The 52,240-nt window shown below is 58.3% G+C and carries 73 protein-coding genes (2 of these 73 only partly in view); 43 read left to right on the top strand and 30 right to left on the bottom strand.

What is annotated here, in order from left to right:
• On the top strand, positions 1 to 27 hold the 3' end of the coding sequence (locus ACTJLA_RS18475) for a GlxA family transcriptional regulator (protein ID WP_057976603.1). It extends 942 nt beyond the left edge of the window; only the last 27 of its 969 coding nucleotides appear in the window; its start codon lies off the left edge, out of view; its stop codon occupies positions 25 to 27.
• Here ACTJLA_RS18475 and ACTJLA_RS18470 read toward each other — a convergent pair.
• The 3 genes from ACTJLA_RS18470 to ACTJLA_RS18460 are packed head-to-tail and all read right to left on the bottom strand — an operon-like array spanning position 13 to position 3,531.
• On the bottom strand, positions 13 to 924 hold the full coding sequence (locus tag ACTJLA_RS18470) for an alpha/beta fold hydrolase (protein WP_127882053.1): 912 nt from the start codon (positions 922 to 924) through the stop codon (positions 13 to 15). The genes ACTJLA_RS18475 and ACTJLA_RS18470 overlap by 15 nt on opposite strands.
• Entirely contained in the window at positions 912 to 2,738 is a 1,827-nt protein-coding gene (locus tag ACTJLA_RS18465; RefSeq protein ID WP_034125824.1) for a glycoside hydrolase family 15 protein, read from the bottom strand. Before ACTJLA_RS18465 ends, ACTJLA_RS18470 begins: the two co-directional genes overlap by 13 nt.
• Positions 2,731 to 3,531, bottom strand: a complete 801-nt coding sequence (locus ACTJLA_RS18460; RefSeq protein WP_072448699.1) for a glucose 1-dehydrogenase — start codon at positions 3,529 to 3,531, stop codon at positions 2,731 to 2,733. Before ACTJLA_RS18460 ends, ACTJLA_RS18465 begins: the two co-directional genes overlap by 8 nt.
• Positions 3,532 to 3,677: 146 nt before the next feature.
• Between ACTJLA_RS18460 and ACTJLA_RS18455 the strand changes: the two genes are divergently transcribed.
• The 7 genes from ACTJLA_RS18455 (at position 3,678) to ACTJLA_RS18425 (ending at position 10,942) form a co-directional block, all read left to right on the top strand.
• Entirely contained in the window at positions 3,678 to 4,079 is a 402-nt protein-coding gene (locus ACTJLA_RS18455; protein WP_080757661.1) for a cytochrome c, read from the top strand.
• Between the two features lie 79 nt (positions 4,080 to 4,158).
• Positions 4,159 to 4,659: a sigma-70 family RNA polymerase sigma factor gene (locus tag ACTJLA_RS18450; RefSeq protein ID WP_181125376.1), complete on the top strand. Its 501-nt coding sequence runs from the start codon at positions 4,159 to 4,161 to the stop codon at positions 4,657 to 4,659.
• A 26-nt stretch (positions 4,660 to 4,685) separates the two neighbouring features.
• Positions 4,686 to 5,636: a FecR family protein gene (locus ACTJLA_RS18445; protein ID WP_314551476.1), complete on the top strand. Its 951-nt coding sequence runs from the start codon at positions 4,686 to 4,688 to the stop codon at positions 5,634 to 5,636.
• Between the two features lie 97 nt (positions 5,637 to 5,733).
• Positions 5,734 to 8,127 carry a TonB-dependent siderophore receptor gene (locus ACTJLA_RS18440; protein ID WP_314551475.1) on the top strand — a complete coding sequence of 798 codons (2,394 nt, stop codon included), beginning with the start codon at positions 5,734 to 5,736 and terminating at the stop codon, positions 8,125 to 8,127.
• Between the two features lie 245 nt (positions 8,128 to 8,372).
• Complete coding sequence (locus tag ACTJLA_RS18435) at positions 8,373 to 9,389, top strand: type III secretion effector protein (RefSeq protein WP_169918900.1); 1,017 nt, start codon at positions 8,373 to 8,375, stop codon at positions 9,387 to 9,389.
• A gap of 220 nt (positions 9,390 to 9,609) precedes the next feature.
• On the top strand, positions 9,610 to 9,858 hold the full coding sequence (locus tag ACTJLA_RS18430) for a type III secretion protein (RefSeq protein ID WP_229999849.1): 249 nt from the start codon (positions 9,610 to 9,612) through the stop codon (positions 9,856 to 9,858).
• Between the two features lie 421 nt (positions 9,859 to 10,279).
• A complete protein-coding gene (locus ACTJLA_RS18425; RefSeq protein WP_230633825.1) occupies positions 10,280 to 10,942 on the top strand; it encodes a type III secretion effector protein in 663 nt (220 codons plus the stop codon).
• A 9-nt stretch (positions 10,943 to 10,951) separates the two neighbouring features.
• On the opposite strand, the gene ACTJLA_RS18420 is transcribed toward ACTJLA_RS18425, so the two are convergent.
• Positions 10,952 to 12,103 (bottom strand): MFS transporter, encoded by a 1,152-nt coding sequence (locus ACTJLA_RS18420; protein ID WP_034125817.1) that lies wholly within the window; start codon positions 12,101 to 12,103, stop codon positions 10,952 to 10,954.
• Positions 12,104 to 12,463: 360 nt separating this feature from the next.
• On the opposite strand from ACTJLA_RS18420, the gene ACTJLA_RS18415 reads away from it, so the two are divergent.
• From ACTJLA_RS18415 to ACTJLA_RS18395, 5 genes are all read left to right on the top strand, one after another.
• Positions 12,464 to 13,450, top strand: coding sequence for a diaminopimelate epimerase (locus ACTJLA_RS18415; RefSeq protein WP_072448703.1), 987 nt, complete (start codon positions 12,464 to 12,466; stop codon positions 13,448 to 13,450).
• 285 nt (positions 13,451 to 13,735) lie between these two features.
• On the top strand, positions 13,736 to 15,631 hold the full coding sequence (tssI, locus tag ACTJLA_RS18410; protein ID WP_314551464.1) for a type VI secretion system tip protein TssI/VgrG: 1,896 nt from the start codon (positions 13,736 to 13,738) through the stop codon (positions 15,629 to 15,631).
• A complete protein-coding gene (locus ACTJLA_RS18405; protein ID WP_060764295.1) occupies positions 15,631 to 16,467 on the top strand; it encodes a DUF4123 domain-containing protein in 837 nt (278 codons plus the stop codon). The genes tssI and ACTJLA_RS18405 overlap by 1 nt, the downstream gene beginning before the upstream one ends.
• Positions 16,460 to 17,239, top strand: a complete 780-nt coding sequence (locus ACTJLA_RS18400; RefSeq protein WP_374956622.1) for a hypothetical protein — start codon at positions 16,460 to 16,462, stop codon at positions 17,237 to 17,239. The genes ACTJLA_RS18405 and ACTJLA_RS18400 overlap by 8 nt, the downstream gene beginning before the upstream one ends.
• Positions 17,240 to 17,252: 13 nt before the next feature.
• A complete protein-coding gene (locus ACTJLA_RS18395) occupies positions 17,253 to 19,403 on the top strand; it encodes a lipase family protein (RefSeq protein WP_314551459.1) in 2,151 nt (716 codons plus the stop codon).
• Between the two features lie 9 nt (positions 19,404 to 19,412).
• Here the strand turns inward: ACTJLA_RS18395 and codA are convergent, their stop codons facing one another.
• From codA to ACTJLA_RS18370, 5 genes are all read right to left on the bottom strand, one after another.
• The gene (gene codA, locus ACTJLA_RS18390) at positions 19,413 to 20,648 is read right to left on the bottom strand and encodes a cytosine deaminase (RefSeq protein WP_314551456.1); all 1,236 of its coding nucleotides are present in this window, start codon (positions 20,646 to 20,648) and stop codon (positions 19,413 to 19,415) included.
• 48 nt (positions 20,649 to 20,696) lie between these two features.
• Positions 20,697 to 21,965, bottom strand: a complete 1,269-nt coding sequence (codB, locus tag ACTJLA_RS18385; protein ID WP_186527811.1) for a cytosine permease — start codon at positions 21,963 to 21,965, stop codon at positions 20,697 to 20,699.
• A 393-nt stretch (positions 21,966 to 22,358) separates the two neighbouring features.
• On the bottom strand, positions 22,359 to 22,715 hold the full coding sequence (gene queD / locus ACTJLA_RS18380; RefSeq protein WP_003190259.1) for a 6-carboxytetrahydropterin synthase QueD: 357 nt from the start codon (positions 22,713 to 22,715) through the stop codon (positions 22,359 to 22,361).
• A 63-nt stretch (positions 22,716 to 22,778) separates the two neighbouring features.
• Positions 22,779 to 22,991, bottom strand: coding sequence for a helix-turn-helix transcriptional regulator (locus ACTJLA_RS18375; RefSeq protein WP_044483140.1), 213 nt, complete (start codon positions 22,989 to 22,991; stop codon positions 22,779 to 22,781).
• Positions 22,988 to 23,215: a hypothetical protein gene (locus tag ACTJLA_RS18370; protein WP_440841824.1), complete on the bottom strand. Its 228-nt coding sequence runs from the start codon at positions 23,213 to 23,215 to the stop codon at positions 22,988 to 22,990. Before ACTJLA_RS18370 ends, ACTJLA_RS18375 begins: the two co-directional genes overlap by 4 nt.
• Positions 23,216 to 23,391: 176 nt before the next feature.
• On the opposite strand from ACTJLA_RS18370, the gene ACTJLA_RS18365 reads away from it, so the two are divergent.
• Complete coding sequence (locus ACTJLA_RS18365) at positions 23,392 to 23,583, top strand: hypothetical protein (RefSeq protein WP_229999514.1); 192 nt, start codon at positions 23,392 to 23,394, stop codon at positions 23,581 to 23,583.
• A gap of 395 nt (positions 23,584 to 23,978) precedes the next feature.
• On the opposite strand, the gene ACTJLA_RS18360 is transcribed toward ACTJLA_RS18365, so the two are convergent.
• The 3 genes from ACTJLA_RS18360 to ACTJLA_RS18350 all read right to left on the bottom strand — a co-directional run bounded on the left by ACTJLA_RS18360 (position 23,979) and on the right by ACTJLA_RS18350 (position 26,073).
• Positions 23,979 to 24,656, bottom strand: coding sequence for a hypothetical protein (locus tag ACTJLA_RS18360; protein WP_440841823.1), 678 nt, complete (start codon positions 24,654 to 24,656; stop codon positions 23,979 to 23,981).
• 82 nt (positions 24,657 to 24,738) lie between these two features.
• A complete protein-coding gene (locus ACTJLA_RS18355; protein ID WP_440841822.1) occupies positions 24,739 to 25,104 on the bottom strand; it encodes a hypothetical protein in 366 nt (121 codons plus the stop codon).
• 45 nt (positions 25,105 to 25,149) lie between these two features.
• Positions 25,150 to 26,073, bottom strand: coding sequence for a DNA cytosine methyltransferase (locus tag ACTJLA_RS18350; protein WP_060765654.1), 924 nt, complete (start codon positions 26,071 to 26,073; stop codon positions 25,150 to 25,152).
• A gap of 81 nt (positions 26,074 to 26,154) precedes the next feature.
• On the opposite strand from ACTJLA_RS18350, the gene ACTJLA_RS18345 reads away from it, so the two are divergent.
• Complete coding sequence (locus ACTJLA_RS18345) at positions 26,155 to 26,808, top strand: hypothetical protein (RefSeq protein WP_440841821.1); 654 nt, start codon at positions 26,155 to 26,157, stop codon at positions 26,806 to 26,808.
• 29 nt (positions 26,809 to 26,837) lie between these two features.
• On the opposite strand, the gene ACTJLA_RS18340 is transcribed toward ACTJLA_RS18345, so the two are convergent.
• From ACTJLA_RS18340 to ACTJLA_RS18255, 18 genes are all read right to left on the bottom strand, one after another.
• Positions 26,838 to 27,239, bottom strand: coding sequence for a hypothetical protein (locus ACTJLA_RS18340; protein ID WP_440841820.1), 402 nt, complete (start codon positions 27,237 to 27,239; stop codon positions 26,838 to 26,840).
• 58 nt (positions 27,240 to 27,297) lie between these two features.
• Complete coding sequence (locus tag ACTJLA_RS18335; protein WP_440841819.1) at positions 27,298 to 27,627, bottom strand: hypothetical protein; 330 nt, start codon at positions 27,625 to 27,627, stop codon at positions 27,298 to 27,300.
• Between the two features lie 69 nt (positions 27,628 to 27,696).
• Complete coding sequence (locus tag ACTJLA_RS18330) at positions 27,697 to 28,287, bottom strand: hypothetical protein (protein ID WP_440841818.1); 591 nt, start codon at positions 28,285 to 28,287, stop codon at positions 27,697 to 27,699.
• A gap of 7 nt (positions 28,288 to 28,294) precedes the next feature.
• Entirely contained in the window at positions 28,295 to 28,858 is a 564-nt protein-coding gene (locus ACTJLA_RS18325; RefSeq protein WP_198831662.1) for a siphovirus Gp157 family protein, read from the bottom strand.
• Positions 28,855 to 29,592 carry a hypothetical protein gene (locus ACTJLA_RS18320; RefSeq protein WP_440841817.1) on the bottom strand — a complete coding sequence of 246 codons (738 nt, stop codon included), beginning with the start codon at positions 29,590 to 29,592 and terminating at the stop codon, positions 28,855 to 28,857. Before ACTJLA_RS18320 ends, ACTJLA_RS18325 begins: the two co-directional genes overlap by 4 nt.
• 44 nt (positions 29,593 to 29,636) lie before the next feature.
• Positions 29,637 to 29,930: a hypothetical protein gene (locus ACTJLA_RS18315; protein ID WP_440841816.1), complete on the bottom strand. Its 294-nt coding sequence runs from the start codon at positions 29,928 to 29,930 to the stop codon at positions 29,637 to 29,639.
• 122 nt (positions 29,931 to 30,052) lie between these two features.
• Positions 30,053 to 30,613: a hypothetical protein gene (locus tag ACTJLA_RS18310; protein WP_440841815.1), complete on the bottom strand. Its 561-nt coding sequence runs from the start codon at positions 30,611 to 30,613 to the stop codon at positions 30,053 to 30,055.
• On the bottom strand, positions 30,610 to 30,813 hold the full coding sequence (locus ACTJLA_RS18305; RefSeq protein ID WP_057978960.1) for a hypothetical protein: 204 nt from the start codon (positions 30,811 to 30,813) through the stop codon (positions 30,610 to 30,612). The genes ACTJLA_RS18310 and ACTJLA_RS18305 overlap by 4 nt, the downstream gene beginning before the upstream one ends.
• The gene (locus tag ACTJLA_RS18300; RefSeq protein ID WP_440841814.1) at positions 30,810 to 31,025 is read right to left on the bottom strand and encodes a hypothetical protein; all 216 of its coding nucleotides are present in this window, start codon (positions 31,023 to 31,025) and stop codon (positions 30,810 to 30,812) included. The genes ACTJLA_RS18305 and ACTJLA_RS18300 overlap by 4 nt, the downstream gene beginning before the upstream one ends.
• Positions 31,022 to 31,447, bottom strand: a complete 426-nt coding sequence (locus tag ACTJLA_RS18295; protein WP_440841813.1) for a hypothetical protein — start codon at positions 31,445 to 31,447, stop codon at positions 31,022 to 31,024. Before ACTJLA_RS18295 ends, ACTJLA_RS18300 begins: the two co-directional genes overlap by 4 nt.
• A 19-nt stretch (positions 31,448 to 31,466) precedes the next feature.
• Positions 31,467 to 31,892 carry a hypothetical protein gene (locus ACTJLA_RS18290; RefSeq protein ID WP_060550197.1) on the bottom strand — a complete coding sequence of 142 codons (426 nt, stop codon included), beginning with the start codon at positions 31,890 to 31,892 and terminating at the stop codon, positions 31,467 to 31,469.
• Positions 31,893 to 31,913: 21 nt separating this feature from the next.
• Positions 31,914 to 32,372, bottom strand: coding sequence for a hypothetical protein (locus ACTJLA_RS18285; protein ID WP_440841812.1), 459 nt, complete (start codon positions 32,370 to 32,372; stop codon positions 31,914 to 31,916).
• 561 nt (positions 32,373 to 32,933) lie between these two features.
• Positions 32,934 to 33,371 (bottom strand): hypothetical protein, encoded by a 438-nt coding sequence (locus ACTJLA_RS18280; RefSeq protein ID WP_440841811.1) that lies wholly within the window; start codon positions 33,369 to 33,371, stop codon positions 32,934 to 32,936.
• Positions 33,372 to 33,784: 413 nt separating this feature from the next.
• The gene (locus ACTJLA_RS18275) at positions 33,785 to 34,036 is read right to left on the bottom strand and encodes a DUF1654 domain-containing protein (RefSeq protein WP_280089455.1); all 252 of its coding nucleotides are present in this window, start codon (positions 34,034 to 34,036) and stop codon (positions 33,785 to 33,787) included.
• Between the two features lie 154 nt (positions 34,037 to 34,190).
• The gene (locus tag ACTJLA_RS18270; RefSeq protein ID WP_440841810.1) at positions 34,191 to 34,763 is read right to left on the bottom strand and encodes a hypothetical protein; all 573 of its coding nucleotides are present in this window, start codon (positions 34,761 to 34,763) and stop codon (positions 34,191 to 34,193) included.
• A 166-nt stretch (positions 34,764 to 34,929) separates the two neighbouring features.
• Positions 34,930 to 35,262 carry an STAS-like domain-containing protein gene (locus tag ACTJLA_RS18265; protein WP_177037962.1) on the bottom strand — a complete coding sequence of 111 codons (333 nt, stop codon included), beginning with the start codon at positions 35,260 to 35,262 and terminating at the stop codon, positions 34,930 to 34,932.
• 67 nt (positions 35,263 to 35,329) lie between these two features.
• Positions 35,330 to 36,340 (bottom strand): ATP-binding protein, encoded by a 1,011-nt coding sequence (locus ACTJLA_RS18260; RefSeq protein WP_280089457.1) that lies wholly within the window; start codon positions 36,338 to 36,340, stop codon positions 35,330 to 35,332.
• Between the two features lie 177 nt (positions 36,341 to 36,517).
• Positions 36,518 to 37,180 carry a LexA family protein gene (locus ACTJLA_RS18255; RefSeq protein WP_440841809.1) on the bottom strand — a complete coding sequence of 221 codons (663 nt, stop codon included), beginning with the start codon at positions 37,178 to 37,180 and terminating at the stop codon, positions 36,518 to 36,520.
• 87 nt (positions 37,181 to 37,267) lie between these two features.
• Between ACTJLA_RS18255 and ACTJLA_RS18250 the strand changes: the two genes are divergently transcribed.
• The 28 genes from ACTJLA_RS18250 to ACTJLA_RS18115 all read left to right on the top strand — a co-directional run.
• A complete protein-coding gene (locus ACTJLA_RS18250; RefSeq protein WP_003218319.1) occupies positions 37,268 to 37,483 on the top strand; it encodes a YdaS family helix-turn-helix protein in 216 nt (71 codons plus the stop codon).
• Between the two features lie 54 nt (positions 37,484 to 37,537).
• Entirely contained in the window at positions 37,538 to 38,152 is a 615-nt protein-coding gene (locus ACTJLA_RS18245) for a hypothetical protein (RefSeq protein ID WP_280089459.1), read from the top strand.
• Positions 38,153 to 38,222: 70 nt separating this feature from the next.
• Positions 38,223 to 38,960, top strand: coding sequence for a phage antirepressor KilAC domain-containing protein (locus ACTJLA_RS18240; protein ID WP_280089460.1), 738 nt, complete (start codon positions 38,223 to 38,225; stop codon positions 38,958 to 38,960).
• Entirely contained in the window at positions 38,957 to 39,826 is an 870-nt protein-coding gene (locus tag ACTJLA_RS18235; protein WP_341802504.1) for a DnaT-like ssDNA-binding domain-containing protein, read from the top strand. Before ACTJLA_RS18240 ends, ACTJLA_RS18235 begins: the two co-directional genes overlap by 4 nt.
• On the top strand, positions 39,816 to 40,622 hold the full coding sequence (locus ACTJLA_RS18230) for an ATP-binding protein (protein WP_280089461.1): 807 nt from the start codon (positions 39,816 to 39,818) through the stop codon (positions 40,620 to 40,622). The genes ACTJLA_RS18235 and ACTJLA_RS18230 overlap by 11 nt, the downstream gene beginning before the upstream one ends.
• Positions 40,622 to 40,777 carry a hypothetical protein gene (locus ACTJLA_RS18225; protein WP_280089462.1) on the top strand — a complete coding sequence of 52 codons (156 nt, stop codon included), beginning with the start codon at positions 40,622 to 40,624 and terminating at the stop codon, positions 40,775 to 40,777. Before ACTJLA_RS18230 ends, ACTJLA_RS18225 begins: the two co-directional genes overlap by 1 nt.
• Positions 40,774 to 40,962, top strand: a complete 189-nt coding sequence (locus ACTJLA_RS18220) for a DUF1382 family protein (protein ID WP_280089463.1) — start codon at positions 40,774 to 40,776, stop codon at positions 40,960 to 40,962. Before ACTJLA_RS18225 ends, ACTJLA_RS18220 begins: the two co-directional genes overlap by 4 nt.
• Positions 40,959 to 41,261 (top strand): hypothetical protein, encoded by a 303-nt coding sequence (locus ACTJLA_RS18215; protein ID WP_280089464.1) that lies wholly within the window; start codon positions 40,959 to 40,961, stop codon positions 41,259 to 41,261. The genes ACTJLA_RS18220 and ACTJLA_RS18215 overlap by 4 nt, the downstream gene beginning before the upstream one ends.
• Complete coding sequence (locus tag ACTJLA_RS18210; RefSeq protein WP_280089465.1) at positions 41,258 to 41,635, top strand: hypothetical protein; 378 nt, start codon at positions 41,258 to 41,260, stop codon at positions 41,633 to 41,635. The genes ACTJLA_RS18215 and ACTJLA_RS18210 overlap by 4 nt, the downstream gene beginning before the upstream one ends.
• Positions 41,632 to 42,303 carry a hypothetical protein gene (locus ACTJLA_RS18205; protein WP_440841808.1) on the top strand — a complete coding sequence of 224 codons (672 nt, stop codon included), beginning with the start codon at positions 41,632 to 41,634 and terminating at the stop codon, positions 42,301 to 42,303. The genes ACTJLA_RS18210 and ACTJLA_RS18205 overlap by 4 nt, the downstream gene beginning before the upstream one ends.
• On the top strand, positions 42,300 to 42,527 hold the full coding sequence (locus ACTJLA_RS18200) for a hypothetical protein (protein ID WP_440841807.1): 228 nt from the start codon (positions 42,300 to 42,302) through the stop codon (positions 42,525 to 42,527). The genes ACTJLA_RS18205 and ACTJLA_RS18200 overlap by 4 nt, the downstream gene beginning before the upstream one ends.
• Positions 42,524 to 42,940 (top strand): recombination protein NinB, encoded by a 417-nt coding sequence (locus tag ACTJLA_RS18195; RefSeq protein WP_440841806.1) that lies wholly within the window; start codon positions 42,524 to 42,526, stop codon positions 42,938 to 42,940. The genes ACTJLA_RS18200 and ACTJLA_RS18195 overlap by 4 nt, the downstream gene beginning before the upstream one ends.
• Positions 42,940 to 43,191, top strand: coding sequence for a hypothetical protein (locus ACTJLA_RS18190; RefSeq protein WP_060765658.1), 252 nt, complete (start codon positions 42,940 to 42,942; stop codon positions 43,189 to 43,191). Before ACTJLA_RS18195 ends, ACTJLA_RS18190 begins: the two co-directional genes overlap by 1 nt.
• Positions 43,188 to 43,766, top strand: coding sequence for a recombination protein NinG (locus ACTJLA_RS18185; RefSeq protein ID WP_440841805.1), 579 nt, complete (start codon positions 43,188 to 43,190; stop codon positions 43,764 to 43,766). The genes ACTJLA_RS18190 and ACTJLA_RS18185 overlap by 4 nt, the downstream gene beginning before the upstream one ends.
• Positions 43,763 to 44,308: a hypothetical protein gene (locus ACTJLA_RS18180; protein WP_440841804.1), complete on the top strand. Its 546-nt coding sequence runs from the start codon at positions 43,763 to 43,765 to the stop codon at positions 44,306 to 44,308. The genes ACTJLA_RS18185 and ACTJLA_RS18180 overlap by 4 nt, the downstream gene beginning before the upstream one ends.
• Positions 44,309 to 44,818: 510 nt before the next feature.
• Positions 44,819 to 45,004 (top strand): zinc finger domain-containing protein, encoded by a 186-nt coding sequence (locus ACTJLA_RS18175; protein ID WP_080643478.1) that lies wholly within the window; start codon positions 44,819 to 44,821, stop codon positions 45,002 to 45,004.
• Positions 45,005 to 45,013: 9 nt separating this feature from the next.
• Positions 45,014 to 45,520 carry a hypothetical protein gene (locus ACTJLA_RS18170; RefSeq protein WP_014717898.1) on the top strand — a complete coding sequence of 169 codons (507 nt, stop codon included), beginning with the start codon at positions 45,014 to 45,016 and terminating at the stop codon, positions 45,518 to 45,520.
• 191 nt (positions 45,521 to 45,711) lie between these two features.
• Positions 45,712 to 46,050 (top strand): hypothetical protein, encoded by a 339-nt coding sequence (locus tag ACTJLA_RS18165; RefSeq protein ID WP_003175039.1) that lies wholly within the window; start codon positions 45,712 to 45,714, stop codon positions 46,048 to 46,050.
• Entirely contained in the window at positions 46,047 to 46,382 is a 336-nt protein-coding gene (locus tag ACTJLA_RS18160) for a hypothetical protein (RefSeq protein WP_440841803.1), read from the top strand. The genes ACTJLA_RS18165 and ACTJLA_RS18160 overlap by 4 nt, the downstream gene beginning before the upstream one ends.
• 49 nt (positions 46,383 to 46,431) lie before the next feature.
• Positions 46,432 to 46,728: a hypothetical protein gene (locus tag ACTJLA_RS18155; RefSeq protein ID WP_440841802.1), complete on the top strand. Its 297-nt coding sequence runs from the start codon at positions 46,432 to 46,434 to the stop codon at positions 46,726 to 46,728.
• A gap of 49 nt (positions 46,729 to 46,777) precedes the next feature.
• Positions 46,778 to 46,969, top strand: coding sequence for a hypothetical protein (locus tag ACTJLA_RS18150; RefSeq protein ID WP_198834540.1), 192 nt, complete (start codon positions 46,778 to 46,780; stop codon positions 46,967 to 46,969).
• Complete coding sequence (locus ACTJLA_RS18145) at positions 46,966 to 47,217, top strand: hypothetical protein (protein ID WP_073842658.1); 252 nt, start codon at positions 46,966 to 46,968, stop codon at positions 47,215 to 47,217. The genes ACTJLA_RS18150 and ACTJLA_RS18145 overlap by 4 nt, the downstream gene beginning before the upstream one ends.
• Positions 47,218 to 47,226: 9 nt before the next feature.
• On the top strand, positions 47,227 to 47,850 hold the full coding sequence (locus tag ACTJLA_RS18140; protein ID WP_440841801.1) for a putative metallopeptidase: 624 nt from the start codon (positions 47,227 to 47,229) through the stop codon (positions 47,848 to 47,850).
• 31 nt (positions 47,851 to 47,881) lie between these two features.
• Positions 47,882 to 48,397 carry a DUF2280 domain-containing protein gene (locus tag ACTJLA_RS18135; RefSeq protein ID WP_135196645.1) on the top strand — a complete coding sequence of 172 codons (516 nt, stop codon included), beginning with the start codon at positions 47,882 to 47,884 and terminating at the stop codon, positions 48,395 to 48,397.
• Complete coding sequence (locus ACTJLA_RS18130) at positions 48,394 to 49,731, top strand: terminase large subunit domain-containing protein (RefSeq protein WP_280089474.1); 1,338 nt, start codon at positions 48,394 to 48,396, stop codon at positions 49,729 to 49,731. Before ACTJLA_RS18135 ends, ACTJLA_RS18130 begins: the two co-directional genes overlap by 4 nt.
• Positions 49,731 to 51,191, top strand: a complete 1,461-nt coding sequence (locus ACTJLA_RS18125; protein ID WP_440841800.1) for a DUF4055 domain-containing protein — start codon at positions 49,731 to 49,733, stop codon at positions 51,189 to 51,191. Before ACTJLA_RS18130 ends, ACTJLA_RS18125 begins: the two co-directional genes overlap by 1 nt.
• Entirely contained in the window at positions 51,109 to 52,221 is a 1,113-nt protein-coding gene (locus ACTJLA_RS18120) for a minor capsid protein (protein ID WP_440841799.1), read from the top strand. The genes ACTJLA_RS18125 and ACTJLA_RS18120 overlap by 83 nt, the downstream gene beginning before the upstream one ends.
• A gap of 8 nt (positions 52,222 to 52,229) precedes the next feature.
• A protein-coding gene (locus ACTJLA_RS18115; RefSeq protein ID WP_440841798.1) for a DnaT-like ssDNA-binding protein crosses the window boundary here: on the top strand, positions 52,230 to 52,240 show its 5' end (the start). It continues 487 nt past the right edge of the window; only the first 11 of its 498 coding nucleotides appear in the window; its start codon is at positions 52,230 to 52,232; its stop codon lies beyond the right edge, outside the window.

Raw genomic sequence — 52,240 nt, 5'->3', positions numbered from 1 at the left:
CGAGAGCGTTTTTCACCGCTCCAGTAGTTCCAGCAAAGCTTGAAGCGTGACCTGGGGCGCTTCCTGGAAAACGTTATGACCCACGCCGGGCAACACCTGGCGGCGATAAAAACCGCTGAAGTGCTCCACGTCATCATCCTCCAGCGACGGCGGGCCCACGCCATCGTCGGCCCCGCACAGCGAAATGCTCGGTACTGATATCGGCGGTTGCGGCACCAGCGCCTGCTCGATGTATTCCAGCGCGGGATCACCCGGCGCATACATAAAGCGATGGCGATAGGAGTGAATCACCACCTCGACAAAATCCGGGTTATCAAACGACGGCGCGGTCAGGGCGTAGCGGCTTGGCCCTTCGGCCCAGGACGGTGACCACAGCGTCCAGAGCAATTGGCAGAGTTCACGCCGATTGGCCGTCAACCCGTCGACCCCGCGCTGGGTGTGAAAGTAATACTGATACCAGAGCCGGTGCTCTGTCTCAGGTGGCCTGGGCTTGAGCGACTGGCTGATGGCCTGGATGTTGTAGCCATCGCCGGTCACCAGGCCGCGCACCCGCTGCGGCCATAGCGCCGCGACAATACAGGCGGCGCGCCCACCCCAGTCAAAGCCGGCGAGTGTGGCTTGCGGGATCGACAATGCATCCATGAAGTCGAGCAGGTCCTTGGCCAGCGCTGCCTGTTGGCCAGAGCGCATCACTTGCGTGTTGATAAATCGCGTCGGGCCATAACCGCGTAAATACGGGACCAACACCCGATAACCACGTTCAGCCAGCACCGGCGCGATGTCGTCGTACCCCCGTGGATCGTAGGGGAAGCCATGCAACAGGATCACCGGTTCGCCATCGATGGGGCCGTGGGTTTCGTAAGCCACATCAAGCAGGGTTGTGCGCACATACAGCAGTGGGGCAGGGGATGTCACGGTTGCCATACGGTTTTCTCCCCGCTGAGTTTGCGGTCCAGGAACGTTGCCGCGCTGATCAATGCCAAGTGGCTCAAGGCCTGGGGCGTGTTGCCCAGGTGCCGGGCCTGGCTGTCGAACTCTTCGGCGTACAACCCCAGCGGGTTGGCGTAACGCAGCAACTGTTCGAATTCCAGATGGGCCTTTTCAACTTGCCCGGCGCGCGCCAGGCATTCGACGTACCAGAACGAACAGGCGGCAAACGCGCCTTCGACGCCTTGCAGCCCATCGATCTGGCTATCGTCATTGCGGTAGCGGTAGACCATGCCGTCGCGCACCAGGCTTTTCTGGATCGCTTCCAGTGTCGTGAGCCAGCGCGGGTCCGTGGCGGCGACAAAGCGCACCAGCGGCATCAACAGCATCGAACCGTCGAGGGCGGTGCTGCCGATATGCTGCACAAAATGCCCGCGCTCTTCGTTCCAGAAGTTAGTCCAGATGTCGGCGTAGATCGCCTGGCGCGTCTGGTCCCAGCGTGCGAACGGGGCCGGCAGCGAACGTTTGGAGGCCAGGCGAATGGCACGGTCCAGGGCCACCCAGCACATCAGGCGTGAGTGCAGGAAGTGGTGCTGCTCGCCGCGCATTTCCCAGATGCCCACGTCTTTGTGGTTCCAGATCTCACACACTTGGTCGACCACTTCCACCGTGTGTTTCCAGCCTTGGTGGGAGATGGCTTCGCCGTACTTGTTCACCAGGTAAACCGCGTCCATCAGTTCGCCGTAGATATCCAGCTGGATCTGGTCGAACGCTTCGTTGCCCACCCGCACCGGTTGGGCGCCGCCGTGGCCGCTCAAGTGGTCGAGGGTGGTTTCCGGCAGTTCCTGGCGACCGTCGATGCCGTACAGGATGTTGATCTTGGTCGGCTGGCCGCAGCAGTCGCTGACCCGGCCCCTGAGCCAGCGCATATAGGCGTTGGCTTCCTCGACGAAACCCAGGCGCATGAACGCATAGACGGTGAACGAGGCATCGCGGATCCAGGTATAGCGGTAGTCCCAGTTGCGTTCGCCGCCGGGCGTTTCCGGCAGCCCGAACGTGGCCGCGGCGATGATGGCGCCGTGTTTGCGCGAGGTCAGGAGTTTCAGCGCCAGGGCCGAGCGGTTGACCATCTCGCGCCAGCGCCCGCGATAGTTGGACTGGCTGATCCAACCGCGCCAGAACTTCAAGGTGCGCTCCAGGTAGAGGTCGGTACAGTCGTTGGTGACGCGCGCATCCTCCTGGCCACCGAGGACAAATTCGGCGCCTTCATCCTGGGCGAGGGTAAAGGTGGCGATGGCGGTGTTGCCTTGGAGGGTCAGCGGCTGACTGCCAATCAGGCGCAGGCCGGGCTGGCCGCTGGCGGTGAACACCACGCTGGCAGCCTCGGCCTTAGCCTCGGTGGGGGCCCGGGCATAGTCGTGGCGCACGGCGCAGCTCAGGTGGATAGTCGCCTTGCCACTGACCACCCGTACCCGCCTGATCAGCAAGGGCAGTTCATCGACGTTTTCGCTGACGGTCAGCAGGTCGGTGATCTCCACCACCGCTTCATCGCTCAGCCAGCGAGTCTGCAGCACATTGGTGTCGGGCAGGTAGATCTGCTCGCGGCGGGCGTTGGGCAGGTCCGGGGTAAGCTGGAACGTGCCGGCCTCGGGCGTGTCGAGCAGTGCGCAAAACACCGAAGGGCTGTCGAATTCCGGCCAGCAGAAGAAGTCGATGCTGCCGCGGTCGTTCACCAGTGCCGCGCTGCGCATGTCGCCGATGATCCCGTGGGCATCGATGGCGCTTTGAGGTTCGTTCTTGAAATCAACCATTGCCACGGAACTCCGGGTAGAGGCTCATACCGCCATCGATGAACAAGGTGCTGCCAACCACATAATCAGAGGCATCGCTGGCCAGCCACACCACTGCATTGGCCACGTCTTCGACGTCACCGACACGACCATAAGGAATCAATTTGAGCAGCTCTTTTTCTGCAGCACCTTCAGTGGCTGCGCGGTTGATCGCCGTGCGAATCGCCCCAGGCGCAATGCCATTGATACGGATGCGTTGTTCGCTGACTTCCTGGGCGAGGGTGCGCATCAGCATCTCCACGCCGCCCTTGGACGCGGCGTAATTCACATGCCCGGCCCAGGGGATGACTTGATGCACCGAACTCATATGGATGATTTTGCCGGCGGCCCGTGACACACCTTCGCGAATACCCTGGCGATTGAAGATGCGCACCGCGGCCCGCGCGCACAGGAACTGCCCGGTGAGGTTGACACCAATCACGGTGTTCCAATCCTCAAGGCTCATATCGACCAGATTGGCGTCTTTTTGCAGGCCGGAGTTGGCCACCAGAATATCCAGATGGCCGAAGGCGTCGAGGGTTTGCGCGAACAGGCGTTCGACATCGGCCTCCTTGGACACATCGCCGCCAATCGCAAGCGCTCGGCCGCCGTTGGCATTGATCTGCGCGGCGAGAGCCTCAGCCGGTGCCGCCTGGGAGTTGTAGTTAAGCACCACCGCCGCGCCTGCTGCGGCCAGGGCTTTGGCCGCGCCCGCGCCAATGCCGGAACTGGCCCCGGTGACCAGGGCCACTTGTTGCTGCAAGGAAATCTGCATCGCCCACCCACCGTTTTATGAGAGTCCTTCTTGCTGACTGGCGGCGGCGAGCGGAAGTTCACCCCCTGGCGCTTACGCCCAACTCGGGCAAAGCGCGACTTTATCGTATGATGCTGAAAACAAAGGGCAATACAGGAAGCGATGGAATGCATGCGTGGGCCGATACCCGATGGATGAAACTATTACTCAGCGGCGTAGTGGCCGCTTTATCACTGGCTCAGACAGCCTTGTGCGTCGCGGAAAACAGCAATGGTAAAACGCTGTATCTACAGCGCTGTGCTGTGTGCCACGGGCCCGATATCAAAGGCACGGGGCCATTGGCAAAAAAAAGTAATCCGCCAACCCCCGACCTGACAACTGCCACCTTCAAGAAACGACTCCATGATTATCCTGGCGTTATCGTCTCCTCGGTCATCCTTCGCCCCAATGGCAACCTGATCCCCAAGACGCTGCAAGACAATGGCGTAAAGATCGCGCCACATGCCTGGAGCGTTAAAGACTTTCGCGATTTGCATCAATACATGAGTGAGGTCATTTCAAACAAATAGTGGGTCGGCGATGAGCAGCAATTGCCCCACTTAATAGGAAGCATTACTATTCACGCCCCGCCTTCCCAGTGCTCTCGCGATGACTCCTCAGCCGCCCCGCAGAACAGGCTTTTTCGAGCACTACGAAGAGTTGATCGGAACCTGGACGCGCCGCCTGAGAAACCGTCAGCAAGCCGAAGACCTGGCGCACGACACCTTCGTGCGGGTGCTTGAGTCCGCTGCCTGCGAGGTGGCGCAGCCCCGCGCCTACCTGCATCAAACCGCGCGCAATATTGCGGTGGATGCCTACCGCCGCGAAGACCGCCGCGAGACGTTGACGCTGCAGGCGATTGATCACAGCACGCCTCACAGTAGCGACCCCGAGCATTACATGCACGCGATCCAGTTGGCCGACGCCATCGAGCGGGCGCTGGCCGAGTTGCCGCTCAACTGTCGCAGGATTTTCATCTGGCAAAAGATCGAAGGGCTCACCCAGCAGGAAATCGCCACACGCCTGGGGCTGTCTAAAAACATGGTGGAAAAGTATATGATCCGCACCCTGCGGCATCTGCGTGATCGTCTGGATGCGAGCGCGCCATGACCGGCTTTGAAACAGGATCTTCCACGATGGATAACCGTGTCCGTGATGAGGCCGCGCAGTGGTTTGTACGCCTGCAAGATGGCCCATTGAGCGCCCAGGAACGCCAACGTTTCGATGCCTGGCGCAGGTCGCAGCCCGCGCATCAATACGAAATCGATGTGCTGCAAGGGCTATGGAGTGCGACGGATTTGCTGCCCAAGGCCCGCTTGCAGGCGCTGGGCGATGCGCCGACCGAGCGCCTTGGACGGCGTGCGCTGCTGCGTTATGCCGTGGCCGCCAGTGTGGTCGCCATTGCAGTGGGCCTGGGTGCGTACCGCGGTCTGTGGCAGCCAAAGCCCTACAATGCCGAATTCAGCACGCGGTTAGGCGAGCATCGTCAGGTGACCTTGCCTGACGGTTCCGTGATGGACCTCAACAGCCGCAGCGTGGTCGCGGTTCATTACGAAAAGGGCCGTCGGGGCGTAGAGCTCAAGCAGGGCGAGGCGATGTTCAGCGTGCAGCATGACGCCGGGCGCCCGTTTGTGGTCGCAGCCGGGGCAGGGCAGGTGACCGTCACCGGCACGCGCTTTGATGTACGTCGGGAGGCGGACCAGACCCGCGTGGCGGTCGAAGCCGGCACGGTCAAGGTGCAGGGCCGGGCATCCGATCACATCGTCACGCTCACCGCCGGGCGTGGCACCCATGTCGATCCCCAAGGCCAAGTGGCGGCGGCCTACGCGGTGAACCCTGAAGAACTGACCGCGTGGCGCAACGGTAAACTGGTGTTCAACAACGCCACCTTGGTCGACGTGGCGCGGGAAGTGTCGCGCTACCGCGAGCAACCGCTGCGGGTCAGTACGGCAGCGGTGGGCAATCTGCGCTTGACCAGTGTCTTCAACTCCAGCGATACCGATGCCTTGCTCAAGGCCTTGCCCCACATCCTGCCGGTCGCCTTGCGCACTCTGCCGGACGGTAGCCAGGAAATTATTTCGCGCTGACATTCAGGTTTTTTTCGAGTTCTTCGTCTTCTCCTGCAACTGCAACTGGTTTGCATTAACGGCCGCGCATGCTTGCGATCACAGGACTAGGTTCGACGTGAAAAAACTTGCCCCCCACAACAATAAAATTTCCCGCTGGGCGCCCTTGGCCCTGGCCGTTGCCATCAGTACCGCACAGGCTGCCGAGGGTATCCACATTCGTGCGCAATCCCTCGGCGCAGCCTTGAGCCAATTGGGCCAGCAGACCTCGCTGCAAGTGTTCTTCAGCCCCGATATGGTTGCTGGCAAGCAAGCTCCTGCGGTCGATGGCAATCTCTCGCCCGAACAAGCCCTGCGGCAATTACTGCAAGGCAGTGGCCTGGATTACCAGATTGACGCCGGCTCCGTGACCTTGCGTCCGGTGAGCCGCGGCACCGGTGAAGCGGGCTCACCGCTGGAACTGGGGGTCACCGATATCAAGGTGGTGGGCGACTGGCTTGCCGACGCCGATGCCGAAGTGGTGCAGAACCATCCCGGCGCACGCACCGTCATTCGACGCGAAGCCATGGTAGAGCAGGGCGCGATGAACATCGGTGACGTCCTGCGCCGCGTGCCTGGCGTGCAAGTGCAGGAATCCAACGGCACTGGTGGCAGTGATATTTCCCTCAACGTCGGCGTACGCGGCCTGACCTCGCGCCTGTCACCGCGCTCCACCGTGCTGATTGACGGCGTACCGGCTGCGTTCGCTCCTTACGGCCAGCCACAGCTGTCGATGGCGCCGATTTCTGCCGGTAACCTGGAAAGTATCGACGTTGTCCGCGGTGCGGGTTCGGTGCGTTATGGGCCACAGAACGTCGGCGGCGTGATCAACTTCGTGACCCGTACGATCCCGCAAGACTTCTCCGGTGAAGTCGGCACCACCCTGCAAACGTCTGCCCACGGTGGTTGGAAGCATGTAGAGAATGCCTTTATCGGCGGCACTGCCGACAACGGTATCGGCGCCGCGCTGCTGTACTCCGGGGTCAACGGTAACGGTTACCGCAACGGCAACAACGGCAACGACATCGATGATGTGATCTTCAAAACCCACTGGGCGCCGACCGATCAAGACGATTTCTCGCTGAACTTCCACTATTACGATGCCAGCGCCGATATGCCCGGCGGCCTGACCCAGAAGCAGTTCGATGCCAACCCGTACCAATCGGTGCGTGACTGGGACAACTTCAGCGGGCGCCGCAAGGACGTGTCGTTCAAGTACATCCGCCAGATCGACGACCGCACCCAGGCCGAAGTGCTGACTTACTATTCCGACAGTTTCCGTGGCAGCAACATTGCCAACCGCGATCTCAAGACCCTCAGCTCCTACCCGCGCACCTACTACACCTTCGGCATCGAGCCGCGTGTGTCCCATGTGTTTGACCTGGGGCCCAGTACCCAGGAAGTCAGTGTGGGGTATCGCTACCTCAAAGAAGGCATGCACGAGGAGGCCACCAGCCTGAACCTGGTCAACAACGTACCGACGCCGGGCGGGCAGAGCGACGGTCACGTGTATCAGGACCGCACGGGGGGCACTGAAGCCAACGCCTTCTATATCGATAACAAAATCGATATTGGCAAATGGACCATCACCCCGGGCATTCGCTTTGAAGATATCCGTACCGAATGGCATGACCGCCCGGTCGTTGCCCTGAACGGCAAGCGTACCGAGGAAAAACGCCGCGAGGTCCACAACAACGAACCGCTGCCGGCGCTGAGCGTGATGTACCACGTGTCTGACGCCTGGAAACTGTTCGCCAACTACGAAACCTCCTTCGGCAGCCTGCAGTATTTCCAACTCGGCCAGGGCGGTACCGGCGACCAGACGGCCAACGGCCTGAACCCGGAAAAGGCCAAGACCTACGAGGTCGGTACGCGCTACAACGACAGCGTCTGGGGCGGCGAAGTGACGCTGTTCTACATCGACTTCTCGGATGAACTGCAATACGTCAGCAATGACGTGGGCTGGACCAACCTCGGCGCCACCAAGCACAGCGGCATCGAAGCATCCGCCCATTACGACCTGTCCAACCTCGACCCGCGCCTCGACGGCCTGACCGCCAACGCGGGCTTCACCTACACCAAGGCCACCTCCGAAGGTGATGTGCCGTTCAAGGGCCGTGACCTGCCACTGTATTCCCGCCAAGTGGCGACCCTGGGCCTGCGTTACGACGTCAACCACTGGACCCACAACCTGGACGTCTATGCCCAGTCCGGCCAGCGTGCGCCCGGCACCGGCACCACCTATATCACCCAAGGCTCTGCTGATGGCCAATACGGTGATATCCCCGGGTATGTCTCGGTCAACCTGCGCAGCGGCTACGACTTTGGCGCGCAACTGTCGAACCTGAAACTGGGCGTGGGCGTGAAGAATGTCTTCGACCAGCAGCATTACACACGCTCTAGCGACAACAATGCAGGGTTGTACCTGGGTGAGCCTCGCACGTTCTTCCTACAGGCAAGCGTAGGGTTTTGAGCTTTAGCCGATGAAGAAAAATCGCGATCTCAAAGGTCGCGATTTTTTTTTGGCCCGGGCCAGGGGCACCGCCCATTCATCGCGAGAAGATCGCCGCTGTCCAAGCTGTTTCCTACACCTTGATCACATATTGTTGCTGGATCAGGAACTGATTCCGACGCAAAACCACACATGGGAAAGCTGGTGGGCTTCGACATTGCGTTGGAGCGACAAGCTGAAAATCGCCCACTGTCATGGAGAAACTTATGTCGGTATCGATGTTGGATACACCCGTCTCTGCTTCAGCAACGTCTGACCTTCCACCGGCCAAGGTCGACATTAAAGTCGCTAACGAGGCTGCGGCTGCGCGTTCTTTCAATGGCCAGAATGCTGCCCATGTTAATTTCCAATCCAGGGAGAACAAGGACGGGCCGGTATTTGGTAGTCCTCAGGCGCCGACCACCGCGGCTGACGCGCATGGGCGTCACCACAGCCCGCAGGGGGCGCAGAGTTTGCTGAGCCAATTCAAGCAGTGGGTCGGTCATTGCTTCAGCGGACATCGGCCGCCCACGCATCCTGGTTGTGAACATCGGCCGCCAAGGCCGAACCCAGGTTGCAGCAACCCGCCCCCCAGACCGAATCCTATTGAGAGCAATCCTCCACCACGACCGGACCCCACCGCAGGTCGACCGTATCCGCCCGCCCCCGGCAGGCCGGATCCGCAGTACGCGTTGAAGAACCGCGAAGAGTTGGCCCAACAACTGCTCGACAACTTCAATGCCTTCAGAGACCCGAAGAAGCCTGGCTACGTCAGCGTTGACAGCATTCTTGCGATGGCGAAAAGAGGGTGGTCGCCTAATCCCGTCATGAACGAGAACATCCGCCTGGCCAATGAGCTGCTACGACGTCCGGAACTGATGGCAGCGATGGATAGGCACAGTTCCACCGGCGCCCTGGATGGTCTTATCGACCGGCAAAAACTGAATATGGTGATCAAAGGAGAGAACTACTTCAAGTACAAGACTGACAAGGAACTGGCCGGTGAGCTGCTTGATCATTTCGACGAGTTGAAGAAAAGGAGCGGGGGCTCAAGCCTGAAAATCAGCGAACTGAAAGAGTGGGCGCGCAAGCCGCTCACTGGCGATGCAGCCAAGGATCATCTGATTCAGTTATCCCAGGAAATACTCACGCGCAGTGACGTGCTCGAAAAAATGGATAACCACCTCAGTAAAGACGGCGATGGGAAGATCAGCCGTAGAGGGCTGTACTCGTTGTCCCGCTGACCGCTCTTGCGGCGCCACCTTTTTGAGGTGGCGCCAGTTTTATATGTTTCAAGGAACGAATTATTCCCGGTTGCCACATAGGTGGTACCTGCGGTAGTGATTTGGCATGCCGTTTTTTCAGCTTTCGAATGAGGGAAAACATATGACTTCAACCTCGTTTAATTCCCCCAAACCTGGCCCTCTCGAGCTTTTGCGCAACACCCAGCAAGCGAGTCTGGCAATGCCAGAGGAGTGCGCAGCGTCGCAAAGTCTTCCCTTTGAGTCGACCGAATATGAGGCCGAGGCGCGGCGCATGAAGGCTTATGCCGGCGAGCGCAAATTCCAGGCGCCCGTTTCGGATGATTTTTCCCGGGGCCTGCTGGCGGAGTTGCAGACGCCGGGGGCCGGTGGCGATTCATTGAAAGACACCGGCTTGATCAACAGCCTGGCAGGCTGGTGGCGTAGGCGAAAGCTGGATGAGGGTGGTTGACCACGGTTTTACATATTGTCATTGGTATTAGCCTTTTACTCGGAACTGTCGAGCCCATCCAACCACACATGAGGTACCTGCCTGAGGAGAGTCTATTCGTTGATTTTGCCCATCACGGCACAGACCACCCAGCGGATATGCATCTGAAAAGAGTTGGAGAAAACCCATGACAATTAAGGGTGCAGTACCTTCCGGCCGGCCGCTTCCTCCCGACAGGCTGGCCGCACAATCAACCACTCCACCACCGGTCTGCCAATCTGAAACCTGGTATGAAGCCCCATCCGCGCCCTCGGCTGGAGGCTCGCACAAACCCTTTCTCTTGCGTGGGACCTTATCCGCTCTGCGCTATCGAGACTTGCAGAACTCCCCCGTTGAGCGGGCCAGTGGTTCCCTGCCAAGTGCAACTACAAAGGATAGCCAGTTGGCAAAGGCCTTGGAAAAATCCTTCGGCGCGGTGCACCCGTTTCTGAATGACGGGCGCTTGACTTGGACGTCCTTGAAGCGGATCGCTGCTCAACCGACGGGTGAAAACGAGGTGTTGGACAACGCGATCCAGGTCGTCAGAGAAATTCTCAAACGCCCTCGGCTAAGCGACGCTATCTTCAGCCGTGATGGCGATATCACACGTGACAGCCTCAGTGCGGCTGCCCAGACCTTGCAGGGCAACAGCTCTCCAAGTGTTTTCAGCCAGGATCCGTTTCATGCCCAAAGCAATGCACAGGTGGTGCAAGCGCTGCAAAGCCAGTTTGCGCACCTGCGAGACGAGACCATGGATCGAACCTATCTCTTTGAAACGCATCAGTACGTTGAAATAGCCAAGCTTCGGTCGGTTATGCAAGACCCGTATGAGGTAGATCAACACGGCGCGCCTGTGCTGGATACGTCTACAGGCATGCCCAGGTCCCAATACAGCGAGCTCAGTGTCTACACAGCGAAGAATATTCTTGACCGTCCGGGTTTGCTGTCGTCATTACAGCGAGCCAATGGCACACGACTGTTTGGCCCGCCTCATAAGGACGGTTGGCTCAGCAACAAAAGCCTCGAACGTTGGCGGGAGCAGGACGATGCTCGCAAAGCGCGTTGAAGCTTGGACTCATACCTTGAGGATTTTTCCACTGATGGCTACTGCCGCCAGCAATACCGCGATCAGGATGAACGCAGTACTCAAGCTGCTGCCATGGGCGATAAAGCCAATCATGGCGGGGCCGGCGAGAATCCCGGCGTAGCCCAATGTGGTGATGGCAGGCACTGCGATGTGCTCTGGCATCACCGTTTGCTTACCCACGGCGGTATACAGTACCGGTACGATATTCGAACACCCTGCACCCACCAGCGCGTAGCCGAGCAGCGCCGTTTCCCACGTTGGCAATAGGGTCGCGAGGAGCAAGCCGGCACAGGCCAGCGCGCCACCGATCACGATTACGCGAGTGGGGCCCAGGCGTCGAACAATGGCATCGCCGGTCAGGCGTCCAGCAGTCATGGTCAAGGCAAATGCCGCGTACCCCAGGCCGGCGTAAGCCTCATCCAGGCCGCGCTCGGCGCTGAGGAACACAGCACTCCAATCCAGCACGGCACCTTCAGCCAGGAATACGATGAAACACAGGCAACCGATAAACAACACCACGCCATGGGGCACTGCAAATGCCGGTCCCGAGCTTTTGCTGCCATAAGGCAACAAATGCGGTGCGGCTTTCAACAGCGCCGCCACCGTGATAACGACGACCACCAGAGTCGCCTGCAATGGCGACAGGCCCAGCCCCAGCAAGCCCGCAACCCCCGCTGCGCCGACAATGCCCCCCAGGCTGAACAACCCGTGAAAGCCCGACATCATGGTTTTGCCACTGGCGCGCTCAACGATCACCGCTTGCAGGTTGACGGTGGAGTCCACGGTGCCCAGGCCCGCGCCAAACAGGAATAACCCCGCGATCAACAGCGGGATCGAACTGACAGTGGCCAGCATCGGCAGGGCCAGGCAGATCATCAGCGTCCCTGCGGTGAGCACGCGTCGGCAGCCAAAGCGAGATGCCAGCACGCCCGCAGCGGGCATCGCGATGATCGACCCCACCCCCAGGCACAACAACAGCAGGCCAAGGGTGCCTTCATTCAGATTTGCACGCGCCTTTGCGTACGGCACCAAAGGTGCCCAGGCGGCGATACCGAAACCTGCGATAAAAAAAGCGATGCGGGTCGACATCTGCTCCAGCCGCCCGGGAACCACGGGGGCAGGGGTGGGAATGGCAGTCATGAAAAATCCTTGGTTTGGCGTTCAACGAACGATGTCCGGCGCGACATCCTTGCACATCAGGCCCTCTCGAGCGAGCTGGGTTCCTTTTGTTATCAGGATTAAAAGCGCAGATTGCGAGCATTTTTTTTACAAAAAATGGAACGCTTTGGCGTGGGGTAACCACGTAGGAATGGTCGAACCTGTAGGAGGTGGTCCGGAAGGTGTGTACTCCCTGCAGGAGTGGCTGAACCCCAGGTTCTTGCAGTGGCTTACTGCCTTTGCGCCCACCTCCCACAGATCGACCGTTCTGTAATACGCTGCTGTCCCGATGGTCGATAAGTGAGCGGACGAACCGATGAAAAATCTCTGGCTGGCGTGGTCATGACTCGGTTCTACGATGCACGCGGAAATATCTATGGGGTGGTCAGCCCGGCCCATTTGCGCGGTCTGGGTATCGATGTGCCCGACAACGCCCGCTTGGCTGCAAGCACGCGCGAGATGTGGGCCGCATCGGCCATTGCGTCCGAATGTGGCTGGGGTGCATTACCACCACCGACCGGTGCAAAGGCGTATCGCTGTGATGGTTTGTTAGTCGGGCCATTTCAAGCACGGCCACCGTTTGATCTGCTGATCATCAATACCGACAGTTCTCTCGCCGAACGCAGTGGTAATGGCCTGACCATTTTTGCCCAGGCGTTAACCGACCAGGGGTTAATGGTGCACGGTAGCGAGTTGCGGGTGTATCACGATAAGCCGGATGCGGTATCGCCCGTGATCACCTATGTCGAGCCGGCGAAGCATGAACAGGTGCCAGGCTTCTGGCTGGCGTTGGGCAGGCCCGAGTTTGGCCCCTTGGCGGTGGGGGCGGTCGGTGTGAGCCCTGTGGTCGCGGCACATCATGAATTCAGCCGCGTGGCGGCATTGGCGTCGATCAATGCGCAATGGGGAAACAGCCAATTTGTCCGGATAGGCAACCCTCATTGTGTGACGCTGGTTGAGCATGTGTCGGCGTTGCCGGTTAATGACACGATGCACCAGTTGGCACTTTTCAATCGGTTGAAGGCCATCGCTTTTGCACCGCCGGCAGGGTGCGGGCAACTCTGTGTTGGCGGGGTCAACCTGCAATGGGTTGCTCGAGACGCTGGCAATCGAGTCATCGCGCGCGTATTTGAGCGAGGAGAGGGGCCTACGGCGTCTTCGGGGACCAGCGCCAGCGCAGTAGCATGCGCGGCATGGCGCGCGGGTTGGATTGAGGGTGACGACGTAACGGTGGTGATGCCGGGTGGCACGGCGCCAGTGCGATTGCAGACCGAGTCTGGAAATGTGCTGAGTGTGAGTCTTTTCGGGACGGCGCGACTAATTATGTAGATCTCGGAACAGCAGGTGCCTTGAATTAGTGTCAGTCGTTTCCTTAAAGCTTAGTTGTAAATAGACAAGCAACAGTCCGCGTTTTCTGTTTGTTATGGAAAGTATTAATATTTTGTAAAAAGACACTTCCATCCTCGTTGTACGAAACTTCTTTTTTATTCGGTGCGGGCCGAAAATCGCCTGAAATCGCTAAGCTTGAGCATGTTCAGGTGCTTTTTTTCCAATCCAGTTGGCGTTGGCGAAAGAGAGTCGTTCAATCGAAAAGTTGATGGCGGGTAACAAAGGATGGTTAACAAGTTTCTTTCGTCATGTTTCAAATTGATCCTTTCAGAAATAAATACAGATCTTCAGGTAGTAGCGTTCAAAGGCAGCGAAGCCCTCGATCAACCTTACTTCATACAGGTGCAGTTAGTCAGCGAAGATCCTTCTCTTGACCTGGAGGCATTGCTTCATAAACCCGCCTATCTGGACTTCGGGGAAGCAGGGCAGGGCCTGCATGGGCACGTCTACGCCATCGGTCGGGACGATCCCGGTGCGCGACTCACCCGTTATCACATCACGCTGGCTCCACGTCTGGCATCCCTTGCCCATCGTTGCGACCAGCGGATTTTCCAGCAGCGCAGCGTACCGCAGATCATTGCGACGGTCCTCGAACACCACGGCATCTTCTCTGACGCCTATGCCTTTGAACTCGGGCCGGTGGTGTATCCGCCACGCGCGTTTTGCGTGCAGTACAGGGAGTCCGACCTGCATTTTATCCAGCGGCTGTGTGAAGAGGAGGGCATCCACTATCACTTTCGTCACAGCGTGGACAATCATCTGCTGGTGTTCGGTGATGACCAGACAGTATTTCGACGGTTGCCGGTGCAGCGGTATTGCTCGTCGCCTGATCCGGTGCTCCAGAGCCGTGTTGTACAGCGCTTCGACCTGCGATTGGAGACGCGCAGCCGGCGCACTGTACGCCGTGACTATGACTTCGAGCACCCTTCATTTCGCCTGCAAAAAGAGGCCGGTGCCGTGCAGGCGCAAACTTTGGAAGACTATGCCTACCCTGCCGGTTTTAAGGGGCATGCGCGCGGCGCGCAGCTGGCGCGACGCGGCCTGGAGCGTCACGAGCGTGATCGCCACAGGGTGTTGGGCAAGAGCGATCAGCCGGCATTGCGCAGTGGTCACTTCCTTGAGCTATGTGATCACCCCGACCCACTCTGCAACGATTTATGGCTGCTGACTTCGGTGCGTCATGAGGGTTACCAGCCGCAGGTGTTGGAGGAGTCGATGGTTGAAGCCAGTGGATTCCAGGGCTATCGCAACCGATTCACCGCGACACCCTGGCGTGCAGTGCATCGACCGGCGCTCAAGCATCCCAGGCCAACGATCAGTGGCAGCCAGACCGCGACGGTAACCGGGCCTGCGGGCGAAGACGTGCATTGCGATGCCTATGGTCGGGTGAGGGTGCGCTTTCATTGGGATCGTGTGGACAACCGCGAGGGGGCGAGCAGTTGCTGGCTGCGCGTGGCGTCCGGTTGGGCGGGGGACGGGTTTGGTGCCATGGTGATTCCACGGGTAGGCATGGAAGTGCTGGTGAGCTTTCTGGAGGGCGACCCGGACCACCCTCTCGTCACGGGCTGCCTACCCAATGCATCACACCTGCCAGCCTATCCCTTGCCGCAGCACAAGACACGCAGCGTGCTGCGTAGCCGCAGCTCACCGGATGGCGGAGGGGCTAACGAGTTGCACGTTGAAGATCGACGCGGCGAAGAGCTCATCTACCTGCACGCCCAGCGTGACTTGGAACAACGGGTGGGTCATGACAGTCGCCTGGAGGTAGAGGGCGATAGCCTGACTCGCGTTGGCCAGAGCCTGGTGTTCGAAGCTGGGCAGCGGGTTCACCTCAAGGCGGGTGCCAGCCTGGTCATTGAGGCCGGTGCGCAACTGAGCTTGATGGCTGGCGGGGAACACTTGGTGATGCAAGCGGGCAGTATCTCAAGCAGCAGGCCCCTTACCCAGGCCGGTTCGTCGGTCGCAAACAGTTCGGCGAGCCCGGCTTTGTTCGCTGGCGCGCAGTTGTCGGCAGTGCAAAGCGTCGTCATGGACTTGGCCAGGCAACTGGGCGCGGACTTTTGCCCCCTGTGCGAGCGCTGCCGCGAAGGCCTGTGCGATATCACGCAGAGGGCGGCTTGATGGACAGCTTGCCTCATCGTTGGATGGCCCAACAGCTGCAGAACGGGCACCGATTGTGCCTGATAGTGGAGGGTAGCGACGAGACTCGCCAGCCTCTATTGACAGGTTGCGCCCCGTCGCACTATTGCAATCTCTATAGCGACACCGCCGCGGCGGAGCTGGCGGGTTCTGGCCCGATCATCCTCTTGCTTGAGCAGATCAATGAACCCGCCCTGGCTGATCTGTTGCAACGCCCCGAGTCAAACTGGGGGTGGCTCGCGAGCTTGTCGGCTACCGACTTGGCGGATGTGGCGCGCCATTGGCGCGAAAGGCTGCTGATAGGGCCAGAGGGCCAGCAGGCGCTTTACCGCATTCACGACAACCGCACCTTGGCCCGCGCCCTGGCCTATCTGGCCAAAGAGCATTGGCCGGTCTACCTCGGGCCGCTGATCAGTGTGTGCTATTGGCACGAAGGCCATTGGTGCCATCACGAAAACCCTGCACCGGGCGATTACCCAGCGCCTCTGCTCCCGCCTTGGCTCGATACACCCAACCCCCAGGCCGAAGCCATCCTGAACGTCAATATCCTGCGTTACCTGTTGGCGGAACACAGTGAAGACCTGGCGGCATTGGTCGAATTCCAAGACCCAAGGATTTGGCTGGCCCAGGTACTGGCGCAGGCGCGCGCTTGGCAATGGCGGGAGCCGGAGAAGCTCGAATTTCTGGTGGTGCGTCGTTTGGCAGAGGCGACCCGAAGCAGTGTTATCCATTGGCAGCCGAGGGCCGGCGAGGCGCCAGGGGAGCATTTTGAACGGGTGGTGGAGCAGTGGCACAGGGAGGTAGGGAAAGGTGAATAGGTGGATAGGGTGGGTGTTGCTGGTTGTTGCGGCTGCGTGGCTTTCGGGGTGTACGGGGAGGACGGTGGAGCGTTTTACATTGGAGGTGGATTTGCCGGCGCAATTTGAACTTAAAACGGCTGCCAACTACCGGCCCGCAACGGGTGAGACCTGCACCTTGCCTCGGCGGCGAGGCAAAAGACCTGAGCGGAAAGTCTTTTTTACAGACTACAAGCCTGTGGCGAGCAGTGTGAGTTACGAGTTGCCACTGACTGAAACGGTAGAAGGATGTCCGTTGGTCCTGCGCAGCGTGGAATTTGACTTCTATGCGAAGTGGGGGACGCGGAGTACGGATGTGGGCGGGAATTTCGGGAGTATTTCCATTCGAGACCGTTTGGAGGCCGACCTGCCTGGGATGCCCGAGTCGGGTGTGCAGGAAGTCCTTGGGCAATGTAAGTGGCACTTTCGGACGGTAGGGCCTTTGCATGCGATTAGAAAACTCCTGATCTGCAATTCATTGGATTCGATGGGCAAGTTGCAAGAGTCGCGGGTAGGGGGCGTTGTACAAAGAGATCAACTGCCGGGGAAAAAACTCAAGGTTGTGTTGAATTTGACTGATGAGGAACGACCCGCCTTTGACGATAATTGGATAAATGTTCCAGGTGGATGGAAGCGATGTAGGGGTAAGAACTTTGCCGATCGGGACGCTTATTGCAACGGCAATACCACCGACTTTAAACCGATAAAAATGCCGGATGGTCGCATTTGTAATATTTATCCATCGTGTGAGTAATAAGGAGTAGGCCATGTATTTGGACGCAAGGAAGCGACCCTTTTTCAGTGACAGCACGCCAGCTTGTTCATTGCGAGGGCAGTGGGTGAGTTTTTGCTTGGTCGATGAAACTGGAGTTGGGGCGACGTACGGCGGCCTGTCGTATACGGTCCGCGACAGCGCTGGACGAGAGTACAAAGGTAGATTGAACGAGGAAGGATTCGCCAAGCTAAAAGACATTTACAGCGGTCCTGTGGTCCTCGTTTTTGACGATTTGTATTCAGGAACCGAGCAGCCATATCGTCGGTTAATGATGCGGCCGACTTATCAGCTACCTATCACCGAGCTTCAATTTCGTGCTGAGCAAACCAGATTTGCTTCGGTCGATGGACGTCGTATTGAAGCCAATCCCGCTCAACATCAACCCAACAGATTTTATCAAGTCGAAGTTAGAGATTTAGTTCGTCATGTTGCCCATTTGCCTCCGACAACGCCTCGAGTCCACTCTCCCAAGCGTCACGCACTGAAAATGATGGCCGATCTGGGCTTCGGCCCCCCTCAGCCTTCATTGGTGGGTATCGTACTGTTCCCCAACAAGCACACCGTTCTGGAAGTGCGACCACTACGGGCCTTACGCCCCATCTTATCCACCGAAGACGGCTTCTGCGCCCTTAACCTATACCAACTGGCATTGTTTGCTGCGTTGAGTTACTGCGATTTTGGACAGGCCCCCGCCGAAAAACCATTAGACGAAGTCCGGTTTCCGTTGGATCCGAGCGTTGGAAATTTATTCGCTGAACAGCTTTCGGTGTATCACGAAGCCTGGCGAATTGATCCGAAGCAATCACACCGGTTTTACCCGATCTACGAAGATATTCCTTACTCCCGGCGTTTCGAAATCCTGCCGTTCGATCCCGTGTTGTATCCCCAAAATCGCCCGGAACGAAACGAAGAGCAGGAGCATCCCGCACGTTTGCACTTTTTCGATGATGAAAAATTCGGTACTGACACCCAGGCCTTCATCACCCACCACGATGAAGTCATCCTGATCTCTGTGCGAGGAACGGTCAGCCGTGCCGACGCATTACGTGACGCCGACGCCCATCAGGTGGCCTTCGAAGGCGGTGTTGGAAAAGCCCACGATGGTTTTTACCAGGCCTATCGGGCGCTGCGTAATTTCGTATTGCAATATCTTGATCAGTTTCACACCGGCCAGCGCATCGTAATGTGCGGCCACAGCCTCGGCGGCGCCATAGCACTGCTGTTGGCAGAAGGACTGCGCCGAACCCCAGACGCCCATTACAACATCCTGCTCTACACCTACGGCGCCCCCCGCGCCGCCGACTCTGAATTTACCGCCGGTGCCTCTTCCCTGGTCCACCACCGCATCGTCAACCACAACGACCCCGTCCCCAGCGTCCCGGCGCCCTGGATGAATACCACCGCCAAGCTCTGGATTCCCGGGGCCATCACGCTATTCAGCAACCCCGTACCCGGTGGCCTGTTGTTCGCCGCAGGGCTGGTGCGCGTGGGTGGTAACCCCTATCGACATCATGGCGAGCAATATCATTTCATGCCGATCACGCTCCCGGATGGCAGCCATTCTTCGGTGTTATGGAAGCCTGGCTGTGAATCCCTCCAAGAAGCGGGTTGCAACCGCGCATTGCAACTGCAGGGCGACATGCCCGACCGCGATAATTTGCTGAGGCAGCTGTTTCAAGCCGACCAGCACTTCATGACCACCAGCTACATCCCCGCGGCGTGGGCGACATTGCGCCGCTGGCAACAAACCCTGGAGAGTGAGGGCTCGTTGGTGACCCAGAGGGAATTCGAGCTGCTCGACCGGGCCTTTGAAGACATGCGCGAGCAACTACGGACCAAGCGGCGTGAACTTGCTCTGCGGCGCCCTGCCAATGATCGTAGCCATGAACCTACTGATGCCTTGAACGCAGAGATCGACCGTTTGCACACCAGCCGCGAACGCTTGGCAAGCCTGCGCTGGCGTCGCCTGCAAGCCCGCGATGTCTACGGCAGCCATGCCTCTTCTGCACGTCTGCAAGCGAGCCTCAAGCGTTGGTTCCGCCATTGCGAGAATCGTGAGCCGGCCCAATTCACCAGCGTTCCGCCGCCTTCCCACGATGAACAGGTACGGGTGCAAACGTTGGACATCGACTCAGTCGTCTAACCCACGCGGTTACATAAACTCTACCTGTGCCGGTTGCCGTTTCATCAGTACCTTGCCGCTGCGAATCGAGTACAACGGCAGGCCCTGGCTACGTATGACTTCGTAGTCGCTGTCGGCCGACAGGATCAGCAGGTTGGCCGGGCGACCTGCTTGCAACCCATAACGATCGCCCAGGGCCAGGGCTTTGGCACTGTTGTCGGTGACCAGGTCCAGGGCGTTTTGCAAATTGCGGTAACCGAGCATATGGCAGATGTGCAGACCGGCCTCCAGTACTCGCAGAATGTTGCCGTTACCCAGCGGGTACCAGGGATCGACGATGGAATCCTGGCCGAAACACACGTTCATGCCGGCCTCAAGCAGTTCGTTCACACGGGTGACACCACGGCGTTTCGGGAAGTTGTCGAAGCGGCCCTGCAGGTGGATGCTTTCGGTGGGGCACGAGACAAAGCTGATGCCGGAGTGTCCTAGCAGGCGAAACAGCTTGGCGCAGTAAGCATTGTCGTAGGAACCCATGGCGGTGGTATGGCTGGCGGTCACGCGGGCACCCATGTCGCGGCTGCGGGCTTCTTCCGCGAGGACTTCGAGAAAGCGTGAGTGGGGGTCGTCGGTTTCGTCACAGTGCACGTCCACCAGGCAGCCAGTGCGTTCGGCCAGATCCATGAGGAACTTCACCGAACTCACGCCTTGGTCGCGGGTGTATTCGAAGTGGGGAATGCCACCGATCACATCGGCACCCAGGCGAATGGCTTCTTCCATCAACTCACGACCATTGCGGAATGACTCGATGCCTTCCTGGGGAAAGGCGACGATTTGCAGGTCGATCAGGTGGGTGCTCTCTTCACGTACCTCCAGCAGGGCCTTGAGTGCGGTGAGGTCCGGGTCGGTGACGTCGACATGGGTGCGCACATGCTGGATGCCATGGGCGGCGAGGGCCTGAATGGTTTTTTTGGCCCGGGCCTTGGTGTCTTCCAGAGTAATGGTGGCCTTGCGTTCGCCCCAGCACTCGATGCCTTCAAACAGCGTACCGCTCATGTTCCAGCGCGGCTCGCCGGCGGTGAGGGTGGCGTCGAGGTGGATGTGGGGCTCGACAAAGGGCGGTATGACCAGGTTGCCGGCGGCGTCCAAGTCGCCGGCCATCAGTGTGGGCGCTCCGGTTTGCGCAGTGATGCTGGCGATCCGGCCATTTTCCAGGTGCAGATCATGCAGGCCTTCACGGTTGCGCAGGCGGGCATTGATGATGTGCATGGGCAAGTTCCTCTTGGCTAAAAAATCAGGCAGACAGCCGCCAGATCCTCAGGACGATACCGATGTCCAGGCGGTCATGGCGCGTAGTATGGCGCTGAGCAGCACATAGGTCAGCGATGCGGCAAAAATTCCCACCAACGGCGCGACCCACGGCGAGTTGAACGCGACCACGGTACCCACCCCATACGCGATCAGACCTGGCCAATTGAATGCCGGTAAGTGAGCCTCTGCCAAGCGCGGATATTGGCCGCGATAGCGATAGAAGAAGTCCGCCATGATCACGCCTCCTATCGGCGGGATGACCGTGCCCAGCAGGATCAGGTACGGCACCAACAGGTCGTACATGCCGAACAAGGCGAGCAGGGTGCCGATCACCGCGCCGGCCAGGGTCACGCTCTTGCGACGCTGGGTACGCAGCAGGTTGCAACCGGCGACGGCGAAGTTGTAGATGGTGTTGTCCTGGGTGCTCCAGATATTGAGCAGCAACATCGCCATCGCCGCCGTGGCGAAACCTTGCAGCAGCAAGACTTCCACTACATCCGGTTGCTGATAGACGATGGCGCCATAGGCCCCGATCAGCACCATCAAACCATTGCCGACAAAAAAGCCGATCAGGCTGGCCAGCACCGCAACCTTGGCCGAGCGCGAAAACCGCGTCCAGTTGGTGGCCTGGGTTGCCCCGCTGACAAAGGTCCCGAACACCAGGGTGATGGCGGTGGACAAGTCCAGCTCAGCGCTGGGCACCACCGCCAGCAGCCCCTCCAGCCCGCCGACCTTTACGGTGGCGACCCACATCGACAGCAGCAACAGGAGCCCCATGGCCGGCACCGCGATGTAGGACAGGATTTCCAAGCCGCGATACCCCACGTAGGCGGTGGCGCAGAACAGTAAGCCAAATACCACCATCAGCCCCAGCACACTGCCCTGGCTCAATTGGAAATACTTGCCCAATACCACTGCTGCCGTGGCTGTGCCCCAGGCATACCAGCCGATCTGGGTAAAACCGAGGATCAAGTCACTCAGCTTGCTGCCCACTTCGCCAAAGCAGAAACGCCCCATCAACACCGAGTTCAAGCCGCTCTTGAACGCGATGTAACCCAAGCCTGCGGCGTAGATACCCAACAACAGGTTACCCAGGGCCACGACGCCGAGCATGTCGATGAAGCTGAACGCCACCCCCAGCTTGCCGCCGGCGAACATGGTCGCGGTAAAAAAGGTGAACCCCAGCAACACCATGGCCGTAGAGGCCAGACCCTTGCGCGCGTGCAAGGGGACTTCGCTGAGAGGGTAGTCGTTGCCGGGGTCTTGTTGCGTCATGGGGGCTGCTCCCTGAGTGGTGACCCAGGTCGTGTGCATCCTGCGTGCCAATGCAGGTGCAGGCAGGTATGCGCTGACGTAGTAAGCCCTTTATAAGGCCGCCTCCTCCCAATCAGCGCAAAAGCAGTGCAGCGGTGAGCCAAACTGGCTCAGTCGATCGGCGTCTGTGCGGGTTTTCCTAATGGATCAGCCCGCCGCTTCGAAAAAAACACCTACAGTTGGCAATGCCAGCCAATTAAGAGCTAGAGCGAACAAACAGTGACCTGTGGCGAGGGAGCTTGCTCCCGTTGGGCTGCGTAGCAGTCCCATCTTTTGGGGCNCGCGACCCAGCGGGAGCAAGCTCCCTCGCCACAGTGACATTCCCCGCAGGTGGTCTTTTCAACACTCGATCACTTACTCGCCGCGATAAATGCACCCACTGGTGCAGGTCTCGTGGATACGGATCGCACTGAGTTCCGGCAACAAGGGTTTCAGTTCATTCCAGATCCACTTGGCCAGCACTTCGCTGGTGGGGTTTTCCAGGCCGGGAATGTCGTTGAGGTAGTTGTGGTCGAGGCGTTCATACAGCGGCTTGAAAATCGCCTTGATCTCCGAGAAGTCGCGAATCCAGCCGGTATGGGGATCCAGGTCGCCGCTCAGGTGGATGGCCACCTTGAACGAATGCCCATGCAGGCGCCCGCATTTGTGGCCTTCCGGTACGTGGGGCAGGCGGTGGGCGGATTCGAATGTAAATTCCTTGAAGATTTCCACGGTATAACCTGTAGGGCAGGGTTTTAAAGGGCTCTGTGCGATTGTCAGCTTTTGGTGTACTGATCAATGTACTGATTGGTCGTTGCTGGGCGTAATTGAGGTCATCCATTCAGCGATTGCCGATTGGCGCCAGGCGACCGAGTTGGGGCCTATTCTAACCTGTTTTGGGAATGTGCCCTCCCTGATCCGACGATAAACGGTATTCCGCCCCAGGCCGGTCGTATGGAGCACTTCATCTAGGCGCAGGAAGCGATCGATGTTCTCTGCTCTGTTCATGGCTCTTTCCTTGCGCCCACCGTGGGCCGCGCTGTCTTGATGATGTGGATTGCCAGGCCGAAGCTGATCAGCAGCCAGGCGCATGTGCCGGCGAAGGCGTAGAGCAGTGCGTCGGTGGCGCCTATGCCGACAAGGCCGGGCCCGGCCCAGAAGAACCAGCCGAGTGTTCCTGCCAGGTACAGCAAAGCGCCCAGCAGTATCAGGGTTAGTTTCATAGCGAACATGGGGTGTGTCCTAGCCGCGCGAGGCGGCATATAGGGGATTGGAGTGATAGCTTTCTGCCTATCTTTCAAACAGGACCGAAGCGGTGTACAAAAGGGTTCAACTTAGTTCGTGATGAGGCATGGACGTGTCACACAACTTCGATGCTCCGATAGCGCACGCTTACCGGGGCCACGTGATGTTTCTCAAGTTCGACTGGCGTCGCCCGAACGATCAGAGCCCTGTTGCCGCAAAGATCATTGAGCCAGCACCCATCAATGGCTTGGGTGAGGTTGCTGCAGAGTTGTTGGGCCCTTGGCCTGACTATCCGGCGGCACTTGATGATGCGATGGCGGCAGCTGAACGATGGATCGACAGTCAGTTGCCCTGATTCCGCTCACCGGCAGGCATGTAGGGGGATTGGGGTTAGGGGTTCTTGCGTTCTGGCGGGGATGGCGGGAATCCAAAGTAGTGCAGGCGCTTTCCGGTGTAGCCGCATTCGCTGCAACCCGTGGACGGGCCACAACTGCAGCCACCCTCGCACCCACAACTGCACCCGGAACAGTTCAAGGTGCAGCAGCCGTGCTGTTCCACCTCGCCGTCCCGGTTGATTGAGTAGTGGGAGCGACGGTCAAGCCGGAAACCGGTGATCTTTCGGCGTCCTCGTAGGTGGCAGACTCCACGCGGAAACCGTACTGGGCTGTTGGGTCATCAACGATCCGGCGAACAGTTCTCATGGCCTGGGCCCCTTGTAGATGAAGACGTAGGCGAACCAGAGGGTGGCGATCATGGCGTCACCCGGCGGAAGGAAACCACCCAGACCCACGGGTTGGCGCCCCAGTCGCCGCCGACGGACGACCAGAGCAGCTTGAACGATTTGCGCGGATCAGCGCTGTACGTATCAATCCCCTCGACGTGCCACCAATCACCCAGTTCGGCATGATCGGTGTAGAGCCGCACGCCCTCGGCCTTGGCTTGCTCCTCGGTGATGTCCTGCAACCGCTCGACGCGTACTCCGGTGATCTTCAGCAGGATGCGGCTGGCCCAGCGAGGCATGTGGATCGACGGCTTCCAGGTGGGCTGCTCCTGCTCGTACGGCGCCAGGTCATCAGCGGCGTACACCAGCTTTCCGTTCTCGCGTGACTGATCAAGGTCATGCATGTCGGAAGGTTGCAGGTATGGCCCGTTCTGGACCTCGAAGTGATCGCAGTACCAGGTCTCGCGCACCCACAGCCGGTCGCCCGGCTGTCCGAACGGGCAAAAGTCGTTGTAGTAACCAATGCTGTTCGGGTGCAACGGACCTTCGCTCGGAAGTTCGTGGCACTCGCCGAGCTGAACGCCGTAGCCGATGTTCTTCAACGCTTGCGCATTCAGCGCCCGCCGCGTGACCGTCTTCCGGCCTTCCAGGATGGCGCGCACCATTGGCGCCGAGAACAGGATGGGGCGTTCCTTTATTTCAGGCATGACTTCGTCCTCGCCGCTATAGCGGCTGACTTTGAAGGGGGAAGGGTAGAGGTTTTGCGGGTGGAGTACGGATGTACTCTTTTCAGGGTTTGGCGTTCAGTACGGCGTCGATACGCTCATTCATGCAGTGGTACTTCCAGGCATCCTGTGGCGGGTCGCTCATCAGCATCACGCCATGGTGCTGGCGCGCCTCACGCAACAACCCCACCGACACGTCCGCCCGCTCATCCGCTGCGGTCAGCAGGGCTTGCAGGACGTCGACCTTGTTTACTGCCCGGTCGTATTCGCCCTTTACTTGGCCGGCCTCGTTTCGCAGGGCGTCACGCTCGGCGGTTACCCGGTAGAACTCGGCGGCCATAACGACATCAGGCCCGTGCGGGTCGTAGCCAATCGTCGCGCCTGCCGCTGAAAGCATCGTCACGACCTGGTATCGGTGAACTTCGGACACAGTAATTTCCTTGCCGGGCCATGCCCGGGCGGTGGAGTGGGGGAGTTAGGCGGCTGCGAGGTATGCTTCGATAACTCGCTGTCCGGCCAGCGGCGGTACTGCGTTGCCCGCCATGTGCATGGTCAGCCGGTGGTTGTCAGGTCGCAGGGTATTGGCCGGGAATGACTGGGCGGCCAGAGCCTCATTTGCACTGAGCATTCTCATCTCGTCGCCGCGTACCAGCGCCCACCGATCCAGCGTGGTGATGGTGCCGATGGGTCTGCCCATGTCTCTGCCCGTGAGCCCAGATCCTTTGCCGTAGTAGGGCATGATGAACTGATCACCGAAGCGATCCCTGCCATTGGCCACGCGTGCAAGAGTTGCCGTGGCGCGTCCTGGCTTATCTATGAGCGACCATTTTCCAGAATTGAAATCAAGGAAGCTGGTGGCTGGCACATGCTCATGCCGTTGTATTTGGAGCATCAGTGGCGCCCTGCTGCGGGTCAGCACCAGAAACAGGCGAATACGATGCTGGGGAACGCCAAGGTCGGCGCAGTCGACGATATGCGGTGCAACCTGGTAGCCAAGAGCCTGAACAGCTGCGAGCCAGGCTGGATATAGCGCCCAGTCCATGAACTCGGCCACGTTCTCCAGTATCCCGCCTTCAGGTCGGTGAAACTCAAGCGCAGAAACAACCGCCCAGGCAGTAGAGCGGCTGGCGTCGTGCTGTGGATTGCCCGATGACTTGCCCCGCGCCTTTGAATGGCCCTGGCAACACGGAGATGCCAGAAGCAAATCATGCTTGGGAACTGTTTCCCACTTGGCCTGATGAAGGTCTTGGCAGACATGCTGGGTGCCTGGGTGGTTGGCGCTGTGCCATTTGACGGCCTCAGGCCAATGGTTGGCAGCCCAAAGAACGTCAACGCCGGCAGCGCGCGCACCGGTACTCCATCCGCCAAGCCCGGCGAATAGGTCAATTGCTGTATGCATAGGGATCCTCGCCGGCTGGCGCTGTTCAGTGATATAGGGTATTACGGGTGACCGGCATGGAGCCGGATCAAGGAGCGGAGAGTGTCATCAGCTTTTAGATATTCAGGTCAGAGATACAACGATTCTTTATTGGCGCTTGGAAATGTCCGGATCGGAACACTTCATGACTTTAGGAGTACCGAACATAAAGGCGGCATCGCCGATGTAAATGAAGGAATTAAAAGCGTCTCTCATGATATTCCATATTTTAATAGCAGAGATGTTGGCAGCGCGCATCGTGAAGCTATAAAGCAATTCAAACTTATTGACTTTGATGACTCAGATGGAATTAGTTTGAAAGATATTCGTATGATTCAAAAATTTGATCATCCGAATTGTTTTGTACATTGTGTTTCATCTGAATATTCAAGGAGTGTACTTGCGCAGTTCGATGGAGCAGATTCTTGCGTTGAGATCGTGGACTTATTTAATTTCTATCGGCGACTAACGGAAACGCTAAATTTGCATGTTCCAGTCGTCCTCTTAGGGATCGCAGAAGTACGGTACATGCCGCGCGACGAGGAGTGGAACGGTCTGAACTGGGGGGCTCATCCAGCATTGATAAAAGAACCAAGTTTTTCAAAGCAATGCGAAATCAGAGCAATTTGGCAACCTAAGTTCAGCGGGGAAATAGCGCCAATAGTAATTAATGACACAGCTCTAATTAACTTCTGCAAGAGAAAAAAACTGCCCTAATCCAATGTATCTTTCCCTTCTATAGCAATCTAGGCGCGCCGAACCTTGAAATGCATCATCGCCTTGATGCTGTGGCAGTAATCCTGAAGCCGCTCATAGGCCTTGTATCTCGCTTGGCTGCGAGTGGCCGCCCAGACCCTGACCAGGTCTTCGCGGGCTTCCCGGCTCCAGTCGAGGTCTTCCCAGTCATGCCTGAACGGCAGGACCAACCACTCTTTTAGCGGCAGCCTCTCGGCCATTTCGCCGTACTGCATTTCGTGGGTCGGATGGTAATTGCTGATCCTCTTCTTTGGGTCTTCGTCGAGCACCACGCCGATGTAGTGGCCGCGATCCGCCAGGATGATGCCAGGCTTGCCGTAGGCGATGACGCGGCGGCCGATTTCGGCTGGCACCTGATAGTGCTGCCGAACGTATTCGCAGTTGTAGTCCATGGATTATCTCCAGTCAGGCGCCGCCCTCCGGGTTACCGGATGCAGCGAGTAGGGTGGGTTAAGCGGGTTCGATGATCTCGTCGCCGGGGTCTTTCTGGATGGCGAGTAGGCTTTTATTGCGGAATTCCCGCGCCACGTTTTGCGATATCTCGATTTCGTGGCGCGGTGGATTTAGTAGTGGCTGGCACTTCGCGGAGCCCATCTCGTGCAGGTGATGAATCATCAGCGTCATCGCCTCGCCCTGCTCAGTAATGCCTGACCACTCCATCAGGTCGGCCAGGGCCTGCCGCGTACCGGGGCGAACCCTGAGCCTCAATTCCTCTTCGGCAAGCGCCACACGCTTTCTTGCAGACTTGGCCGAGCGTTCTTTCTGCGGTACTGCTGCCATGGCCTACCTCTTCTATTCCGCTGGCCGGCAGTGCTAGCCAGGTTTGTCGTTTGCGCTGCTGGGTGCGGGCTATGCGGCGCATGAGGTGCTCCCGCGCCGGGCCTTCGGATAGTCGATGCCGTGGGCCGCGACGATCCGCTCAAAGGCCTTATTGTTGATGGCGAGCTTCCCGCAGCACTGGCGCCGTGTGATTCCCAGTTCCAGGAATGCACGGATGCGCTCGGCGTACTTCGCGTCGCGCTCACCCATTTGGTCTCGGCGGTAGTTGTTGTTCGCACCGCCTCGCTCCGGCTTCTTGAACGTGATGTCGTTCATGGTGGCGTGCTTGTAGACGTTGCGGCGACTGATGCCAAGTGCGGCGGCGGCCTCTGTTTGGGTGTGCGTGGCGCTCAGTTGGCGCATGTACTCCACCAGCTTTAGCCTGGCCTGCTCCCGAACATCTTCCCTGTCCAGGGGCAGGGGAGCTGCTTCAACCCTGCGCCGAACGAACGGCTTGGGCGCTGGAGGCTCTTGAGGTACGTAGACGACCGGTTTCGGTGGTGGCGGCGGCTTTATTTCCTCTATCTCACCGCCGGCCGCTACAAACTCAGCGACCTGGGCGGCCAGCTCGTTCGAAGACTTCCGAAGGCGTTCTACTTCGTTCTGTAGGATGCTGATCATGACTACCTCACTTGATGCGGATCGAACTATCGCCGCGCTCCAGGTGAGCCCAGGTTGGTTCTGGTAGAAGTTCGTGTTCGGCGTCTTCACCGGCTGCCATACGCTTGCGCACAGCCTCGTTGTGCTCGCGGATTTCCTTGAGCTTGGCGGCGATGGCCTTCTTGTCCGGCGTGATGCTCGACTTCACAGCGGTCAACTCGTCCGGAACAGCGTCTTCGTTGTCTACGATCACCTTCTCGCTGCCCATCGCCAGGGTGATGGTGAACAGCGGGCGCTTGATCGACTTGATGTTTGCGGCCTCCATGTTTCGGCGCAGGTAGTCGCTGATCTGCGACACGCTGTTGGACTTGATCCGCTTGAGTTCGGCCAGGCGCTCGATTTCGTTGTCGATGGCCGTCACGTCACTTTCGATGTTGCGGCGCAGCATGACGATGTTGTCGGCCTTGTCATTGAAGTCGCCTTGCACTTCGTCCATGGCATGTTGAAGAGCCTCTTTCAGGCCCTCATCATCGGTGTCGGCCATGGCCTGTAGCTCGGCGAGCTTGCCGGTGAGTGCGTAGAGCTGAGTCATGCTGCTGCCTCCGTGCCTTTCTCAAGGCTGGCTTTGCGCTCTTCGAATGCGCGAGTGATGCGGGCAATGAACGCGGGCTCATTGCGGCGAGTGGCTTCGCGGATGTATTTCACGTTCAGGTTTTTTAGCTCGTACGCAGTGACTGCCTTTCCGATGGTCTCAACTGCCGAGGCGAGCCAGTCCACGCGCTCCTGCTTCTGGCGCAGGATCTCGGCGTCCTTGTCGTCGGCGTTGGCGATCGCTTCCTCTTCCTTGAGTTGAGTGACGTACTCGTCGTCGTCGAACAGGCCAAGGAATACGTCGGCACTGAAACCGAGCATAGAAAGCGATTTCTTGATGGCGTCGGTCAGCGACTTTTTCGGCGCCTCGCCGTCGGTGGTGGTGCCGAACTTCGACTTGTAAAGGTAGCGGGTGCAGCCGTACTGTTCGATTTCGCCGCGCTTGCCGTCGAGGTCGAACCAAAACTTGATCTTGATCGTGTGGTTCAGCTCAAACCCAAGCGATGCACGCTTCTCACCCTCACCAACGAACATCTCCGCACCGGGGTCGAAGCGCTCTTCCACAACCGACCAGCCGAACCCAATACCGACAGGACCGAAAATCTCGGTCGCCTTCATGATCATCGCGGTGCCGTTGAGGCTGGTGATCTTCTGCCCGCCTACTTCGGCTTTTTTGGTGTGACTGGTATCGGTCTTGCTGACCTGATTCCAGATCTGCATGTTTTTATCGGACATGACTATCTCTCCGCGCCACCGGAGAGGGGCGCTGTGAAGGGGGGTTATTGGGTGGCTTTGGCGATGGCGTAGCGGCCTTTGACCCAAGCGTCAATGGACTCTGGTAATACGTCGCGACGATCACCCATCCACTCAATGCACATTTCCAGCGCCTTAAGAAGGTCCGGCGATGCAGCGAACAGCTTTGCGTTGGCCTGTTGCTGTTCCGGCGTTTCGGTCGGCCCGACAGCGGCCACTTCCTGAATCGTCGAGCCGCGCAGTCTTGCTTCAACGTAGATCGTTCCGCCGTGCGGGCAACTGGTGAAGAACGGCCCTGGCGTGTGTTTGACTTCGGTCATGTCGTTTACCTATTGAGTGATCGTCCCGGCGTGTGCGCTGAGCAGCATCCAGGTCGTAAAGAATGCGAGTGCTATGGCAGACCCGCGCCAGAAGCAGTAGCGCTTGGCTCTTTGGTAGGAGGTCATGGCTGCGACTGCTTGCGGTAGCCAGCGTCATAGAGAAGAGCAACCGGGCATGGACCAAGATAAGGCGCCTTCCACCCGATATCGGCCCGCATCGCTTCGATATTGGCAGCTCGCTCATCTGCCGCGATCTGCTCGGGTGTTCGGACAGGTCGAAAGCATCCGTATGCGCCTTGAGCGACCTGCAAATATTCGAACTCAGGAGGCGCATAAAAGGTGAATGCAGCCACCTCAAAAGAACCGCTCATAAAGTGGGCTATAACCGTTACTTGGTCGCCAACACGCGGATCCGTCGGCATGGTTTCCTCTGGATTGAACCCGGCAAACTCGCATACTGTTCCAACAGGCGGCAGGCCTTCGCCGGTCCACGGCCTTTCCTCATAAGCCCACACGTCAAGGTAAGCGCAAAGCGCTGAGCCATCACAAAACTCGCCACGTACCCGGTTTTGCTCATGAATCACGCTTTTAACAAAGGTAACTCTCGGGAAATGGATATTCCCAACACAGGCGACAAGCGCGCCTACGCAGTCTTCTGGTGCACCACTCCAATCAACAATCATGCTTTCACCTCATAAGCGACAGTCCACTCACCACACATGCAGGCCCGGCCGCTCCAGGCGTGAACGTTCGGGATTCCCGCGTCATGAGCCAGCGATAGGGCACCCAGCCACTTGGTGTGGGTGAAGGCCAGGATCATGCGGTCGGCGGGCAGCTCTTCGATTTGCTCGTCGATCAGCGATTTCAGGATTGGCGTGGTCATGCGGCGGCCTCCTTGAGCTGCGTATTGCGCTCGACGAACTTGGCATCCAGCGCATCGCGGTAACGGTTTGCGGTAGGGGAGTCGACCAGATCGGCGAACTCGGCCATTTCGATCATGCCCATGACGAAGGTGCGATCCGGTACCGGCGTGCAGGACTTCTTCATCTTGGCGATTTCCAGGCCCAGGCGGGCGAGGGCGGTATGGGTATTCATAGCTCTTCGTCCTCGGCCTGTGCGGCCAGTGCATCGTCAGCGAGGGGCCGAAGTAGGGCCTCTGCAATTTCGCCAAGCTTGCCGAAGGGGTGGTCGCTGTGGCCCAGCAGTTCGGCGGTCGACTCTTTGTCGGCCCGGCCGCAGTTGTTGGCAATCAGTAGCCAACCGAGCGCCGGTGTGCCGACCTCAAAGTTCGCCTGCCGGGCGTTCGCCAGTTCATCCGCCGCCAGTGCCAGTTCAGCGACCGTGACGGCCTGAGGCCTGCGCAGGCGCCGCTGGAGCTTCACATCCTGACCGAAGCGCACCAGCTGCTCCGTGGCGTTGTACAGCCACTCTTCCCGCGCAAAATCTCGAGGTGTTTCATTCACCGGAGGCGGCAGACGGTTATCGAATTCACTTTGTGCAAGCGCTGTTGCGTTCATGGTCGCCTCCAGGGTGGCGTTAGTCGGTGTAAGCGATGTACTTGAATTTCCCTTTCCCGAAGTGCTCGAAGCGACCACCGAAGGTGCCAATCACCAGCTTTTGCACTTCTTCCCGGGGGGTACCTTCGGGATAAACGCCCTCGCAGATCTGCGATGAATTGGTGTGTGATTTGATCCGGTAGTCGATTTTTGTCGGGTCAAGTGGCCTTGGCTCCCAGCTCCGATAGTTGCCGGTGGTCTTATCCACGTTGACGATGAAGTCATTGATAATCTCGTCGTCCGCCTCATCCCATTCGCATGCATCACAGAAGTGACGCGGCGCCGTACAGGCGGAGCAGGGCGGGCTGATATGGCAGCTGCAGTTTTCTGCTTTGCGCATTTGGATGACGCCTTTGCAGCCGTTGCGGCGGCAGGTATCGCCTTCGCAATATCCGAAATCGCTCATCACGACCTCCAGTGTTTGGGGTTAGGCGGCTACCGGCTGATTCATCAGTTCGGCGTAGGCGTTGAGCGCTTCTTCGCGGGTATCGCCGAATGCGTAATTGGCCGACGACTGCAGGTTTTCAAACCCTTCGCCTACCACGCACCACGCACTGCCATCCTTCATCACACGGATGGCCCACCAAGGCTTCTGGAATCCGTCAGTGCGGCAGGTGTTGCAGGCCCAGGTGCCGCCGTAGACGAAGCCGGTCTGCTTGCACTGGCCGTGGGGGAATGGGTGGATGAAGTAGATCTGGCCGGAGCGGATCATTTCGTCCGCTTTATCCCAGCCCTGTCCACGCTCAAAGCGCGCATAGCCGTCAGCCGTGGCATTGCGCTCAACGCCATGCACGCGTGAATTGAAGCCGCCGAGAAAATTGCCGCTGAGCAGGCTTGCGTCGAAGATTTGGTCCGCCATGCGGATACGGTTCGTTTGCTGTTTCATGGTCAACTCCGATTGTTGGTTCACCTGTATTCGTTAACACTCATTCCTCCCGCTGGTTGCCGATGGGCGCGGGGGAGGAGTGCTGACGGGTATAGGCGGGAAGGGTGGAAGCCGCTTACGGCGGCAAGTCGGCTTGCTCGTGGCTCACTGCAAGCGGGTGATTGAAAGCCCTGCTACCAACAGGGGTGCCTTTCCTTGCTGCCGATACCCGGCAAGGCTGGTCGAGATATCGTCTAGTCAGTGCTCTAACACTGACTTCACAGATCGGCTCTGTGGGTTGATGCAGGTGGGCGGTTATAGGCCGCAGTTTCGTCCGCATCGGGGTGTGATCTGGCAGGGATTCGAACCCAAAAGAATTACGTCGATTTCGGCAGCGCTACCTAGTCGACACCACCCCGCACGCAGGGCGCCCCTGATCCGCCGAGGCAAACTCCAAATCACACCCCGATGCGCTCTCATAGAGAGGATCGGGTGGGTTAACCGGGTTCGTCCTGACCACCCAGGACCTCAACCATCACCGGTATAGGGCAGTTAACGACAGGCTGTCGTGGCGCTGGTTGTTCACTTGTGCGCTTCGGGATCTTTCAGGTGTTTGTCGAATAGCTTTTTGTGGCGCCGTGCGAACCGGGCCACAAAAGCAACGGCGACCAAGGTCAGCGCAGCGACAACAAGCGGGTAGAGCTTAATACCGAGGAAAATCGCTAGAGGGGTAAAGAAGAACGCCCCAAGAAACGGAAGCACGACCTCTGTATGCGTTGAGTCCTTTTTGTCTTTCCACCATTGGTAGCCTGCGCCCCCGGTGGTATATGGCGTCCAGCCGCGCAGCCTAGCCAGAAACTCAAGCACGGGGTTACGCCCAGCCTCAGCATCGTCGATCCAGGCCCAGGCCTTTCGCCAGACAAGACCAAAAAGAACGGCACCTAAGAGCAGGCCCACTACTGGAAAGCCCAGCATGAAGCAGGCCATCAGTTGTTCCGGAAAACTTTCAAATCTGCCCATCTCACTTCCTCCGTTGGATTTCCAATGCCGCCTCATAGAAGCGGCATCAGTAAATCTGTGGGTGTTTCATCTCCACCACGCATTGGTCCGAGTCGTCTCTCACCGGCGTTAGCACATTTCGTGTTCGATGCTTTGCAGGTTTGTGCGTGGTTTCGCGTACTCACATGTGGGAGTACGGCAGCTACCAGAGGCTGCATGGGCGGCGATTTAGCTTCTTCCGACCCAGGTAATGGCCTGGGTACGTCGCGGTGGTCACGTCAGACTGTTAAAGAGCGGTCAGGCCCTGAGGCCCTGGCGAGTCCCTGTTGGGTGACTCGATGGAGTGAATATAGGCAATCCCATATTTATCGTCAATGGGTATTCCCATATTTTTTGCTGAAGGCGATAAAAAGCCCGCTCAGTGGCGGGCTAATTTATGCGTCGCAGTATTCTCGCCAGCCAATCCTGACGGTTCCGCCCTCCAGGGTTTCGACCCGGACGCCGGCGGTTTCACCGATCTCGTCCAGCAGTCGCTCCCAATCCTCAGGACTTTCGTGATCCAGCCTACACACCGTCACCGCCTGGTACTTTTGAACGCCGGGAGCGGCAATCAGGGCCTGAAGGCGGCGGCCCGCTGCCTCGTAGGAAGAGGGTGGTTTTGACGTGGCGAATGCTGGACGCGGCATGTGGTACTCCTTACCAATACTGTGTATGCGTACAGTATTGGTAGTCCCATGCCGTGGCAAGATAATTCATGCATAAATGCATATTTCTTGTCGAGCCAAATTTCGACAGGCATGAAAAAGCCCGCGCTCGGCGGGCTTCGGGGTTGCCAGTGCGTTAATCTCGGATAGGCGGGTACTTGCCGCTCACCGAATCCCTGTAGACGATTTCACTGAATAGCCTGGGGCCGTCGCGCATTGCGACCTGGGCCTGCCTTGCCTCTTCCTTCGTTTCAAATGGGCCGGCACCCACTGCCAGGCCGATCATTGGAACAACCGGAAGTCCGGTGCTGGCAATTGCCTCAATGGTTCGCTGCTGTTCTTCTTCGTCACTACAGGCAGTTGATGCAACCCATCCATTTTTAAGGCGCGGGGCGGCTACTGGCTCAACATCGGCGCCGCAGTGCTTGCACTTGACCGCTGCAGTCTTGATGCTCTCGGCACACATAGGGCAGGGACGAGTATCTTTCTCTAACTGGGTGGCAGCGGGAGAGCCTTTACCACCCAGCAAAACCATGAGAAGGCCGGCGAGCGCAATCACTCCGCCAACAATGGTGTGGATCTGGCGGTCGGCCATGAGTCCCAGGTTACTCACTCGGCCGGCGCCGGTAGGCACGGATACATCCATGCTAAGCGCGAAGATCAGCCAGCACGCGCCGATGATCAGCGCGAACGCCCCAAATCCTTTCATTGGATCCCTCCCGTAATTGAGCCAGCACTTTAACATTCTGAGCCTGGCTGCGGACGGTCAGGCGAGATATTGAGAGTTTTGCAACTTGCAGGCTGGATAAATTCAGGAAGGAGAGAAATTTAAGGCAAAGAAAAGGGCCTCGTCGGCCCATTTTCTTGAGTGATTTTCAGTGAGCGGTGGCGGTGGATATCTGGTGAACCCGGTCATTCACGACAAATTTGATGATAGCCTTTACGTCTTCCGAGCAATTCTTAAACGATAGGCTAGCCAAAACTGCTCGGCCGCGTCGCAGAACCAGGGCGCCGATAAGCTCATCGACGAAGGATTGGGTCGCATCTTTCCCAGCGAAATCAATAGCTACCTTGTTACCAGTGTCGAGTTGTTGCTCGATTTCCTTTCGATATGGCGTAGCAGAAGCCCTCATACCTAGTGTGCGAACGGCCTCAGACCTCGCTAAGCTTATTAGGGTTTGCATGACGCTTTCCTCGGCAATTTCCATTTGAGAATTCTGTAGGGGAGTGAATGTAGTTTGATTCGGATTCGTTAGTCCAGCATTAACCTTAGGTCTATCCGAAATCAAGCTCTTCGTCAATATCGTGTTCTTCAGCTGGAAGCAGTTTCGGAACGGACACGTCTGGTAGCTTCTCCCTGGAGCAAACAAACGCGATAGCGACGCCATTCCAGCGTGAGTCAGGTGATGAATCCTCACCTGATCGTTTGGTTTCTAGCCAAGCATTTCCGCTTGCGACAATCAGGTATCCATCAGCTGCTTCTGCAATCCTAGCAGTTGTAGTCAATCCCACACCCTGATTTTCACTATCACGATCATAGGAGGCTAGCGGCCCTCTATTGCAGCTCACTCGTGGCAGTAATGCAGCTTTGATGGCTGCTGAATCAGTAGGTTCAGTAAGTTTAGGGTGGTTCTCAAGGGTCGATAGAAACCCGCAGCCGTTATCGACGATCGCCATGCGAACAGACTTCGTTTTCGGAAAGTACTGGCATGCAACCCATACAGCGGCGTCGCCTCGACCATTCCTTCTGGCATGGGTGAGCGAATTCTCCAACAGTTCCTTTAGAGAATATTCAATCGGGACGCGATAAAGGTCGAACTCGTTTTTCCCAGTCGCGTGATTCACGGGTGCATCGGGATCCGAACGCGTAAGCTTTCCTGTTATCGCCAAAGCAAGTCTTGAGGCAATATTTTCTGCTTGTGCATGCTCAGAAACCTTCGTGATCTCCAGCAAGGTGCCGGGAAGGTCGTTCCGGGCCCTGTCGTTGGGTAGATCAACACCCTGAATCTCCAAATCTGCGAAAAAATCCATACGATGCAGATATGAAGTGATTTGATTTCCTAACCACCGAATGCTGATATTTTTGTGAAGCAATTGTGTCTCAAAGAGCGCCCGCAGAGTGGCCATGCCGAGGGGATCCACAAACACAAGGTCTTGAGCATCAAGCACCACGTCGCCTTGGCATTCAGAAATTTGATTGCAGATTCTAAATAGAGCGGTTGGATCGGATGACCCTAAGCCCTTGGGCAAAAGAATGGCGTCGCTTTCGAAAAGATGGCCGAACACATCTACATCCTTGAAGATCTTTGATTTTCACGCGAATGTAACCGGTGTGCCATCAATTGGCTATAAAATGATGGCGCCTTAGTACCCACAAGTACCAGGCTACAGCGCCATTCCGCCGCCAGCTTTGTTCGGCCTATTCTCACCTCATCCGCATAACCCGCCAGCCCGCGCCCGGACTCAGTAGTGAAATTTCTGGGTGGCCTGGACTACGACGCCGACGATCCGGCAATTCTCATCAAATATTTCGGTCGGGTATCCGGGGTTCAGTGGTTTCAGGTAAAGCCGACCACCATCACTGACCAGCTTCTTAAAGGTTGCCTCGTTACTGTCTGGCAGCTTGGCCACGACAAGCTTACCCGGTGTCGCCTCGACCTCGGTGTCTACCAAGATCAGGGATCCCTGGGCAATGCTCGTGCCGACCGGAGAGGTCATTGAGTCGCCTTTTACCTCGAGCCAGAACGCGGGGCCCTTTGAGTTGTATTCGGAAAACTCGTAGCGATCGGAGATACCAACAGGGTAAGGCTCGACCGCCTCAGCCCATGAGCCAGCAGAAACCCAGCTGATCACTGGATAGCGGAAGCTCTGAGGATTCTGGGCAGCCAGCGAAACGTTCGACTCTTCCTTTTTAGAGTCGACGACCATGGGGCCCACATTATCCGACAGCCAAATAGCGCTTACGCCGCAAGCATCGGCGATCTTCACAACGTGAGCAGTAGCCTTCGATTTTCCACGCTCAAGGTCAGAAATCGACGTCTGTGTAAGCCCGGCTTTTTCAGCCAGTTCACCCTGTCTTAGGTCTGCGTGCCGACGAGCGGCTTTCAAGCGATCTTTAAATTCCATCGCTGAAGTATTACGGGTGCTCCCATATCCTTGCAAATCGGTATTCCCATAACCTACTATATGGGTATTCCCGTATGGAGGGGCAGCATGAACACTATTTATAAGGACCTCGTTGCCTTCTTCGGCACTCAGGAGGTCACGGCTGAAAAGCTCAAGGTTGATCAAAGCACCGTTTCCGGATGGGTTCGCGAGAAGCACGGCATGTCTCCAGTGGTTGCCAAGCGAGCGGAGGCGTTGACCGGAGGTGCTTTCAAAAAAGAATCCCTTTGTCCGTCGTTTCCATGGGCCGAGATGGCCGCCTAAGCGACATCCCTGTCCGCCGTTCCATTGAAGCCAGATTAAAAGAGAGCAGTCCCCATGCAAACGTCCAGTTCCAGACACACCGTACAAACCCGTGATCAGGTGCTGGTCGCCCACGCTGCAAACCAGATCGCACGCACCAGTCTGAGCCAGGACGACTTCGCTCAGGCTTTGAGCCGCGAACTGCACCTGTCGATTCCTGATCGAGCCAAGAAGAAAGACGTTCCGGACTTCAATTCTGCGGAGCTGACCGGCGACGTGAATGAGTTCGTGAAGGCGACCGGCCGCTGGCTCAAGCGTGTTCAACGTTGGCTTAACGGCGATCAGGAAATGCCGTCATGGCTTGAAGAGTCTTGGGTCAACGCCCTTGAGCCTGAATACCGCGATCACTGCCTGAACGAGCTGGCGAGCCGACACGGCTTGACCGGCGCCCGCCAGATGACCAGCGACCAATGTGCGAACAAAAGCTTCGGTGCGCTGATCCGCGCGCTGGGCGATGTGATCGACACCGGCAGCGAAGTATTTGATGACCAGGTGATGTGCGAGCAGGACCTGCCGCATTTGCCGGCCTTCGCCAGGCAATGCCGTCAGGTTGAAGCGAAGGCAGGGGAGTTGCGCCGTAAGGCTGAGGCACTGATCAACGGCAAGCCTGCACTGAAATCAATCGCCTGAATCCAAGGCACAAAAAAAGCCGACGTACGAGGTCGGCTTTTTCTACAGCGGTAAACAACTGGAGCGAATCATGCACCAACACACAGAATCGATCAATACCCCCAACAATCTCGCGCCACGTTTTTCGCAATCTGAAAACGTGGCGCGCACTATGTCATCGCGCGAAATCGCTAAGTTGACCGGCAAGCAACATCAGCATGTAAAGCGCGATGTGGAAAAGATGCTCGGAGAGCTTGGAGAAGATGCGTCCAGTTTTGGACGGATCTATCTGGACACTATGAACCGTCGGAAGACGGAGTATTTGCTTGATCGAGAGCATACCGATTGCCTTCTTACCGGATACAGCGCCGCGATGCGCATGGCAGTCATCAAACGTTGGCGCGAGCTTGAAGGTGGTCGCGTTATCGCAACACTCCCTGACTTTTCCAATCCAGCAGCCGCGGCACGCGCATGGGCTGAGCAGTTCGAGTTGCAGCAGCGGGCCAATCAGGCCCTGGCCATCGCCGCGCCCAAAGTCGAGTTCGTCGACAAGTACGTCGAGTCCACAGGACTGAAGGGCTTCCGCCAGACAGCCAAGCTGCTGGGGGCCAATGAAGCCCGCTTTCGTGAGTTCCTGCTCGATAAGAAGATCATGTACCGCATGGGCGGAGAGTGGCAGGCCTACAGCGGGCACATCGACGCCGGACGTTTCGACGTGAAGACAGGCACCAGCGACAGCGGCCACGCCTTCAATCAAACCAAATTCACTCCTAAGGGCGTCACCTGGGTGGCCGGCCTATGGGCTCAGTACAAACTGGAGGCCCAATGATGGCGCGCATCCGCACAGTAAAACCCGAGTTCTGGTCGAGTGAGCAGGTGATGTCCTGCACGCCGCTGGCTCGCCTCCTATTCATTGGCATCTGGAACTTCTGCGACGACGGTGGCAATCACCCGCTGTCACCGCGGACCATTAAGGCCCTCGTGTTCCCTGGCGACGACATAACCGTTGAATCGGTTGATGGCCTGCTGGGCGAGCTGAAATCATCCGACCTGATTGCTCTTTACTCAGTCGAGGGCAAAACCTACCTGCATGTGCGCGGTTGGCGGCACCAGAAAATCGATAAGCGCACCTTCAAGTACCCGGCATTTATCGGAGGCCCTGACGAAAGCTCGCCGAGTGGTAGCCGAGTACTCGACGAGGAGTCGTCGAATGGTAGTCGAGCCCTCACCCCCGGAAGGGAAGGGGAAGGGAATGGAAGGGATCAACACCACTCTCACAACGCGGGCGAAGAAGTTCCAGGCTCAAGCTTCGAAGGCTTCGATGATCTCGAAGACCTTCCCCCGGAAGAGGGCGAGCCACCTGTTGACCCAAAGGCCCCAGTCGAGATGACCCTGGATTGGATGCCTGACGCCAATCTGCTGAAGACCTACTGCATCCACTTCGGCGTCTCGACTGACCTGTTCACCAAGGAGGCCGTGGCCCCGTTTACCGCTCACCACGAAACAACCGGCCTGCTGCAAACCCAATCCAAGTGGGTTTCCCTGCTGGTGAAGTGGGTCAAGGACGACAAGAACAGGGCCAGCAACGTCCGCCCGTTCGTGAAGCGTGAGACCCCATCTCGCCACACGGGCTTCGCTGAGCGCGACTACACCGCAGGCTTGATCCAGCGGGAGGACGGCACCTATGCGTTCTGAGAAAGCGGTGTCAGTTCCGGATGGTGTGCTGCCAATCCGCACCCAGCCGGCCGATTGCGAGAAGCACGGCAAATTCGACCAGAAGGTTACCGTGATCCTCGGGCGGGAGCTGAAGGGCGGATGCCCTGAGTGCCTTCGCGCTATTGCCATTGAGCGTGAGGAAAGCGCCAAAGCCGAGAAGGCATACGAGCTGCGCCTGTCCCTGGCCCGGAAGTTGGGTGACGCGCTGATCCCGAAGCGCTTCCTGAGCCGCACACTGGATAACTACCAGGTCGAGCACGAAGAGCAGCGTCGGGCGCTGAAGTTCTGCCGCCACTACGTCGCCACGTTCGGCCAGATCCGCGAGGTAGGGCGCTGCATGGTTCTGATCGGCAAGCCCGGTACCGGCAAGACACACCTCGGCGTAGCCATGGCCAACGAGCTACTGCACAAGACCTCCCGCACCGCGGTGTACCGCACTGTCGGAGCCGTCCTGCAGGCCATCAAGGCAACCTTCGACCGCAAGAGCGAACTGTCCGAGTCGGACATCCTGTCCAGTCTGATCAATCCCGACCTGCTGGTGCTGGACGAGATCGGCGTGAGCAAGGAACAGCCGAGCGACTTCGAGCTTACGACGCTGTTCGCAATCATCAATGGTCGGTACGAGCGCGAGGCACCGACGGTGATCATCTCGAACCTTGGCGCCGGCGAGCTTGCCCGGGCGATGGGTGACCGTTGCGTCGACCGTTTGCGGGAGGGCGGCTTGATCGTCGTTCCGTTCGAGTGGGAATCGCAGCGCGGGAAGGAGGGTTTCTGATGAGTAGCGAAAAATTGATGTGCTGGGTTTTCGGTATCGGCTTCTGGGTGATGTTCATCCTCCTGCAATTCACGTTCAGCCAGCGAGACGATGCTCGCCAGTTCCAGGCTCAGTTCAATGACATGCAGCTGGTCTGCCGGATGGTGAAACCATGAAACGAGCAAGCCCAGCACAGCTACGCCAATCCCTTGAGATGGCGAACACCATGGTCAAGCACGGAATCCGTTTCGTGTGCATGCCGGTGGTGGATGAGGCGGACATGGCAAATCTCGCCAGCCAGGCCGCTGAGCGCTTTGAGCGCATGGCATTGATCGCAGAAGCAGGGGAGAAGCGGGCATGACCGACAAGATGCGTGAAGAGTTTGAGGCGGCGTTCCGCGAGAAATTCGGCTTTGGGCGGCTTACTGCTTCAGCCAATGCAGACGCTCACCAAATGTTGAAGGCGGCTGAGTGGGCATGGGAGGCGTCCCGTAAGGCCCTGGTGATTGAGCTCCCAGCTGAAAACCCGCTTGGCTCAGGTCCTGGTGATTGCGGCGATGGGCGACCGAGCTTTGAGCAGCACTGCGCCGCTGAATGCAATTTCATTCTTCGCGACTGCCGTGAAGCCATTGAAGCCGCTGGCGTGAAGGTGAAGCCATGAGCCAGTACGACGAACTCCAGAAGGCAGCCGCATACGCCGCCCAAGACACAATCAAGTTCGCGGACGAGGACGAAGAAAGCCGCGCGCTCCAGCAATTCCACGAAGAGGTTAGCCCGGAAACGGTTCTGGCCTTGATCAAGGACCTTGAGAGCCACAAACGCATGCTTCTGGCCGCTGCCTGCGACCTTGGCGCGATCGGTGAAGCGCTCAAGTCAGACATGGACGATGACGGCGACGCATTGCTTGGCATGGTCATCGACCTGAAAGCCCAGAACACCCGAATGCTGGAATGGCTCAAGGATATTAGCCGCACATCTGGCGACAAGGGCGCCGTCATGGGCGCACGCCAACTGCTCAAGGAGTTCGCCGAATGAATGATTCCCGCGATTTGAAAGCGATTGCCGAGGCGTGCCAGCAGCACCAGCCGCTTCGATTCATGCGCAGCCACGGCGCCCTGTACATCCGCAACGACAACGGCATCGTCTTTGACGTTCATCAGAACCGGTCTTTCCCCGAGTTCATGGCGCAGAACAAGGACTATGCGGATCTGGCGCTTGCCGCCAATCCAGAGACGATCCTGGCCCTGATCGACGAGAACGATCGTGTAAAAGCCAGACTTTGCGTGTGCCGAGACTGCGGCGGGCAAGGCGAGATTTATTCCGGTCACGACACCTATCAAGGTCACTTCCAGCCACCCGAGCCTGACATGGATGTGTGCGGCACCTGCGGTGGGGATGGCGTTCTTGGTCCGCTGGAAGACTTTGAAGCTCTGGCTGCCGAGCGCGACCAAATCCGCGCCGAAGTCGCCGGCCTCAAGACCGGCTACGAAGCCTACGAGCGGGTGAATGCTGAGCTGAAGGCTGAGGTGGAGAAGTTGCGCAAGGAGCGTGATGCACGCCACCCCTTCAAACCTTTCCATGAGCCTTCGATTGGATACACCGGCTGCGTGATTTGCGGCGTGTACACCGACCACGGCGGCCTCCCATACCCGAAAACGCGCGCAACAGCCTACGCCGGCTTGGGCCAGGGAGAGCAATCATGAATCTGGAATCAATCGCGTTGTGGCTGGGCTACGGCTCAATGATCGTTAGCGCCGTGCTACTAATCACGTCGATGCTCTTCGTTGTCGGTTGCGCGCTTGCTGCGGTCGCCAACAAGAGCCTTCGCGCGCTGATCCGTATTTATGACTTGAAGACCCTGCGCGCGACCATGCGCCAGCTTGAGGCGGAAGGCAAGGTCAGCAAGAAGGCGGGGGTTAAGCCATGACCAGCCTCCAGATCCGCAACGAATCAGACCGCAACAAGGCCATGGGCTACATCGCCGGCCTGGACCTGGCCAAGCCCAAGAAGCTGGCAATCACCGAAGTTGACCGCAGCGTGGAGCAGAACAAGGCTCTGCACGCGGCGCTGGCCGACATCGCCGCCCAGGTCGAGCACGCCGGGAAGAAGTGGGACGTCCTGATCTGGAAGCGCCTGCTGACGGCTGCCTGGCTGCGTGAGTCGGGCGATCAGCCGCAGATGATACCGGCGGTAGACGGGAACGGCTTCGACGTGATTTACGAACGAACAAGCAAGCTCACCGTGAAGCAGTGCGGCGAGTTGATCGAGTGGGTTTTTGCTTTCGGCACCGAGCACCAGGTGCGGTGGACGCAGAAGGATAATTGGGGAGGGCGCTACTGATGAGCGAAGGAATCGGAATCACTACAGAAACAAGCGTCTTCCTGTCTGTCGACAAGATCGTCAAGGAAATGGACGCAGAAGACATCGGAAGTTTTTGCAGTGCAGTCGCCCAGCGCCTGGATGGCGAATATGCGAATCGGGCCGATGCCGCAAGTGAGTTTGCCAGCGGACTGTCTGAGTTCGGTTGCCGCTTCCTCGCCGAAGTGGTGGCGAACTTCTACATGCGTGAGAAGCGAGGTGACCGCCGATGATCGCCAAACAGCCCAAACCAAAGACCTGCCGCAACCCAGCATGCAGGGGGTCATTCGTCCCACAGCGCCTTGGTCAGGCGGTGTGCAGTCCTAAGTGTGCGCTGGCCACCGTAGAGGTGCAGAAGGCGAAGGAGAAGAAGTCGCTGGCCCAGGCCGGCCGCCGGGACATCAAGGTCCGCAAGGAGAAGCTGAAGACCAGGGCGGATCACCTCAAGGATACGCAGCAGGCATTCAATGCATGGATACGGGCGCGTGATGCTGGTCAGCCATGCATCAGCTGCGGCCGCCACCATGAAGGTCAGTATCACGCAGGCCATTACCGCACTGTAGGAGCGAACCCAGAGCTGAGGTTTGAACCGCTCAACGCCTGGAAACAGTGCGCCCCGTGCAATAACCACCTCTCGGGAAACCTCATCAATTACCGGATCTCGCTCCTACAGAGAATTGGCGAGGAAAAGGTGGCATGGCTTGAAGGCCCTCATGAGGCCAAGAAATACACTGTGGAAGAGCTGAAGGCGATGACCGCCGAATACCGAGCAAAGACCAAAGAGCTGAAAAAAGGGGAAGCCGCATGACCTATCGCAACGTTGTTTCAGCAGTAGTTCGAGCCCTTGCGGCCGAGACCATCAGTTCCGCCGGCGGCTGCGACTTTGAACCCAAGGTGCAGTGCGCCAAGCAGAAGGGGGAGATCGTCGGCAAGGAGGCGGCGTTTCTCCAAGACTGCTGGGTATTCGGCCGACTGCACAAAACGCTCACCCCTGCACACTGGCGCGCACTGGTAGCGAAGTACTCCACTCACGAAGAGCGCAAGCACGGCGCCATTCTGGAACTGCTGAATTCGGTAAAGACTCCAGCGCCGAAGCGCTTTCGGGAATGCGCCGTGCTGACCTGGGCTATTCCTCAGGTAGCAGGCGCCGACGGCAAACGCTCCACCGCGGTGCTGCCAGCGGCATGGTACGACATCACCAATTGGGACAATGACGGAAAGCCAGAGTCGACCCGATATCGGTGGCGCTCGTCGATACGCAAGACACTGGATGACCAGGTGAATGAGGCGCTGACTTCCGCTCAAGAGCTGCTCGATGCCGAGGGGTTGATAGAAACTTGCGCGGCATAGTAAATAGCCATTGCATTGAGTGAGAAAGTGAGAGAGTATTTACCCATCCTGTCGATCTTGCGCGTTAGGGATTGACAATAGAAAGCCTCGTCACTGCACGGGGCTTTTTTTCGTCCGCTCGTCGAGGCAGAAGCACTTTCTGTCTAGTCAGTCCCTCCCAGTTATATGCGCAACCCCGCGCTACAGACAGGAGGTGATTTATGGTGGATGACAATAACGGTCCTGCAGCGCCATATCCTGGACCAAAAGAGGATATGCCCGAGACGGGCGAGGGTCATGACTCTGGTCTTGAGCAAGCTGAGTCGGATCCCAAGCAGGGTGGCGGTGAGAAGCCAGAGGATTGGAATCCTCCACCTGGCAACCCTGGATCTGACCAAGATGCTCAGACTGATCGCGACAACGGCGGCGCGAAGTAGAATTCAGCGAGAGCAAGTTACATTACAGAGCCCGGTCAAGCGCCGGGCTTTTTATTGCCCAATGGACGGGTAATTCAGCAAAAGGAATTTGCAGATGTTGAAAGATTTCAGGTGTGGTAACTGCAAAAGACTTCTCGCCCGTACGGGTGGGTTTACAGAGCTCCAGATCAAATGTTCCCGATGCGGGACGTTGAATCATGTGAAGGCCACGAGCCTCGAGCAATCGCCTTTGAGCGACATGAAAGCGGAATCCTCCGCGACAAATCATTCGACTCAATAGGTGAATAACATGGCTAGTAGTGGCTTTCGTATTATCCTCTTTAACAGTGCCAATAATGGCACCGCTATCCTACCTCCGCGTAACTGTCTGGTGGCGGGGCAGTATCTCGAATCTCCAAGCAAACGATACAAGCTGATCCTAGAGGCTGATGGAAATCTACGACTCTACGATAACGGCGTTCCAATCTGGGTGGCTGATAGCAGCGTTCCCTACACGTATGTAGACAACCGTCCAAATACAAATTTGGTCACTTGTTTCTACATGCAAGGCTCTGCCTTTTTGGTTGACCGTGTAGGTAGCCGTACCTGGGCAACCATAGGTGATTGGATTGACGGGGCTGCGGATCGCGCTTACCTGCAGGTGCAAGATGACGGCAACGTTGTTGTTGTAGATGGGGTTCCTCGCTGGGCTCGTTTTGGCTTCACTCCAGCAGCTCTTCCGAATCGTGGTGTCTTCTATCCTGACCACGGTACGGGCCCTCTTCCTAGCTTCCCGGTATGGAGCTGGACTTTCTAACGCTCGCCATCGTGTGGCCGAGGAAAATAAACTTTGGCTCAAGGCATAAGCGGCGACCATGCAGCGTGCCTTTTAGGCCCCAGCACTTGCTGGGGCCTTTTCGTTTTCGGCTCCACCACACCGATTGCTCCGAGCCAGGAGTGCTGTGTGAGCCGATTCAATTCCCAAACATGCCCCACGGAGTCGAGCGCATGGAGTATCTACAGCGCCTGCTCGACAAGATCGACAGGTTCGAATTGTTGATTGCGGGCCTGATTGGGGCCGTTGTTGCGAGCTGGTGGCACAAGGACGACTTGTCCGACTGGCGAGCCTGGATGGTGTTTCTGGTCACCGGGGTGGCCTGCTCGCTGTACCTGACGAGCATGGTCAGCGCCTACCTGAATGTCACTGAGCCCAAGATCGTCGCCGGGATTGGTTTTCTCCTAGGCACGTTTGGCGGCTCTCTCCTGGCAGCAATCAACCGAGCCATCAAAGCCGCTGACCTCTGGGCGCTTATTCGCCAGCGGTTCGGGGGAGGCAATCCACCATGAATCTTGAACTGATCAACTCCATCGCCTGCGGCCTGATCGCCTTCTGGGCAACCTGGTGCGTATTGAGCGGGAAGGTGAGGGACGGCATCCTTGGGAAGCTGATCTACACCACGATCGCCATCACGGGCTTCGTCGTGTCGGTGCGCAGCCAGAACATTTTCTTTGGCCCGACCACTGCTGGCCTGACGCTGCATGTCGCCCTGGCCATGGCCGGTGCCCGCCACATCTTCATGGTCACCTACTGGCAGACGGTAAAGGCCTGGCTGTGCAAGACGTTGAACTGCGAACACTGCATGACGTGTGCTGATGAGCTAAAGCGCAAAGCCGATTAAATCAAACGCGCCCGGTACTGCCGGCGCCAATCTATTGAGGGCGGACCGAATGGATTACGTCCTCGGCGACCATACCTACTCAGCCAGCTACCAAGACCTACGCGAAGAGCACGCCCGATACGTTCAGATGACTGACAAGCGCTTCCTGAAGGAACTGCCAGGGGCTCTGCACTTCGCCGTGTTCGTCTGTTGGTTTAAGGAGCTGCCGACCAGCCAGGTGCTTTCGGATGAGGGGATCGTCCACCAACTGGCCCACCTTATCCATTTGAAGGGTGAGCCGGTTGTGATGGGCAGGCTTGGCGAAATCCGGGAGCTGTTCGACCAACAACTGCGGCTTGCACCTTAATCCGCGCCACGTTTTCGAATGCGCCAAATCGTGGCGCGAGGTTTTGCAGATGAGCAATGTCACACGCCTGCGCCACGCACTGCCGATGAGCCAAGACATCAACGCCGCGGTAGGCGCCCTCGACAAGGCCATTGCTGATGCAGTGGACGCCGCCAAGACTGCCGGGCTGCCCCAGGGCCTGATCGTTGGATTGCTCCACGGCCACGCCCACGCACAAACGCACCAGATGGTGATGCAATGACTGTCAAGGTTCTTGAGTTCAAGCGGGAAGACTGGCGCGATGCCGCCAAGACCCTGCGCAAGATTGCCGATGACCTTGATGCCGGCGAGCATCCCGAATGCACTGTAGGCGCCTTGACCCTGATCGGTGCGAAGGGAGAGGTGACCGTGTTCGGTCTCGGCCCTAAGTGCGACGACCTGCAATGTCTCGGTGCGATGCGCCTGGGTGAGCAGAAGCTGATTGATGTGCTGCTGGACACCGGCGACTGAGGACAACCAATGGATAGGCCAATGCCACCGGCGTCACTGCTGGATCTGTCTGAGCTATCCGACTTCTGCATCCGCCTGACACCCGCTCCCGAGGTATGGGAGTGGCTTCAAACCCAGATCCTTGCCGACACGGGCAGCATCCATAACGAAGACCATGCCCATCTACTGGATGCAGACATCCAGGTCATGTGGGCGTCGTCGAGCTTCGCCAAGCAGGGCCGCACAGTCCTGGGGCAGGCCGAGCAGGTAGCGTTCCGCGCCGGTGGCTGGCAGAAGGCCCGGATGGAGCAACAGATGCGTGATTGGTTCGGTGATGTGCCGGCCTTCATCATCACCTTGGCTGCGGACTACTGCGCCCAGTGCTGCGATACCGACTTCTGCGCCCTGGTGGAGCATGAGCTTTACCACATTGCCCATGCCAACGATAAGTACGGCCAGCCTGCCTTCACCAAGGAAGGGGCGCCGAAGCTTGAGATGCGTGGACACGACGTCGAAGAGTTCGTCGGTGTCGTCCGCCGCTATGGTGCAAGCCCTTACGTTCAAGCGTTGGTGGATGCTGCAAACAGTCCTGCTGAGGTGGGGAAATTGAACATTGCGAGGGCCTGCGGAACCTGTCTGCTCAAGTTGGCCTGATGTAAGACAGGCGTGAGACGGAATCTAACTTATGGCAGCCCTGAAAAATGAGGTGAAGAGCTTCATCGTTCAGGCTTTGGCGTGTTTCGACACGCCGAGCCAGGTCTCACAAGCGGTGAAGCAAGAATTTGATATTGATGTGACCCGTCAGCAGGTAGAGCAGCACGACCCAACGAAGAGAGCCGGGTCTCATCTGGCAGCCAAATGGCAGACCTTGTTCAATGACACCCGGAAGCGCTTCCGCGAGCAAACCGCAGAGATACCCATCGCGAACCGTGCGTATCGGCTGCGAGCCTTGGGCCGCATGGCCGAAAAGGCAGAGACAATGAAGAACATGGCTCTTGCCACTCAGATCATTGAGCAAGCAGCCAAGGAAACCGGGGACGTATACGTCAATCGACGCGTTGAGCCTGACAAGTCGCTGGATGAAGAAATCAAACGGCTTGAGATTGAGAAGCGTAAGGCCGAGCTCAAGTTGATAGAGAAGGGCGGCGGCAACTCAAACGCCCAGCTGCTGGCTGACCTGATCGCGAGGCTGCCGTCATGATCGCGAACACCGGCAACCTGATGCTTGATCGCCAACTGTCCCGCTGGTACCCACTGAAGGATCACCCCGTTCAGCTCGCCCTGGTGGCAGCTGTATCGGAAGGCATTCGTTTCCCATTGGTGCCGGCCGGTCGCCGTAGTGGCAAGACTGAGCGGTTCAAACGCTTCGTTGTGAAGCAGGCGTCTGCCTACACGGGTATGTACTTCGCCGCCGCACCCACCCACGCCCAGGCGAAGAAAATCTTCTGGGATGACCTCAAGGCTTTCACGCTCTGCTGCATGCACAGTCGCAGGCCTTCCGAGTCCGACCTGATCATCTACTTGGACAACGGTAGCGAGATCCACGTCATCGGGCTGGACAAGCCGCAGCGAATTGAGGGTATCCCGTGGACTGGCGGCGGCATCGACGAATTCGCCGACATCAAGCCGGATGCTTGGGAGGCAAACATTCTCCCAGCACTGAATACCGTCAACCCGACCATGCCGGATTATCGCGCCTGGTGCTGGTTGCTCGGTGTGCCTGACGGCCTAAACCACTATTACGACCTCTGCACGCAGGCTGAGTCGGGCAATGACCCGAACTTCCGGGTGTTCCATTGGAAGTCGGCCGAGATTCTTCCGGCTGACGTAATGGACGCAATGAAGCGTGCCATGTCTGCCAAGCAGTTCAAGCAGGAATTTGAAGCATCGTTCGAAACGGCGTCTGGCCGGATCTACGAGGACTACAGCAAGGCGAACACCACGAATGCAGCCATTGAGCCGCATGAGCAACTGATGTGGATGCACGACCAGAACTTCACGCCTCTGTCATCTGCGATCGGTGTCCGGCGCAACGAAGGCAAAGACCTTTATCTGCTGGATGAGATCGTGCTGATCAGCGCCGTTTCGAAGCAATCAGCTGCTGAGTTCGTGGACAAGTTCAAGGATCACAAGAACAAGCACGTCCTGATCTACGGCGACCCCGCGGGCAAGGCTGGCGAGAAGCACGGCCACGCGTCTGACTACACCGACATCGAGGGTGTGCTCAAGGCCAATGGCTGGACGTACACGCGCAAGGTCAAGCCGGCGCACCCATCCATCAAGGACCGACAGAACGCCGTTCGGGCGAAGATCCTGACCGCCTCAGGCGAAACCAGCTTGTTCATCAACCCGGTCACCGCTCCCTGGTGCCACAAGGGGTTGAGTACGGTCCAGCTTCAAATGGGTTCGACCTTCCAGGAAGACCAGAAGAACGACTACCAGCACATCACCACAGCGATCGGCTATTGCATCGACGTTGAGTGGCCGTGCATCAAACGCACAGGCGGAACACGCCGAATTGGAGGCTTGGCCTGATGCCAGTGCAATCGACAAACCCCGACTACGACGCGCACATCGCCGAGTGGGAGATGATGGACGACGCGCTCGAGGGTGAGTGCGCCGTGAAGCGCAATGAGCGCAATCTGCCCAAGCCAAGCGGCATGGTCGAAGCAGAAAAGATTGACGGAGCCGGCAACAAGTACCTCTACGAGAACTACACGAACCGGGCTCAGTACGAGCACTGGGTGCGCGACTCGCTGCGGTCGATGATGGGCCTGGTCTCCCGGTTGATTCCGGAGATCGAGCTGCCCGCCGGACTGCAAGGGCTGGAGGACAACGCCACATCTGACGGCTTCGGCCTGAAACAGTTGTTCTTCCGGATGGTGCGCCAGGCCATTTCTCACGGCCGGGTGCCGCTGGTGGTGAACATCGATGACCGCGGCGAGCCGTACTTCTCGACGTACGCCACACGCAACGCCATCAACTGGGACACCGCAGATCAAGGCGGTCGGCAAGACCTGGTCCTTTCGGTGTTCCGGGAATTCCGCAAAAAGGGCGGAGACCGATACAGCCATGACTGCGACACGGTGTTCCGTGAGTTCTTCATGCTCAACGAGGTCTGCTATACCGCTGTGCGGAATGAAGGCGGTGAGCTGGTCGAGGACGAAAGGCCGCTGGGCACAACAGGAACTGACAACCGCCTGGTTAAAGGCCTGTCGTACTTGCCGGTGATCTACTGCGGCTCGACCGACAACTCGCCAGACGTCGACGAGGTGCCGCTGCTGACCATGGCCCGGGCCGCGCTGAAGTCATACCAGTTGAGCGCTGACTACTTCACATCACTGCACCAGACCAGCCACCCGCAGCCATGGGTTTCTGGCCTAGATGAGGCGGTGGAGCTGAGCGTCACCGGCCCATCGGCGGCATGGGACCTTGGTCCGAATGGCGCGTGCGGCTACCTGGAATTCCAAGGCGCCGGTATCGAAGCCGTGCGCAAGGCCATGGATGACCAGAAGAACGCCGCGCTTGAGGCAGGCGCCAAGGTCATGGATGTCGCCGGCACCGAGTCGGGTGAGGCGCGTAAAACACGCCAGAACGATCAGCACGCCACGCTGCACAGCATCGTCATCACTGTGGCAGAGGCTGTAGAGCAGGGCCTGCGATACGCCGCCGAGTGGAAGGGCTACGACCCCAAGCAAGTCAAGTTCAAGGTGAATCCTGAGTTCGTGACCCCTGTGGTCGACGCCCAGGTGCTCGCCGAGCTACTCAAGGGTGTGATGGCCGGCACGATCAGCGCCGACACCTACTGGCAGTACCTCACCACTGGCAAGTTGCCGGACCGCCCATATGACGAAGAGGCCGACCTGATCAGCGATGAGCGCGAGTCGGTCGGCATCAACCTGGACAACGACGATGCCAACGACAAGCCTGGCGCAGGCGGACAGCCAACTGCTGGAGCAGACGACCCGCCACTCGGTAATGCTGGAGCGGCTTAAGGCCGGCGAGGTCAAGAAGTTCGAGAAGTACTTGCGCCAGATCGACAAGCTGGTGCGGGAGCAACTCACCCGCAAGGAGCTGACCACCTACAGCCGGGACCGCCTTGAGCAGTTCCTGGCCCGGGTGGGCGGCAAGCTGCTGGAGATCTACAAGGCCTACGGCGACCTGGTGCAGGCCGATCTGGTCGATATCGCGCTGTACGAGTCGAGCTTTGAGGCCAAAAGCCTGAGCAATGCACTGTCCATCGACGCGGTGGTGCCGACCAACACGGTCATCCGTGCGGCGGTGTTCTCCTATCCGCTTCAGGTAAAGGGCATCGACGGCGGCAAGCTGCTGAAGAGCTTTGTCAGCGGCTGGACGCGGACCGAGACGATGCGCGTCACGAACACCATCCGGCTCGGCTTCGGCCAGGGCCAGACCAACGCCCAGATCATCCAGGCGATTCGCGGGACCGCGGCGCAGAACTTCACGGACGGCGTACTGGCGGTCAGCAATCGCAACGCTGCCGCCGTGGTGCAGACGGCAATTCAGCATGTGGCCACGACGGCGCGAATGGAGACGCTTAAGGCCAATAGCGACGTGGTGCTGGGCTATCGCTGGGTATCGACGCTCGACCGCAAGACCTCGCAGCAGTGCAAGGGCCTGGACGGGATGCGCTTCGACTTAGGCAAAGGCCCGTTGCCGCCGGCGCATATCAACTGCCGGTCAACCACGGTGCCGACCACCAGGCTTTCGGAGATGTTCGCTAAGGGCGCTACCCGCGCCTCGGTGGGCGATAACGGCGGGACCCAGGTCGACGCAGGCCTGAATTATTACGAGTGGCTGGCAACGCAACCGGCGAGCTTCCAGGATCATGCCCTCGGGCCTGTCCGGGGTAAGTTGTTCCGTGATGGTGGCCTGACGCCGGAGAAGTTCGCCAAGCTGCAACTCGACAAGTCGTTCAAACCTCTGACGCTGGCGCAGCTGAAGGACGCAGAGCCTGACATGTTCACCCGAGCAGGCGTTACACTCGGCGCTCAACCAGGTTGAGATAGCACATGCAGATCAT

It is taken from the genome of Pseudomonas sp. 22072 (assembly GCF_052046095.1).
Lineage (GTDB): Bacteria > Pseudomonadota > Gammaproteobacteria > Pseudomonadales > Pseudomonadaceae > Aquipseudomonas > Aquipseudomonas paracarnis.
Note: the sequence above shows the minus strand (reverse complement) of the source record. Positions and strands in the feature narration are given on the sequence as shown.

Coding starts and splice junctions, on each gene's coding strand:
- ACTJLA_RS18470 (WP_127882053.1), bottom strand. CDS start 924: ATGGCAACCGTGACATCCCCTGCCCCACTGCTGTATGTGCGCACAACC.
- ACTJLA_RS18465 (WP_034125824.1), bottom strand. CDS start 2,738: ATGGTTGATTTCAAGAACGAACCTCAAAGCGCCATCGATGCCCACGGG.
- ACTJLA_RS18460 (WP_072448699.1), bottom strand. CDS start 3,531: ATGCAGATTTCCTTGCAGCAACAAGTGGCCCTGGTCACCGGGGCCAGT.
- ACTJLA_RS18455 (WP_080757661.1), top strand. CDS start 3,678: ATGCATGCGTGGGCCGATACCCGATGGATGAAACTATTACTCAGCGGC.
- ACTJLA_RS18450 (WP_181125376.1), top strand. CDS start 4,159: ATGACTCCTCAGCCGCCCCGCAGAACAGGCTTTTTCGAGCACTACGAA.
- ACTJLA_RS18445 (WP_314551476.1), top strand. CDS start 4,686: ATGGATAACCGTGTCCGTGATGAGGCCGCGCAGTGGTTTGTACGCCTG.
- ACTJLA_RS18435 (WP_169918900.1), top strand. CDS start 8,373: ATGTCGGTATCGATGTTGGATACACCCGTCTCTGCTTCAGCAACGTCT.
- ACTJLA_RS18430 (WP_229999849.1), top strand. CDS start 9,610: ATGCCAGAGGAGTGCGCAGCGTCGCAAAGTCTTCCCTTTGAGTCGACC.
- ACTJLA_RS18420 (WP_034125817.1), bottom strand. CDS start 12,103: ATGACTGCCATTCCCACCCCTGCCCCCGTGGTTCCCGGGCGGCTGGAG.
- ACTJLA_RS18415 (WP_072448703.1), top strand. CDS start 12,464: ATGACTCGGTTCTACGATGCACGCGGAAATATCTATGGGGTGGTCAGC.
- tssI (WP_314551464.1), top strand. CDS start 13,736: ATGGTTAACAAGTTTCTTTCGTCATGTTTCAAATTGATCCTTTCAGAA.
- ACTJLA_RS18405 (WP_060764295.1), top strand. CDS start 15,631: ATGGACAGCTTGCCTCATCGTTGGATGGCCCAACAGCTGCAGAACGGG.
- ACTJLA_RS18395 (WP_314551459.1), top strand. CDS start 17,253: ATGTATTTGGACGCAAGGAAGCGACCCTTTTTCAGTGACAGCACGCCA.
- codA (WP_314551456.1), bottom strand. CDS start 20,648: ATGCACATCATCAATGCCCGCCTGCGCAACCGTGAAGGCCTGCATGAT.
- codB (WP_186527811.1), bottom strand. CDS start 21,965: ATGACGCAACAAGACCCCGGCAACGACTACCCTCTCAGCGAAGTCCCC.
- ACTJLA_RS18375 (WP_044483140.1), bottom strand. CDS start 22,991: ATGAACAGAGCAGAGAACATCGATCGCTTCCTGCGCCTAGATGAAGTG.
- ACTJLA_RS18370 (WP_440841824.1), bottom strand. CDS start 23,215: ATGTTCGCTATGAAACTAACCCTGATACTGCTGGGCGCTTTGCTGTAC.
- ACTJLA_RS18365 (WP_229999514.1), top strand. CDS start 23,392: ATGTTTCTCAAGTTCGACTGGCGTCGCCCGAACGATCAGAGCCCTGTT.
- ACTJLA_RS18360 (WP_440841823.1), bottom strand. CDS start 24,656: ATGCCTGAAATAAAGGAACGCCCCATCCTGTTCTCGGCGCCAATGGTG.
- ACTJLA_RS18350 (WP_060765654.1), bottom strand. CDS start 26,073: ATGCATACAGCAATTGACCTATTCGCCGGGCTTGGCGGATGGAGTACC.
- ACTJLA_RS18340 (WP_440841820.1), bottom strand. CDS start 27,239: ATGGACTACAACTGCGAATACGTTCGGCAGCACTATCAGGTGCCAGCC.
- ACTJLA_RS18335 (WP_440841819.1), bottom strand. CDS start 27,627: ATGGCAGCAGTACCGCAGAAAGAACGCTCGGCCAAGTCTGCAAGAAAG.
- ACTJLA_RS18330 (WP_440841818.1), bottom strand. CDS start 28,287: ATGATCAGCATCCTACAGAACGAAGTAGAACGCCTTCGGAAGTCTTCG.
- ACTJLA_RS18325 (WP_198831662.1), bottom strand. CDS start 28,858: ATGACTCAGCTCTACGCACTCACCGGCAAGCTCGCCGAGCTACAGGCC.
- ACTJLA_RS18320 (WP_440841817.1), bottom strand. CDS start 29,592: ATGTCCGATAAAAACATGCAGATCTGGAATCAGGTCAGCAAGACCGAT.
- ACTJLA_RS18315 (WP_440841816.1), bottom strand. CDS start 29,930: ATGACCGAAGTCAAACACACGCCAGGGCCGTTCTTCACCAGTTGCCCG.
- ACTJLA_RS18310 (WP_440841815.1), bottom strand. CDS start 30,613: ATGATTGTTGATTGGAGTGGTGCACCAGAAGACTGCGTAGGCGCGCTT.
- ACTJLA_RS18305 (WP_057978960.1), bottom strand. CDS start 30,813: ATGACCACGCCAATCCTGAAATCGCTGATCGACGAGCAAATCGAAGAG.
- ACTJLA_RS18300 (WP_440841814.1), bottom strand. CDS start 31,025: ATGAATACCCATACCGCCCTCGCCCGCCTGGGCCTGGAAATCGCCAAG.
- ACTJLA_RS18295 (WP_440841813.1), bottom strand. CDS start 31,447: ATGAACGCAACAGCGCTTGCACAAAGTGAATTCGATAACCGTCTGCCG.
- ACTJLA_RS18290 (WP_060550197.1), bottom strand. CDS start 31,892: ATGAGCGATTTCGGATATTGCGAAGGCGATACCTGCCGCCGCAACGGC.
- ACTJLA_RS18285 (WP_440841812.1), bottom strand. CDS start 32,372: ATGAAACAGCAAACGAACCGTATCCGCATGGCGGACCAAATCTTCGAC.
- ACTJLA_RS18280 (WP_440841811.1), bottom strand. CDS start 33,371: ATGGGCAGATTTGAAAGTTTTCCGGAACAACTGATGGCCTGCTTCATG.
- ACTJLA_RS18275 (WP_280089455.1), bottom strand. CDS start 34,036: ATGCCGCGTCCAGCATTCGCCACGTCAAAACCACCCTCTTCCTACGAG.
- ACTJLA_RS18270 (WP_440841810.1), bottom strand. CDS start 34,763: ATGAAAGGATTTGGGGCGTTCGCGCTGATCATCGGCGCGTGCTGGCTG.
- ACTJLA_RS18265 (WP_177037962.1), bottom strand. CDS start 35,262: ATGGAAATTGCCGAGGAAAGCGTCATGCAAACCCTAATAAGCTTAGCG.
- ACTJLA_RS18255 (WP_440841809.1), bottom strand. CDS start 37,180: ATGGAATTTAAAGATCGCTTGAAAGCCGCTCGTCGGCACGCAGACCTA.
- ACTJLA_RS18250 (WP_003218319.1), top strand. CDS start 37,268: ATGAACACTATTTATAAGGACCTCGTTGCCTTCTTCGGCACTCAGGAG.
- ACTJLA_RS18245 (WP_280089459.1), top strand. CDS start 37,538: ATGCAAACGTCCAGTTCCAGACACACCGTACAAACCCGTGATCAGGTG.
- ACTJLA_RS18240 (WP_280089460.1), top strand. CDS start 38,223: ATGCACCAACACACAGAATCGATCAATACCCCCAACAATCTCGCGCCA.
- ACTJLA_RS18235 (WP_341802504.1), top strand. CDS start 38,957: ATGATGGCGCGCATCCGCACAGTAAAACCCGAGTTCTGGTCGAGTGAG.
- ACTJLA_RS18230 (WP_280089461.1), top strand. CDS start 39,816: ATGCGTTCTGAGAAAGCGGTGTCAGTTCCGGATGGTGTGCTGCCAATC.
- ACTJLA_RS18225 (WP_280089462.1), top strand. CDS start 40,622: ATGAGTAGCGAAAAATTGATGTGCTGGGTTTTCGGTATCGGCTTCTGG.
- ACTJLA_RS18220 (WP_280089463.1), top strand. CDS start 40,774: ATGAAACGAGCAAGCCCAGCACAGCTACGCCAATCCCTTGAGATGGCG.
- ACTJLA_RS18215 (WP_280089464.1), top strand. CDS start 40,959: ATGACCGACAAGATGCGTGAAGAGTTTGAGGCGGCGTTCCGCGAGAAA.
- ACTJLA_RS18210 (WP_280089465.1), top strand. CDS start 41,258: ATGAGCCAGTACGACGAACTCCAGAAGGCAGCCGCATACGCCGCCCAA.
- ACTJLA_RS18205 (WP_440841808.1), top strand. CDS start 41,632: ATGAATGATTCCCGCGATTTGAAAGCGATTGCCGAGGCGTGCCAGCAG.
- ACTJLA_RS18200 (WP_440841807.1), top strand. CDS start 42,300: ATGAATCTGGAATCAATCGCGTTGTGGCTGGGCTACGGCTCAATGATC.
- ACTJLA_RS18195 (WP_440841806.1), top strand. CDS start 42,524: ATGACCAGCCTCCAGATCCGCAACGAATCAGACCGCAACAAGGCCATG.
- ACTJLA_RS18190 (WP_060765658.1), top strand. CDS start 42,940: ATGAGCGAAGGAATCGGAATCACTACAGAAACAAGCGTCTTCCTGTCT.
- ACTJLA_RS18185 (WP_440841805.1), top strand. CDS start 43,188: ATGATCGCCAAACAGCCCAAACCAAAGACCTGCCGCAACCCAGCATGC.
- ACTJLA_RS18180 (WP_440841804.1), top strand. CDS start 43,763: ATGACCTATCGCAACGTTGTTTCAGCAGTAGTTCGAGCCCTTGCGGCC.
- ACTJLA_RS18175 (WP_080643478.1), top strand. CDS start 44,819: ATGTTGAAAGATTTCAGGTGTGGTAACTGCAAAAGACTTCTCGCCCGT.
- ACTJLA_RS18170 (WP_014717898.1), top strand. CDS start 45,014: ATGGCTAGTAGTGGCTTTCGTATTATCCTCTTTAACAGTGCCAATAAT.
- ACTJLA_RS18165 (WP_003175039.1), top strand. CDS start 45,712: ATGGAGTATCTACAGCGCCTGCTCGACAAGATCGACAGGTTCGAATTG.
- ACTJLA_RS18160 (WP_440841803.1), top strand. CDS start 46,047: ATGAATCTTGAACTGATCAACTCCATCGCCTGCGGCCTGATCGCCTTC.
- ACTJLA_RS18155 (WP_440841802.1), top strand. CDS start 46,432: ATGGATTACGTCCTCGGCGACCATACCTACTCAGCCAGCTACCAAGAC.
- ACTJLA_RS18150 (WP_198834540.1), top strand. CDS start 46,778: ATGAGCAATGTCACACGCCTGCGCCACGCACTGCCGATGAGCCAAGAC.
- ACTJLA_RS18145 (WP_073842658.1), top strand. CDS start 46,966: ATGACTGTCAAGGTTCTTGAGTTCAAGCGGGAAGACTGGCGCGATGCC.
- ACTJLA_RS18140 (WP_440841801.1), top strand. CDS start 47,227: ATGGATAGGCCAATGCCACCGGCGTCACTGCTGGATCTGTCTGAGCTA.
- ACTJLA_RS18135 (WP_135196645.1), top strand. CDS start 47,882: ATGGCAGCCCTGAAAAATGAGGTGAAGAGCTTCATCGTTCAGGCTTTG.
- ACTJLA_RS18130 (WP_280089474.1), top strand. CDS start 48,394: ATGATCGCGAACACCGGCAACCTGATGCTTGATCGCCAACTGTCCCGC.
- ACTJLA_RS18125 (WP_440841800.1), top strand. CDS start 49,731: ATGCCAGTGCAATCGACAAACCCCGACTACGACGCGCACATCGCCGAG.
- ACTJLA_RS18120 (WP_440841799.1), top strand. CDS start 51,109: ATGCCAACGACAAGCCTGGCGCAGGCGGACAGCCAACTGCTGGAGCAG.